41 protein-coding genes (2 of these 41 only partly in view) are annotated in these 57,671 nt (G+C 46.4%); 30 read left to right on the top strand and 11 right to left on the bottom strand.

Annotated features, from left to right (window positions below; genetic code table 11):
- From GFS24_RS06335 to GFS24_RS06305, 7 genes are all read left to right on the top strand, one after another.
- A protein-coding gene (locus GFS24_RS06335) for a glycosyl hydrolase (protein WP_153658737.1) crosses the window boundary here: on the top strand, positions 1 to 946 show its end. The gene continues 2,123 nt to the left of window position 1, outside the view; 946 of the gene's 3,069 nt are visible here — the last part of the coding sequence; its start codon lies beyond the left edge, outside the window; its stop codon occupies positions 944 to 946.
- Between the two features lie 130 nt (positions 947 to 1,076).
- Entirely contained in the window at positions 1,077 to 1,640 is a 564-nt protein-coding gene (locus GFS24_RS06330) for an RNA polymerase sigma factor (protein ID WP_153658736.1), read from the top strand.
- 16 nt (positions 1,641 to 1,656) lie between these two features.
- Positions 1,657 to 2,775, top strand: coding sequence for a FecR family protein (locus GFS24_RS06325; RefSeq protein ID WP_153658735.1), 1,119 nt, complete (start codon positions 1,657 to 1,659; stop codon positions 2,773 to 2,775).
- Between the two features lie 187 nt (positions 2,776 to 2,962).
- On the top strand, positions 2,963 to 6,748 hold the full coding sequence (locus GFS24_RS06320; RefSeq protein WP_153658734.1) for a SusC/RagA family TonB-linked outer membrane protein: 3,786 nt from the start codon (positions 2,963 to 2,965) through the stop codon (positions 6,746 to 6,748).
- An 18-nt stretch (positions 6,749 to 6,766) separates the two neighbouring features.
- Positions 6,767 to 8,392, top strand: a complete 1,626-nt coding sequence (locus GFS24_RS06315; RefSeq protein WP_153658733.1) for a SusD/RagB family nutrient-binding outer membrane lipoprotein — start codon at positions 6,767 to 6,769, stop codon at positions 8,390 to 8,392.
- Between the two features lie 416 nt (positions 8,393 to 8,808).
- On the top strand, positions 8,809 to 9,798 hold the full coding sequence (locus tag GFS24_RS06310) for an oxidoreductase (RefSeq protein ID WP_153658732.1): 990 nt from the start codon (positions 8,809 to 8,811) through the stop codon (positions 9,796 to 9,798).
- 60 nt (positions 9,799 to 9,858) lie between these two features.
- A complete protein-coding gene (locus GFS24_RS06305) occupies positions 9,859 to 10,674 on the top strand; it encodes an AraC family transcriptional regulator (RefSeq protein ID WP_153658731.1) in 816 nt (271 codons plus the stop codon).
- Here the strand turns inward: GFS24_RS06305 and GFS24_RS06300 are convergent.
- A complete protein-coding gene (locus tag GFS24_RS06300; protein ID WP_153658730.1) occupies positions 10,663 to 13,491 on the bottom strand; it encodes a triple tyrosine motif-containing protein in 2,829 nt (942 codons plus the stop codon). The genes GFS24_RS06305 and GFS24_RS06300 overlap by 12 nt on opposite strands.
- 213 nt (positions 13,492 to 13,704) lie before the next feature.
- Between GFS24_RS06300 and GFS24_RS06295 the strand changes: the two genes are divergently transcribed.
- Positions 13,705 to 14,931 (top strand): family 16 glycosylhydrolase, encoded by a 1,227-nt coding sequence (locus GFS24_RS06295; RefSeq protein ID WP_153658729.1) that lies wholly within the window; start codon positions 13,705 to 13,707, stop codon positions 14,929 to 14,931.
- A 26-nt stretch (positions 14,932 to 14,957) separates the two neighbouring features.
- Positions 14,958 to 15,818: a polysaccharide lyase gene (locus tag GFS24_RS06290; RefSeq protein WP_153658728.1), complete on the top strand. Its 861-nt coding sequence runs from the start codon at positions 14,958 to 14,960 to the stop codon at positions 15,816 to 15,818.
- 36 nt (positions 15,819 to 15,854) lie between these two features.
- Here GFS24_RS06290 and GFS24_RS06285 read toward each other — a convergent pair whose 3' ends face one another.
- Entirely contained in the window at positions 15,855 to 16,760 is a 906-nt protein-coding gene (locus GFS24_RS06285; RefSeq protein WP_153658727.1) for a FimB/Mfa2 family fimbrial subunit, read from the bottom strand.
- 748 nt (positions 16,761 to 17,508) lie between these two features.
- On the opposite strand from GFS24_RS06285, the gene GFS24_RS06280 reads away from it, so the two are divergent.
- Both GFS24_RS06280 and GFS24_RS06275 read left to right on the top strand, forming a co-directional pair.
- A complete protein-coding gene (locus tag GFS24_RS06280; RefSeq protein ID WP_153658726.1) occupies positions 17,509 to 17,970 on the top strand; it encodes a hypothetical protein in 462 nt (153 codons plus the stop codon).
- Positions 17,971 to 17,996: 26 nt separating this feature from the next.
- Positions 17,997 to 18,203, top strand: a complete 207-nt coding sequence (locus GFS24_RS06275; RefSeq protein WP_153658725.1) for a hypothetical protein — start codon at positions 17,997 to 17,999, stop codon at positions 18,201 to 18,203.
- A gap of 69 nt (positions 18,204 to 18,272) precedes the next feature.
- Here GFS24_RS06275 and GFS24_RS06270 read toward each other — a convergent pair whose 3' ends face one another.
- Together GFS24_RS06270 and proB are read right to left on the bottom strand one after the other, a co-directional pair.
- Complete coding sequence (locus GFS24_RS06270) at positions 18,273 to 19,520, bottom strand: glutamate-5-semialdehyde dehydrogenase (RefSeq protein WP_153658724.1); 1,248 nt, start codon at positions 19,518 to 19,520, stop codon at positions 18,273 to 18,275.
- A gap of 20 nt (positions 19,521 to 19,540) precedes the next feature.
- Complete coding sequence (gene proB, locus GFS24_RS06265; RefSeq protein ID WP_153658723.1) at positions 19,541 to 20,578, bottom strand: glutamate 5-kinase; 1,038 nt, start codon at positions 20,576 to 20,578, stop codon at positions 19,541 to 19,543.
- Between the two features lie 177 nt (positions 20,579 to 20,755).
- Here proB and GFS24_RS06260 point away from each other — a divergent pair, with 177 nt between their 5' ends.
- Together GFS24_RS06260 and GFS24_RS06255 are read left to right on the top strand one after the other, a co-directional pair.
- Positions 20,756 to 22,666, top strand: a complete 1,911-nt coding sequence (locus GFS24_RS06260; RefSeq protein WP_153658722.1) for a sensor histidine kinase — start codon at positions 20,756 to 20,758, stop codon at positions 22,664 to 22,666.
- A gap of 13 nt (positions 22,667 to 22,679) precedes the next feature.
- On the top strand, positions 22,680 to 22,913 hold the full coding sequence (locus GFS24_RS06255; protein WP_153658721.1) for a VF530 family DNA-binding protein: 234 nt from the start codon (positions 22,680 to 22,682) through the stop codon (positions 22,911 to 22,913).
- On the opposite strand, the gene GFS24_RS06250 is transcribed toward GFS24_RS06255, so the two are convergent.
- Positions 22,910 to 23,443: an AraC family ligand binding domain-containing protein gene (locus tag GFS24_RS06250; RefSeq protein ID WP_173002987.1), complete on the bottom strand. Its 534-nt coding sequence runs from the start codon at positions 23,441 to 23,443 to the stop codon at positions 22,910 to 22,912. The two genes, GFS24_RS06255 and GFS24_RS06250, sit on opposite strands and share 4 nt — an antisense overlap.
- A 324-nt stretch (positions 23,444 to 23,767) precedes the next feature.
- On the opposite strand from GFS24_RS06250, the gene GFS24_RS06245 reads away from it, so the two are divergent.
- Positions 23,768 to 24,847 carry a 3-oxoacyl-ACP synthase III family protein gene (locus GFS24_RS06245; protein ID WP_153658719.1) on the top strand — a complete coding sequence of 360 codons (1,080 nt, stop codon included), beginning with the start codon at positions 23,768 to 23,770 and terminating at the stop codon, positions 24,845 to 24,847.
- Positions 24,848 to 24,997: 150 nt separating this feature from the next.
- Here GFS24_RS06245 and GFS24_RS06240 read toward each other — a convergent pair whose 3' ends face one another.
- Together GFS24_RS06240 and GFS24_RS06235 are read right to left on the bottom strand one after the other, a co-directional pair.
- Entirely contained in the window at positions 24,998 to 25,756 is a 759-nt protein-coding gene (locus tag GFS24_RS06240) for a response regulator (protein WP_153658718.1), read from the bottom strand.
- 9 nt (positions 25,757 to 25,765) lie between these two features.
- Positions 25,766 to 28,900, bottom strand: coding sequence for a sensor histidine kinase (locus GFS24_RS06235; RefSeq protein WP_173002986.1), 3,135 nt, complete (start codon positions 28,898 to 28,900; stop codon positions 25,766 to 25,768).
- 269 nt (positions 28,901 to 29,169) lie between these two features.
- Between GFS24_RS06235 and GFS24_RS06230 the strand changes: the two genes are divergently transcribed.
- From GFS24_RS06230 to GFS24_RS06195, 8 genes are read left to right on the top strand one after another with little or no spacing between them, the layout of a single operon-like run.
- A complete protein-coding gene (locus tag GFS24_RS06230; RefSeq protein WP_153658716.1) occupies positions 29,170 to 32,352 on the top strand; it encodes a SusC/RagA family TonB-linked outer membrane protein in 3,183 nt (1,060 codons plus the stop codon).
- Between the two features lie 21 nt (positions 32,353 to 32,373).
- Positions 32,374 to 34,272, top strand: a complete 1,899-nt coding sequence (locus tag GFS24_RS06225; RefSeq protein ID WP_153658715.1) for a RagB/SusD family nutrient uptake outer membrane protein — start codon at positions 32,374 to 32,376, stop codon at positions 34,270 to 34,272.
- 18 nt (positions 34,273 to 34,290) lie between these two features.
- Entirely contained in the window at positions 34,291 to 34,992 is a 702-nt protein-coding gene (locus GFS24_RS06220; RefSeq protein WP_153658714.1) for a DUF3823 domain-containing protein, read from the top strand.
- Positions 34,993 to 35,048: 56 nt separating this feature from the next.
- On the top strand, positions 35,049 to 36,086 hold the full coding sequence (locus tag GFS24_RS06215; RefSeq protein ID WP_153658713.1) for a 1,4-beta-xylanase: 1,038 nt from the start codon (positions 35,049 to 35,051) through the stop codon (positions 36,084 to 36,086).
- A gap of 33 nt (positions 36,087 to 36,119) precedes the next feature.
- A complete protein-coding gene (locus GFS24_RS06210) occupies positions 36,120 to 39,284 on the top strand; it encodes a PVC-type heme-binding CxxCH protein (RefSeq protein WP_153658712.1) in 3,165 nt (1,054 codons plus the stop codon).
- A gap of 13 nt (positions 39,285 to 39,297) precedes the next feature.
- Positions 39,298 to 39,993, top strand: a complete 696-nt coding sequence (locus GFS24_RS06205) for a ThuA domain-containing protein (protein ID WP_153658711.1) — start codon at positions 39,298 to 39,300, stop codon at positions 39,991 to 39,993.
- A 25-nt stretch (positions 39,994 to 40,018) separates the two neighbouring features.
- The gene (locus GFS24_RS06200; protein WP_153658710.1) at positions 40,019 to 41,131 is read left to right on the top strand and encodes a Gfo/Idh/MocA family protein; all 1,113 of its coding nucleotides are present in this window, start codon (positions 40,019 to 40,021) and stop codon (positions 41,129 to 41,131) included.
- Complete coding sequence (locus GFS24_RS06195) at positions 41,121 to 41,984, top strand: sugar phosphate isomerase/epimerase (RefSeq protein WP_216647364.1); 864 nt, start codon at positions 41,121 to 41,123, stop codon at positions 41,982 to 41,984. The genes GFS24_RS06200 and GFS24_RS06195 overlap by 11 nt, the downstream gene beginning before the upstream one ends.
- A gap of 102 nt (positions 41,985 to 42,086) precedes the next feature.
- Here the strand turns inward: GFS24_RS06195 and GFS24_RS06190 are convergent, their stop codons facing one another.
- Together GFS24_RS06190 and GFS24_RS06185 are read right to left on the bottom strand one after the other, a co-directional pair.
- Positions 42,087 to 43,958 (bottom strand): DUF2207 domain-containing protein, encoded by a 1,872-nt coding sequence (locus GFS24_RS06190; protein WP_153658709.1) that lies wholly within the window; start codon positions 43,956 to 43,958, stop codon positions 42,087 to 42,089.
- 7 nt (positions 43,959 to 43,965) lie between these two features.
- On the bottom strand, positions 43,966 to 44,523 hold the full coding sequence (locus tag GFS24_RS06185) for a LemA family protein (protein ID WP_153658708.1): 558 nt from the start codon (positions 44,521 to 44,523) through the stop codon (positions 43,966 to 43,968).
- Positions 44,524 to 44,617: 94 nt separating this feature from the next.
- Between GFS24_RS06185 and GFS24_RS06180 the strand changes: the two genes are divergently transcribed.
- Complete coding sequence (locus tag GFS24_RS06180) at positions 44,618 to 45,565, top strand: MBL fold metallo-hydrolase (RefSeq protein WP_153658707.1); 948 nt, start codon at positions 44,618 to 44,620, stop codon at positions 45,563 to 45,565.
- The gene (locus GFS24_RS06175; RefSeq protein WP_371729958.1) at positions 45,562 to 46,824 is read left to right on the top strand and encodes a voltage-gated chloride channel family protein; all 1,263 of its coding nucleotides are present in this window, start codon (positions 45,562 to 45,564) and stop codon (positions 46,822 to 46,824) included. Before GFS24_RS06180 ends, GFS24_RS06175 begins: the two co-directional genes overlap by 4 nt.
- Here GFS24_RS06175 and GFS24_RS06170 read toward each other — a convergent pair.
- Positions 46,818 to 47,363, bottom strand: coding sequence for a hypothetical protein (locus tag GFS24_RS06170; RefSeq protein ID WP_153658706.1), 546 nt, complete (start codon positions 47,361 to 47,363; stop codon positions 46,818 to 46,820). The genes GFS24_RS06175 and GFS24_RS06170 overlap by 7 nt on opposite strands.
- Positions 47,364 to 47,520: 157 nt before the next feature.
- Between GFS24_RS06170 and GFS24_RS06165 the strand changes: the two genes are divergently transcribed.
- From GFS24_RS06165 to GFS24_RS06155, 3 genes are all read left to right on the top strand, one after another.
- Complete coding sequence (locus GFS24_RS06165) at positions 47,521 to 49,968, top strand: glycoside hydrolase family 2 protein (RefSeq protein ID WP_153658705.1); 2,448 nt, start codon at positions 47,521 to 47,523, stop codon at positions 49,966 to 49,968.
- A 76-nt stretch (positions 49,969 to 50,044) separates the two neighbouring features.
- Entirely contained in the window at positions 50,045 to 50,509 is a 465-nt protein-coding gene (locus GFS24_RS06160) for a LexA family transcriptional regulator (protein ID WP_153658704.1), read from the top strand.
- 96 nt (positions 50,510 to 50,605) lie between these two features.
- Complete coding sequence (locus GFS24_RS06155) at positions 50,606 to 51,592, top strand: outer membrane beta-barrel protein (RefSeq protein ID WP_153658703.1); 987 nt, start codon at positions 50,606 to 50,608, stop codon at positions 51,590 to 51,592.
- Here GFS24_RS06155 and GFS24_RS06150 read toward each other — a convergent pair.
- Positions 51,589 to 52,476 (bottom strand): AraC family transcriptional regulator, encoded by an 888-nt coding sequence (locus GFS24_RS06150; protein ID WP_153658702.1) that lies wholly within the window; start codon positions 52,474 to 52,476, stop codon positions 51,589 to 51,591. The genes GFS24_RS06155 and GFS24_RS06150 overlap by 4 nt on opposite strands.
- 194 nt (positions 52,477 to 52,670) lie before the next feature.
- Here GFS24_RS06150 and GFS24_RS06145 point away from each other — a divergent pair, with 194 nt between their 5' ends.
- The 3 genes in view from GFS24_RS06145 to GFS24_RS06135 are tightly spaced (at most 22 nt apart) and all read left to right on the top strand, a layout consistent with a single transcriptional unit that may run on beyond the window.
- Positions 52,671 to 55,793: a SusC/RagA family TonB-linked outer membrane protein gene (locus GFS24_RS06145; protein ID WP_153658701.1), complete on the top strand. Its 3,123-nt coding sequence runs from the start codon at positions 52,671 to 52,673 to the stop codon at positions 55,791 to 55,793.
- Positions 55,794 to 55,815: 22 nt separating this feature from the next.
- Positions 55,816 to 57,393, top strand: a complete 1,578-nt coding sequence (locus GFS24_RS06140) for a RagB/SusD family nutrient uptake outer membrane protein (protein WP_153658700.1) — start codon at positions 55,816 to 55,818, stop codon at positions 57,391 to 57,393.
- Between the two features lie 11 nt (positions 57,394 to 57,404).
- Positions 57,405 to 57,671: the beginning of a glycoside hydrolase gene (locus tag GFS24_RS06135; RefSeq protein ID WP_216647363.1), read on the top strand. It continues 1,341 nt past the right edge of the window; the window shows 267 of its 1,608 coding nt (coding positions 1–267); its start codon is at positions 57,405 to 57,407; its stop codon lies off the right edge, out of view.

The following is a 57,671-nucleotide window of genomic DNA, read 5'->3' as shown; positions in this document are numbered from 1 at the left end:
AGGTGGTGCGATCCTGGGGCCTGCGCCAAAACGTTCTCCCAGTTTGCAGAATTTTCCTAAAGCTGATGAAGAAGTGAGGAAGCTGGCAGCAGCGATGTGGAAGCTGCCGAATGTAGTATCCGGAAAGGGTATAATCGATGGTAAGAACGCCATGCACATTCGCCTGCTACCAGACGTAAGTCTGGCTAATCCCAATGTATTATATGCACACCGCACCGCGAAAGACGCAGATTATTATTTCCTCACCAACCAAACAGATCAGACAGTAAAAATTTCTCCTACTTTCCGTATGGAAGATAAGCAACCAGAACTGTGGGATCCGGTTACAGGAAAAATAAGAGACCTGCCAGAGTTTAATCTTAAGTTTATGGGCACTACCGTACCGTTGCAACTGGAAGCATACGAGAGTGCCTTTATCGTTTTCCGAAAAAAATTCATACCTGATCCTTTGCGCGTTCGCCGCAGTAACTTCCCGCAACCTCAAGTATTACAGGAATTGAGTAACGCATGGCAGGTGAAGTTTAATTCCACCTATACATTCGAAACCTTAACAGACTGGAGCAAACATCCCGATGAACAAATAAAGAACTTCTCCGGCACCGCATATTATACAAAAACATTTTCAGCACCCGCCATTGGTAAAGAACGCTACTTCATCAACCTTGGCTCCGTAATGGTAATGGCTAAAGTAAAACTGAACGGCGTAGACCTGGGCACGCTCTGGACTGCTCCATGGAAAGTAGAAGTAACTGGTATCTTAAAGAATGGTGACAATAAACTGGAAGTAGAAGTGGTGAACACATGGGTGAACGGTCTCATAGGAGACAGTAAACTACCCGCAACAGAAAGAAAATACTGGTCTAACGTAAACCCGTACACGCCAGCAAGCAAGTATCAATCTGCCGGTTTGTTAGGCCCGGTGAAACTGGAATCAATACCTTATTAATGAGAGTCCTGCTTACGTTCGGAAATTAAAGCACCGAAGGAGGTAAAGGTAATAAAAGAGTAGTGCCGGGTATTTTACTATTTGGTTGGATATAAGGAAAGCTATAAATTGTATTGCTAAACGTTAATTATTGATCTCCAGTGAACACGATATAGAATGGAGCCGCATGAAAGGCGGTGATCCAGCTGCCCTGGAAGCAATTTACAGGGCCCACGTAAGGTCCCTCGTACGCTATGGATTAAAGCTAACCCATGACCTGGACCTGATCAAAGACTGCATCCAGGACCTCTTCCTGGAGATCTGGCGCAACCGGGAGAACCTCGCAGACACTTCTCATCCTAAATTCTATCTTTTCAGGGCTTTGCGTAATAAATTATCCAAAGCGCATGCACGGCACTCCTTTATAAGTGAAAGTGAACTGCGCCTGGCCTCAGACAGCCTGCTGGAAGAATATGTAGAGTTAACTATCACCGCCAGGGAAACAGAAGCAGAGAACCGGCAGACCCTGAAACAATTACTGTATAAACTACCCAAACGGCAGCAGGAAGCCGTGTACCTCCGCTTTTATCATAATATCTCCTACGAACGCATTGCAGAACTGATGAGTATGAACTACCAGTCTGTATTGAACCTCATGCAGCGCGCCCTGAAGGCCTTACGGAAAGAATATACCCCCCGTTCTAAAAAAGATTAAAAATACTTCTCCAAAAGTGAGTATATATGTAAGGAAACGGACATTACCTTATATAGACATCGCTATTCCCATGGATCAGCAGGAAGAAAAGATACATGCATTATTGCTGGATAACCGGTTTGTAGACTGGGTTATGAATCCGCAAAGCCCCTATGCCGGCTACTGGCTGGAATGGGCTGCGAGGGATGCTGAGCATGCATGGCTGCTGGAAGAAGCAAAACATTTCCTCCTGGAAATGAGGCTGGCGGAAGAAGAAGGGCAGCAGGACATCAGTGATGTGCAGCTGGAGCAGATGCTGGATCATATCCGGGAAGAGATAACCCCCGTCCGTAAAAAGAAATCACCGGCAAAATACTGGTACATGGCAGCAGCCGTTGTTACAGGTATCATTGCACTGACAACCTTCTTACTTTCTACAGGAGAGAACACCATCACCGGTGCTGCCGGCAAAAAAGCAGATCACACTGCAGATGTGATCCGTTATAATGGCAATAAAGAAGATGAACTGCTCTTCCTGCCGGATGGCTCCAAAGTAGTGCTGGCAAAGGGCGCCAGGATCTCCTATAATTTACTGATGAATGGCAGCAAACGGGAAGTGACCTTATCCGGAGAAGCATTCTTCGACGTTGCTAAAAACCCGGAACAACCCTTCTATATCTATACAGAGAATGTGGTCGTAAAAGTGCTGGGCACCAGTTTTAAAGTAACGGCATCCGGCAACCAGGAATCAGTGGCCGTTAAAACAGGGAAAGTATCCGTTTACCTGAAAGGGCAGGACCTGGAAGTATCTGCGGCAAAGATCGTACTGCCACAGCAGGTATGCAGGTATTCAGGACTTAATAAAGAACTCATCACAGAAACATTTACAGATAAATTACCAATTGCAGCAGGGCTGGAAAAAGTGAGCAGTTACAGCTTTGAAGATGCCCCGCTGGACTCTGTTATAAAAACCCTGGAGAAAATGTATGCTATCCCCATACAGTATAATGCAGATACTTTTGCAGGCTGCTTTATAACAATATCATTAGGTGATGAAAGCCTCGAAGAAATTTTAAAAGTTATTACAAGAACAGTGGACGCGTCATACAGCTTCAGCGGCTATGGCATAACGTTAAAAGGTAAAGGATGCCGCTAAGAATTTAGTGTTTAAAGACAGGATCGGGCACTTTTTTTAACAACAGCAACGAACTAGACTTAAGAAATTAAACCACAAGTATGGACTAACAACCAAAATCAGGGCGCCGGCTCTTGAAAGGGCATCCCTATGTACTATTCCATCAGGTGCTCCCGCACCTATTATTAACGCTTAATAGTTTTATGTTATGAAGAAAATTGGATTGTGTACCTACTCAGCTTCTTTTTTTATGAAAGCAGCCGTTATACATTATTTCCTGACCCTTGCATTCTTCGGGGTACAGGCCGCTCCTGCAAATGGGCAGGGCATTCTGGATAAACGCATCTCACTTACTGTGGAGCGTGAAACCTTTAAATCCGTATTGCAGAAAATAAGCCTGAAAGCAGGCGTAAAATTTTCTTATACGCGCAATACCCTTCCTGAAAAAGAGAAAGTAAGTTTACTGGCAAAGGATGAAACACTGGAAAAGGTGTTCATCAGCTTATTTGATCCTTTCGATATCAATTTTGAAGCTATCGGCAGCCAGGTTGTATTGCGGAAAGATAAACTCATGACAGTGATGATGACCCAGGGACAACCTGGTCTTTCCATAGATATCAATTTCAAACAGGTACGCGGTACTATCAAAGATGTTACGGGCAGCCCTGTTCCCGGTGTAACCGTAGCCATTAAAGGCACTACGAAAGGTACCAGCTCAGATGGTAATGGCAATTTCCAGCTGGAAGCCAATGAAGGGGATGTGCTGGTATTTTCTGCTATTGGTTTTAAGCGTACTGAAATAAAAGTAAGTGGCGAAACAACTTATACAGTGGTGCTGGAAACAGATGAAAAAGCGTTGGGCGAAGTAGTAGTAACCGCGATGGGTATCAAACGTTCCCCGCGTTCGCTGGGTTATGCAGTACAAAAAGTAGACGGGAGCGACCTCACGATCGCACAGGCGCCTACCATTGCACAAGGGCTCATGGGTAAAGTGGCGGGTCTGAATATCAGCCAGGCTTCCGGCGGAGTTGAAGGCGGTTCTGCCCGCCTCGTGATCCGTGGTAATACTACACTTACCGGTGATAACCGCGCACTCATTATTGTTGATGGCGTAGCCATTAATAATGACCCCATGAATAACAATGCAAATAATGGCGGCGGTGGTGCTGTTGGTACGCAACAGGGTGCTGATATTTCCGGTTATAACGACTGGGGTACGGGGCTTAATTTAATTAACCCGGAAGATATCGAATCAGTGACCGTATTAAAAGGACCAGCTGCTGCGGCACTATATGGTGCGAGGGGTGCAAATGGTGTGATCCTTGTTACCCGTAAGAAAGGAGAGAAAAGAAAAGGTCTTGGTGTAGATTATTCTTATTCCAGCCGTGCTACAAAAGTTTACGAGTTCCTGGACTTCCAGAATGATTTTGGATCTGGCCTGGTAGGTTCCATGTGGACAGCAGATCAGGGAAAACAATTCCCTGTAAATGGAGCAGGGAAGCGCACCCAGATCGGCACCTATTCCGGCAGCTACAATGCAGGTGATTACAAAACAGGTGCATTCGGTATGCTGCCTTATGATAACAGCACACAGGCATGGGATGTGTTCTCTTTTCCCAGCGGATTATCCTGGGGGCCAAAGTTCGACAATCAGCCTGTCCTCTGGTATGATGGTGTGGAAAGGCCTTATTCTGCGCAACCCAATAACTGGAAAGCTTATTTCCCGGACGGTAATGTGAACCAGCATAATGTATCCATTTCCGGCGGTGGTGATTTCGGTACTATCCGCGCTTCTTATACAAGAGACGACAGTAAGGCCAATATCCTGAACAGTAATTACAAGAGCAACATATTCAACATCGGGTCCAGCATCAAGATCAGTAAAATGCTTTCGGCAGATATCACCGGAAGTTACGTTAACTATAACCGTTTGAATACACCACCCGTAGGAGCCGGTGCTTTTATGGCGGGTCTTGCCTATGCAGCTACCAGGGATTACCGTCCTGAAGTGGAGAAGATGAATAACTTCTTCCCGGATGGTTCACAGCGTGATGTAGGTAACTCCAGCAATTTCCCTGCAGGCTCTCCGCCATACCCTTATTATTCTTATATGCAGAATTCCTACTGGAATATCTATAAGAATAACACCACATTCAATCGTGACCAGTTAGTAGGAGGGATCAAACTAACTGCAGATCTCACAGACTTCCTGACATTGATCGCACAGGGAAGTATAGACCATTCAAGTGATGGTACGGAAGTAAGGGAGTACCCTAAGAACATCCAGGGAACAACCGGCGCTTACAAGCAGGCAAGTGCCCGTAACATGAGCCGTAACCTGAATGGTATGGTAAGGTTGTACAAGGACAATCTCTGGGGCAAACAGTTTAATGCAAGCCTCACAGGAGGTGTGGAATCCTATTACAGGAATGATTATACAGTGAGCAACAAAACGAATGGTAACTTCATCAGTCCTTTCATTTTTGCTTTGAACAACGGTGCCAATGCGCCAGACCCGGCACAGGAAACGCGTTATGCCAAGAAGATCAACTCCGGATTCGGATTCCTGGACCTCTCTTACAAGAACTATCTTTTCCTGCAAATAACAGGCAGGAATGACTGGTCTTCTACCTTAACAGATGGCAGCAATTCATACTTCTACCCATCCGTTAACCTGAGCTATGTATTTTCAGATGGTATTGCAAAAATGCAGGAAGCTTTACCCTGGCTGAGCTTCGGTAAATTGAGCCTCTCTTATGCGGAAACAGGTAGTGATACAGATCCCTATTCCATCTTTAATGTATTGAACACAGTGGCATACAATGGACAGGCTGCACAAACTTTTCCCTCCAATTTAAAGTTCCCGGGTGTTGAGCCACAAAGAAGCCGGCAATATGAAATAGGATTAAACCTGGGCATGTTTAATAATCGTGTGAATGTGGAGGTAACGGCGTACACCATGAAAACATTTAACCAGATCCTCACCAACAGCTTGCCGCAATCATCCGGATTTACCACCGTGCAGCTCAACAGAGGATCTCTGGGGAACAAAGGGCTTGAGTTCATCATCAATGCCAGCCCGGTAAGCACTAAAGATTTTACCTGGAGCATTTCACTGAATGCGGCACATGCACAGAATAAAGTATTGTCACTGGATGAGGGCAACGATGGTCTTACACTGGGTAGTTTCTTTGGCGGCAGTGGTGTTTCTCAACGCGTGAAAGTAGGAGAGAACTTTGGAACTATTTATGGCAAGGATTACACTTATCTGAATGGTAAAAAGGTAGTGAAGAGGGCTGTTAATCCACAGAACCAGCAGTTGCTGAGCTATATGGTGAACGGCCAGCCGCAGGCAGCAGGAACGCAATGGGTATTAACACCCAATGAAGTGCCGATAGGCAACGCGCAACCATTCATGACAGGTGGTATTGCCAACACTTTCCGTTATAAGAATATCTCCTTATACTTCCTGGCAGATGGTAAGTTCGGTGGCGATATGTACTTCGGTTCATATGCTGCAGCTATGGGTAATGGCCTGTTACAGGAAACAGTGAAAGAACGTAATGGCGGAGGGCTTCCTCTGACCTATCCCGATGGAACCACCAGTAATACAGGTATCATATTCGATGGCGTGTTCGCAGACGGCAAACCCAATACAGATGTGGTAAGCCCTCCCTGGTATTACCTGGGTACCTATACTTCCTGGAATCACCTGGGTGTTCCAAGATCAGCATCTGTATTTGATAATAGCTGGATGAAATTAAGAGAAGTAGCATTAACCTACCAGGTGCCATTTAATGTAGTAAAGCAAACAAAGATCTTCCAAAGCCTGAGCCTTTCACTGATAGGACGTGATCTCTTTTACATCTTCACCACTATACCCAAAGGACTTAATCCTGAAGGGGTGAATGGTATTGGTAACATGCAGGGGATTGAATATTCCTCTATGCCAAGGATCAGGTCTTTAGGTTTTACTGTGAAAGCTGCTTTATAATTTAAAAACTGTTGAATCATGAAGATCATACAAAAATCAATATACAGTTTACTGGTCTGCGGCGCATTGTGTGGTGCAGGTGCATGTGAGAAAGGATATGAAGAGATCAATACGCCCTACAAGGATGCCAGTGAAAATACAGCATCCATAGGCGGTCTGTTCAACGGCCTCGTTTCTTCACTGGGTAAGTATGGAGACGATGCGCTCAATGTGAGCTTACTGTATCCCATCACTAACCAGCAGGCATACCAGAATACGGTAGCACCCTACCTGAACTATAGTGGAACCTATTGGGGCCAGTATTACCCTGACCTGCTCGTGTACAAGACCATCTTAAGAAAGATTGAAGAGCAGGCCAATCCGCAATCATTCAATAATGCCAAATATATGGCCAGCATACTGATGGCCAATAAAACACTGCGCATGCTGGATTATTACGGAGATATTCCATACAGCGGGGCCTCACTGGCCAACACAGAAGGCGTTAAGTTTTTCCGCCCGGCCTATGACGCACAGCCGGACGTTTACAAAAGTGTGCTGGCAGACCTGAAAGCTGCTGCTGATGGATTGGCAGTAGATCCGGGGCAGGTTAGCCTTGGGGCTTCAGAAACATTCCTGAACAGTGATTATACTGCATGGAAGAAGTTCGCCAATGCACTTCGTTTGAGATATGCTGTAAGATTATACAATAAGGAAAAAGTACTGGCAGAAGGTATCATCACAGATATCATCGGCGGTAATAAACCCCTGCCGGGAAACCAGAACCTGGCCAGTTTATACCTGGACAATTTTGGATTATGGCCTAACCGCGTAGCTTCCAACGGACAGATACTCGGTGCCCTGGCCAGTAAATGGGATTCTTACCGGGAGTTATCTATTTCAAACATCCGCATGAGCAGCAACGTGTGGAGCCAGATGTCTTCCTCCAATGATCCATCCGGCACGGGCATCTATGATCCGCGCTGTTATGTGTATTTCATGACCAATAATGCGGACAAATGGGTACCTCAACCACAGAACGGCTCACAGCCTGAAGGTGGCCGCCCTTATGACGATGGTACTGCAAGAAAAGGAATAGGCACGGACCCGGCTAATAAGTTCGCCTGCGTAAATTACCTGATGGCATATGACCGGCTTTTTTATCCTATCCTCATTGTCACAGAAGCAGATGTTCATTTCCTGAAAGCAGAGATCTATCAGCGCGGAATGGGAGTAGCTAAGGATATCGCGAAAGCTAAAACAGAATATGAAGCAGGGATCACTTCCTCTGTGAATTTCTGGTATGCTTATACTCAGCTTTCTACTATTTGGGCAGCTTCCAGGCCAACGGCGCCTACTGCCGGGCAGATGACTGCGTTCCTGACCAATCCTGCTGTGCTGTTTAACGGTGCAAATGATGCGGATGCGTTGAAGAAGATCGCTACACAATCCTGGCTGGCTACGATGTTCCAGCCGGCGGAGACATGGGCTACAGTGCGGAGAACAGGGTTAACGCCTAAGGATCCTACTTACAATCCTTCCGTAGTGAATAAGCTGCCTTATCCTGATGATGAGAATGTGAATAACCATGAGAACTGGCAGAAGGTGACGAATGGGGATAATCCTACGGCGCAGGTGCAGAAGAAGGTGTATTGGATGCAATAATTGCTCGTGACAGCCTTTTACGGCCTTGTATTGGCCTTGTAATGGCCTTTAACGGCCTCGTGACAGCCTCTAACGGCCTTGCATCGGCCTTGCAATAGCCTTTAACGGCCTTGAATCGGCCTCTTAGTTTCTTGGTATATTGGTTGACTATAAATGATGGAGTTCGTTGTTATGACGGGCTCCATTTGTTTTTGAACTGGTGTTTTTGACAGTTCTGTACTGCTTTTTTGACAGGTACCCCACCTTGATACGGGATGGATACGGGAAGGATACGGGATTGCTACGGGATTGATACGGGATTGGTATGGGACACCTACACTTCGGGCTGCATTGAATTCCCAATTTGGCCCTTAAAACAAACAATCTTCGGCCCTTTAAACAAACTCCCCTAACCATAGCCCCCCTAACTTTGTACCATGAAAAAAGAACAAGAACCCATTAACTCCGGCTTCACCGCCGCTTCCACCGCTGAAGATGTCATCAAAGGAATAGATCTGAAAGGCAAAGTAGCCATCGTTACCGGCGGATATTCCGGTATCGGCCTGGAAACCGCAAGAGTGTTAAGGAATGCCGGTGCCCAGGTCATCGTCCCTGCACGCGATCTAAACAAGGCTGCCACAACCTTAAAAGGCATTGATGCAGAGATCGAAGAACTGGACCTGCTAAACCCGGCTTCCATAGACGCCTTCGCAGACCGTTTTCTCGCCTCCAAACGCCCCCTGCACATCCTCGTGAACAGTGCCGGTATCATGGCCAACCCCTTCACACTGGATGCCCGCGGTTACGAAACCCAGTTCGCCACTAATCACCTCGGCCACTTCCAGCTGGTGAAAAAGCTCTGGCCAGCCTTGCAACAGGCAAACGGTGCCAGGGTGATCTCCGTATCATCGCGTGGCCACCGCTATTCCCCGGTTGTATTAGAGGATATTAACTTCGAGAACAGGGAATACGACCGCTGGGCTGCTTATGGCCAGTCGAAAACAGCTAACATCCTTTTTGCGCTGGAATTAGATAAGCGCGGCAGGAAGGAAGGCATCCGTGCCTTCTCCTTGCACCCGGGCAGTATCCTGGGTACGGGATTGGCCGTACATCTTACAAAAGAAGAATTACTGGCAGCAGGTGTGATAGATGAAAACGGTAAACCCATCCTCGATGCATCAAGAGGGCTCAAAACAATAGCGCAGGGCGCGTCTACCAGTGTATGGTGCGCAACAAGCCCTCAGCTCAACGATCTCGGTGGCCTCTATTGCGAGGATAACGATGTTTCTCCGCTAATGGTTTCAGACGTCGCCATTAATTTAAATGTCGGCGCTTCAGCAAGATTTGCCGGTGTGATGGAATATGCGGTTGATCCGGAAGCTGCAGAAAGACTTTGGACCTTAAGTGAGCAAATGCTGAAAGCATAACGCAAGTTGTTGGTGCGGGGAACTGAGAGCCGCACCAACAATTTTCTTTAATTTTAGAGAATGGAAGAGCCGCAATTGTTGTCCACCGGAAAAGTGTTTTTCTCTGTTGTTATAGAGAAGTACTACAGTAAGGAAATGTTGGTGAAAGAGCACACCTTGTTAAGGATCGTCTCGGGTGAAATGAAACTGATCATGGCGGACAGCTCCTATGTTTTGCATGGGGGAGATACGATCCTGTTCCCACGCAATACTTTAGCCATGATCACTAAATCTCCGCTGAATGGAGAACCCTATAAGGCCGCCTCTGTTTATTTCCCACCGGAAGTATTGAGGAAGTATTATGCATCACATCCTGTCACGCCTGCACAGGAGCAGGAGATACCAAGGATCAGGGTTTTAGATCAGCATCCTTTACTGGATAGTTTGTTTGGTTCCATGCTGCCTTATTTCACCATGTCAGAAGAATTACCGGCAGATATTGTTACAGGTAAAGTAGAAGAAGCCATTTCCATCCTGCGTACCATTGATAAAACGGCTGATGTTATCCTGAGCCATTTTGAAGAGCCCGGCAAAATAGACCTGGCAGATTTTATGGAGAAGAACTATATGTTCAATATGCCCATGGAGAAGTTCAGTTATTTAACAGGCAGGAGCCTTACGACTTTCAAAAGGGACTTTAAAAGATCCTTCAACACCACTCCTCAAAAATGGCTGACCCAGAAACGGCTGGAGCTGGCGCATCACCAGATCTTTGAACAAAAAAGAAGACCTTCTGATGTATATTTCGAAGTAGGTTTTGAAAACCTTTCGCATTTCTCTTTTGCTTTTAAGAAACAGTTTGGGTACAACCCTTCCAATACAATGTTACGGCATTGAAGAAGTGATCGAAAGTAAAAAATCATACAAAGAAACATCTGCCGGTACTTCCAGCTTCTTCCTTAACCGGTACCGGCTTGTTTCAACCCCTCTCACAGAAATGCCCAGCGACTGCGCAATCTCCTTCGTAGTGAGATTGATCCGCAGATAAGCACAAAGCTTCATGTCCGTAGTACTCAGATCGCTGCATCGCTGCTTCAGTGTGAACAGGAAATTGTTATGCACTTCATCAAAATGCCGGGCGAACTGTTCCCAGTCTTCCGCGTTTTCTTCCGCTTCTTCAAACAGGCGTAATACTTTTTTGAAAGTGGACAGGGGAGAAGGTGTGATCTTCTGAATGGTCTGTAACAGTTCCTCCCGTATGTTGAACAATAGCTTACCCCGTTGTACAAGATGCATGGTGGTAATAGCCAGTTCTTTGTTCTTGAATTGTATGTCCGCCGCCAGTTTATCATGCTGCAAACGGATCAGCTGTTTTTCCTTTTGTTCCTTTTCATATTCATGATGCAGGATCAGTTGTTGCTGTGCCTTATTATGTTTTTGCTGCTGCGTCACAAACAGCAGCCAGATCAGGATCAATGCCAGCACTACCGTAATGGCTTTCGCCAGTGTGGTCTGGTACCAGGCTGGAAGGATATGGAAGGCATAACTCATCGTGTTTGAAATATTTCCTAAGTTATCCCTGGCCTTTACCGAAAAGGCATATTTTCCATAAGACAGGTTGGTGTAATCTTTCTCCGTGCGGGGGCTCCATTCACTCCAGTTCCCGTCAAACCCTTCCAGTTTATAACTAAACTCCATGCTGTTCCCGAAAGAGGGAGAGGCATATTCAAAATGAAAACTGGCAAATGTATGCGGCAGCCTTTTCATCATGGTGGCAGAAGCAGGCAGGTATCCGTTGAACAGAAGGCTGTCCTGCGCATTCACCTGGCTGATCATTACTACCGGGTTCGTTTTGGGCTGTTTGTATTTTTTGTAATTGATATGATACATGCCCTTTTCGCCCCCTATAAAAATGTTCTCTTCATTATACGGGTAGATGCATTCAAACCCGCTTACGATCAAACCTTTTAACTCTGGAAAATGCACAATGCTGTAGGGCTTTTGTAAGGATGGTTGATGAAAGTCCACCACACCCGGTGTTTTCCCTGATACGAACCAGATATTACCGGTGGCATCTTCTGTGAGGTATTTAACAGGGGTATTGCCGAGAATGGGGAATAACCAGGAAGAGGGAACAAATGTCTGGCGAATGGGATCGAATTCATAAACACCGGCCTGGGTGGCTACCACCATTCTTCCGCGTATCCGGAACACGAAGTTCCGATAGTTTGAAGGCAGCCCGTGTTGCCGGGTGAACAAGGTGTACTGCAGGGTAGTATCTTTTACCAGCATCCTGTATACACCCCGGTAAGGATGGGAGGCCCACACCACACTATCCTGTTCTGCGGTAAGGAAACGCAGAGATTCAGTAAGCAGGTTCACCTGTCTTACAGGTGAAAGATCTGGACCCATCGTTCGCAGTCCATTGTAACAACCAATCAGTGTACGCGCCTGCTGTGGCAGGAATAACCAACAGCCAATGTCTTTCAGCAGCGGGTAAGCCGCAGGGCCATTGATGCGGAAAGCGCCTTCATGATGGGTCATTAAAAGTTGTTCTCCTACCGTTGCCAGGCTCCATACCTGCCCGGCGGAATGTTCCACTTTCCGGAATTGATTCTCCTGGAAGCTGAGGTCCTCCTGATGATCCTGCAGCGGGGTAACAAATAATCCGTCTGAAGTGCCAATGTACAATTGCCTGTTAAATACTTTGGCAGCATAAGTGGTCAGGTATTGATGCTGGTCCGGATAGATCTGCTTGATGGCGGAATTATACCGGATCATATCAATACCGTTATCCAGTGCCAGCCAGATGTTATGGCCGTTATCTGAAAAGATCCTGCGCACACTGTTATGCTGAAGGCCTTCCCGGATGCTGAACCGTTGTATCACGGCACCGGTTTCCTTGTGGAGGATGTAACAACCTCCTTCTGCAGTGCCTATCAGTAACTGGTCATTATCCCATTCTTTGGCGCAATAGATACGATCTGCTTTAAGGGCTTCGTCTGCCGCAGTAGTGTAAGGGAAGAGTTGTTGTGCATGTAATTTATAGATCCCGTTCTTAAACGTAAACAGTAGCAGCGTATCATTCTTTCCTTCCAGTACGGCGTTGATCAGCATCTTAGGAAATGCCATAATGGTACGCCAGTTGCCATCCACAAACTGCATCAATCCATCCCGGGCATCCTGCGCATATAATCCCTGGGGAGTGCTGCACAGCAACCGCCATTCTCCTGAAGCCGGGTAAACGCGTACTGTATTATCCCTGTAAGCAAAGATCTTGTTATTGCTGCGGAAGAACACGGCATTATCATACAGTACAATGTTCCAGACGTCTGCAAATTCCCGCTCTGCAGCAGGGATCAGGGACTTGAGTGAGGTATACTGCAGCAGGCCGTTTTCATCCGGGAGATAGTACCCGAAATCATCCTGCGCGCCAATATAGATCCGCCCGTCTTTTCCCACCCTTACGGAGCGTAATGTGGTATGATTAGGCACGGGCAGTATCTTCCAGCGCTGGCCGTTAAAAGTTAGCAATCCTTCGTTATTGGCAAAATAGAGGATGCCATGGCGGTCCATGTCCACATCCCAGGTTTGGCCGCTCCCGGCATATTGCTGTTTGGTATAATGAAGTATAGCTGGGGCGCCTATCAGCTGACGCGCCTGGGTAATGGCTGCCATCAGCATGGGCAGCACAAACAATACAAGGCTTTTCATTCATAACGTTTCACTAAAAATAAAGAAATCAGGTTGAAGTAGGTGTGGTGTAATAAATGCAGATTGATTTACAGGCAGATAGAAAAAGCTGACGTAGAATTGACGTACTCCTGGAATACCGTCTGCTGTAATTATTGGGGATATTTGACCCTGTTGCCCAAGAACATAGAGAGCATTAAAACCCGTATTCATTTCACACGTTAAAGAAAAACTATGAAGCTTCAATCCTTATTTTTGCCAGCTACTACTATGCTGGTAACCTTACTGCTTACAGCAGGGTGTAAAAAAGACACGCACACATCATCCACAGAACAGGCATCCATTCAACTGGATAATAAACAGGCCATCTTACCCGGGCAGGCACTGCAACTGGTATGGTCGGATGAATTTGATGGTACCAGCCTCAATACCGCCAAATGGGGGTATGAGAACGGGAATCTTAATGTAAATAATGAGCAGCAGTATTACCAGACGGCCAACGTAAGCGTTAGCAATGGTAACCTCGTGATCACTGCCCGCAAGCAAAGTGTAGGCGGCAAACCTTATACTTCAGGCCGCATCAACACCAACGGGAAGTTCTCCCAGAAATACGGCCGCATAGAAGCCAATATCAAACTCCCCGCAGTGCAGGGCTTATGGCCTGCTTTCTGGATGCTGGGCAGCAATATTGGCGACCCCAATGTAGGCTGGCCTAAATGCGGGGAAATAGACATCATGGAGCATGTGAATACCGGTAACACCGTGTTAGGTACTATTCACTGGTTTAACAATGCTTATACTTATTATGGCGGCAACACCACCACTTCGCCCACCAATTTTCATGTGTATGCAGTAGAGTGGGACCCCAGCTCCATCAGGTGGTTTGTGGACGGTGTACAATTCCACACAGCCAACATACTTAACAACATCAACGGCACAGATGAATTTCACAAGAACTTCTTCCTGCTCCTCAACGTAGCAGTGGGAGGGAACCTGCCCGGGCAAACGATCAACGATAATGCCCTGCCTGCCAGCATGCTCGTAGATTATGTACGGGTGTATAATATTGTTAGCACGCCAAACAATGCACCCATTAGCGCAACGATCTCCATCAGGGGAAATAACAATCTCTTCGTAAGCGGGGAAAATGGCGTACAGGCCATGTTATGCAATCGCCCCACCGCCCAGGGTTGGGAACAGTTCACGGTAGTAGATGCCGGTGGCGGTAAAGTGGCTTTAAGGAGCATTAATAAGTACGTGTCCTCAGAGAATGGCGTTAGCGCCATCACCTGTAGCAGGGCTACTATCGGCGATTGGGAAAAATTCGATTGGGTGTCTAATGCAGACGGCACTTTTTCTTTAAGAGGAAATAACAGCTTCTATATATCCAGCGAAAACGGTGTTCAGGCCATGACCTGCACCCGCCCCACCATTGGCGGCTGGGAAAAATTTTCTTTTTGATTTAATCACGTTAATGAAAACAAACTATGAAAAAAATGCGCTTTACGGGTACATGCATCGTATCCATCTGTCTTTTAATGTCTGCCTGTTCTAAACCAGCAGTAGAGGAAGAGGCTCCGGTTCAGCTGGACAATACCCTCTCTGCCGCGGTAGGCATCGCTGCTATTAACAGTTCTTTCTCTGAGAACTGGAACAGTTACACACACGGTAACCAATACACGCAGGCACAGGCGGCTGCGGACTTTGGAAACGCAAGCGGGTGGAATGCCTCCCGCACCATGATCTCAAACGGTAATCTTCGTGTAACGCTGCTGCCCAATGCGCTTTCCGGTGCTGGTGGATTGATCAGCAACACGGATATCTCTGATGGATCTGAATACCAGTTATCCTTCACTATCCGTTTCCACAGTGCATTCGACTGGAGCCGGGGTGGTAAGGTTGGTTTTGGTTTCCTGATTGGGGAAGGGAATACCGGCGGAGATCCGGGAACAGATGGGAATGGTGGCAGTTTACGGTTGATGTGGTATAACAACAACGGCCGTATTTATTTCCACCCTTATGTGTACCATCGTGATCAGGGTGGTCAGTACGGCGATAACTTCGGCGTGTCCTATCCTTCTTCCGGCAGCCTGAGTAAAGGCACCACTTACAGCGTGACCATGTATGCCAAGAGCAATACCGGCTCCAGCACTAACGGCCGCGCCAGGATCATTATTAATGGTACTACTGTGCTGGACAGGGCCATGCGCTGGACCACCAACGATGCGCAAAGGCTGATAAAGAACATGTCTTTCCACACTTTCCGGGGTGGTAGCCAATCTTACTGGATGTCTTCCACTGAAGGTTACATTTATTACGATGATTTAGTCGTAACAAAACTACAATAGGAAAAAGCCCGCATACATTGTATGCGGGCTTTTTTATTAGAAAGGTATCGGATCACCATTGTCATCCCACTGATCATTTACACTGATCTTAAAGCCGGAGGCATCACTGGAAAACATATTCCCTGATAAAATGGTCTTTTTATTCCTGTAGCAGCTTACGTTGTAAACTGTTTTGATGCGGGCTGCTCCTGTGGTACGGTCAAGTGCTGTAATGATCACAGTAGAAGGGATCTCTGTGAAAAGTACATACTCACCATAGGTATTTGCATCTTTTCTGCTGAGGTATCTGATATCATACCCATCTGAAGTCTGATCATTGTGAAAAAAGAACCTGGAAGCCTGATGTGATACTGTAATATTAATACTATCAGCAGGCTGGGCATCCGCAACATGCACTTCAATACTGCTGATGATGCGCTGGAGCGTTACACTTGAATCCGGCAGATTACCATTGGTACCTAACGTTATTATCACCCGTTTGTAGTAAGTGTCCGGGATCTTCAATAATTGTCCATTGTCATCCTTGAAATCCAACCTTGCCTGTCCGAAATCGCTGGCTGAATAAAAGAATTTTGCAGGAGCAGATGAGCCTACAAATATAATAATATACGTGCCGGCAGGCAATGAATCCGAGATGTTCCCAAAGTCTACATTATTATCAGCCGGCGTCTGGTATTTAGTACTGACAAGGATTCCGCTACTGTTATATGCTATATAACGCAGATGTTGGATAGCGTTGCTTAAAGAATCCCGGGCGTTACTCAGGTCCTGGCCTCCTGCCTTCCTGGAATCGAGATCGGTGACCTGACGGTCAAAATCAGTAACAGAAAACCTAACGGGGAATTTTTCGGCTTCGGGAGGGGTTGAAGGGGAGCTGCCATCTTTTTGACAGCTAACAAAAAACAGGCTAAGGGCAATAGCCGAATGAAACAATTTCTTCATTGGAGATTAATTTTTAAGATGAGGGAATAAATATGTGAAAGTTTTTATGGGGTTAACGAATAGCTTGATAGGTCAAAGATATACAAGCAATACGCATTCAATAAGCGTAAGCTTGTTCTATTGCAATAAAAAAAGGGGCCGATAGAAAACGGCCCCCGATTGTTAACCTACAACTGTCACTAAATATTTTTGATAGGAGAATAGGATGTAAAAGTAGTGCAGTAACAATCGGTGATCAATGGACAATTACAGGAATTAGTTGTACTTTTTGATCTTGCATTATGTAAATAAACAATATATAATTTAACAAATCTTTTAGAGCTGCCGATGGAAAAAGTCGTAGATTTAATACTCATCAAAGAAAAGGAGGTATTCATGCAATCTACAGGATATTCGTGGAAACCTTCGGTTAGTATCGCCTAACCGGGTTGCTCCACAAAAGAAAACTGTGACGCTCGGCGTCGAATGTACCTCCCTGGTAAATCCAGGGAGGTTTTTTTATTTTGAAGAGGCCCCAAAGAGCGGTTTTTGTTAAAAGTGATATATTATCACTTTTAGAAGAGGTTGGTTGAGATACTTTGTTTGTATGATAATGCCAGCAAGAAAAACAGTATATCGTAAAACGGATATTGCAACAAAAAAATGCCCTGATTTACGCGTGTTTTTGTTAACTCAAATACTGCCTTGATTGTAATCTGAAATGATTAATATAAGTTGCAGGCATTGTTTGTTTAACCAAAAATGAAAGATGAATTTAGATAAGTATGCGTTTAATGCTGATCAGGAGCATAAGCATTTTACATTTGAAAGTATAGGCCCAAAGGGGGTAATAAAAAAAGCAGTTCGTTATGATACGATGCCATTTTTATCAACGCTAAATGGAACCCCGGTGGTAAACATAGCATTTGGAGATTGGAATGAAGAAGATGGATTGATAGATGATACTACTGTCTCAAATAATAAAGACAAGGATAAGATCCTTGCCACAGTTGCATCTACAATAATAGCGTATGTTAAAAGGAATGGAGGGTTGTTGCCTGTTCATGCAATAGGGCGCACACCTGCTAAAACAAGGCTTTATCAAATGGGCATAAATGCTCACTTGCCGGAAATAGAGAAGTTGTTTAGTGTGTATGGTTATAAAGAGAAGAATTGGATGCCATTTAGATCAGGCATTAACTACGAAGCATTTTTAGGAATTATAAAATAGTATTGCTAACACAAAACTTAATTATTATGTCAGAAGTTATAGAAAACGAAGAAGCAGATTACTATAGTCTGCCGGTATACAGAGACTTAGGTTCAGGTCCTGCTATACTCGAAACTGATCCTACATGCATCAGAAGAGCACAGGAAGCTGCGAAGTTTTTGGATAGAGTTGGCTTCCCGGAAGGTTTATTGGAAATAATTGAAGGGAAAAAGAGGGCATTGGGTATGCTATAAGAAAACGCCTCTCCGGTAGTAGAGGCCGGAGAGGCGTTTTCTTATAGTTGTTTTTAGGCTGTCTGTATTTCACCTCACCTGTCCATCCCCATACACCACCCATTTCTCCGTCACCAGTTTCTCCAAAGCAAAAGGCCCCCGCGCATGCAACTTCTGCGTGGAAATACCAATTTCCGCTCCTAATCCAAACACACCACCATCCGTAAACCTTGTGGAAGCATTCACATACACCGCAGCAGCATCCACTTCCCGCAGGAACCGGTCACTCAATGTTGTGTTATTGGAAATGATCGCCTCAGAATGTTTGGAAGAATACAACCGGATATGCTCCAATGCTTCCTCCGCATCTTTCACCACCTTCACGGAACATTTAAAATCCAGGAATTCCCGTCCGAAATCTTCCGGCTGCGCAGCCACCAGCTGAGGGTAACCACCGGCTTTTAAGATATTGTAAGCCGCATCATCTGCAAAGATCTCTACATCGTAGGCCGCCAGGGAAGGCGCCAGCAAAGAAAGGAAAGGCGCCGCTACCGCAGCGTCCACCAACACCGTATCCAGCGCATTACATACAGAAGGCCGGGATACTTTGGCATTTGTGACGATCCGGCAGGCTTTGTCGAGGTCCGCCGTGCTTTCCACATAAGTATGGCAAACACCGGCGCCCGTTTCTATCACCGGAACACGGGAGTTCTCGCGTACAAACTCTATCAGTTGCTGAGATCCGCGGGGGATCAGGATGTCAATGTATTTCACCGCCGTCAGCATTTCATTGATGTGCTGGCGGTCTGTAGGCAGCAATTGCACCGCGTTTGGATCGGTACCGGATTCCTGCAGTGTTTCCTTGATCAGGGAAACAAGGTATTGGTTGGTATGAAAAGCATCCGTACCGCCTCTCAATACACAGGCATTCCCGGAACGGAGGCACAGGGCCGCAACATCCACTGTTACGTTGGGGCGGGATTCGTAAATAACACCCACCACACCCAGGGGAACCGTGAGCTTGCGCACCAGCAGGCCATTCTCCAGTTTCTTTTCAGAAAGCACCTGGTTGGCCGGGTCCGGCAGCAGGGCGATATCCTGCAGGCTTTCGGCAAGGCTTGCAATACGTTCTTTATTGAGCAGTAAACGATCCTTTTTTGGGTCTTCGTCGGGCATCTTATCCAGGTCCTTCCTGTTCTCCAGGATGATTTCATCTGCATGTTGCAGCAGCCTGGCCGCCAGGTTACGCAGCAATTGCTGTTTTCCCTCGTCCGCCAGGGTTTTGATGGAACGGGTGGCAATTTGTGCCTGTTCCAGTAATGGTAAGATCGATCCCATGTCTTTCAATTTCAATATTTCTACAGCAAAACTATATCATCTGCATGCGCTACTTCTATATTCTGCGCTTTATTTCCGGAAGCCAGCACCTCTGAGGACACCTTTGCCCTCGCAACGGCTATCACTTCTTCCTTTTCATCCACAATCTCAAACACTTCCCCGTTTTCAAACTTCTCCAGCACAGCAATAACACCTACTGCCAGCAGGCTCCGCCGCTTTTTAAGGGCCTGTTCTGCACCGGCATCTACCTGCAGGCGGCCGGTCACCAGGCTGCCGCTGGCCAGCCACTTTTTACGGGCAGGCATATTGCTACGGGCCTGTGGCAGGCAACGCGTACCTGTTTTCCCCGCAATGGCCAGGGAAATGCCATTAGGCGTGCTCACCCCAAAGATCACCACGCCTATCCCCATCCGGGTGGCCAGGCGCGCAAAGGTGAGTTTGGACACCATACCCCCCAGGCCCAGGGAAGATTTCTTCCTGTCTGCCAACGCAAAAGCCGCTTCGTCTATTTCATCTATCTGCGGCACTATTTTCCCTTCTTTGTCCAGCACACCCGCTACGGAAGTACTGAAAAGCAGGAGGGAAGCCCCAAAGCCAACGGCAATCAGGGTAGCCAGCTCGTCATTGTCAGAGAATTTCAGTTCCACATCACTCACCACGTCGTTTTCATTCGCAATGGGAATAATGCCGCTGGCCCATAACTCTTCGTAAGTCTTTTTTAATTGCAGGAACTGGTTCCTGTTAGAAAAATGCTGCCGTTCACAAAGACTTTGGGCAATGGCAATACCATAGGCAGAAAAATAATGGGAATACCGGTTCAGCAACACCGGGTTGCCAATGGCTGCCGCAGCTTTACGTTCACTGATGGTACCGCTGTAAGCCTTCAGATGCTTCTTACCGGCCGCCACTGCCCCGGAGGACACCAGTACCACATTATGGTCCGCATGCACAGCGGCTACCTGCTCCGCGATAGCGGCTATCACGCTCTCATCCAGTTCCCCGTTCTCATGGGTAATGGATGCTGTTCCAAATTTTATGACAAGTATCGGTTTGGTCAATTTCCAGTCTTTTATGGGCTAAAAATATTAAAATAGCACCGCATTTCTTAGTGATCAGGGAATTAGCTACGTTACACAAACAAAATTGTGTCGCAACAACCTGTTTGTTATTTGCTGGTAAGGCTTTCAGGAAAAAATATTAATTGTATATTCATCCCACGCATTTATACCCCCGGTTTGAGAATAATATTGCCATACATCTTTTTTACAGTCCTGTTTGCTGTGCAGTCATTTGCTGCACCAATAGTGAAACTGTCAACCCAACATTCCTACCAAAGGATAGGGAAGCTGTGTGACTGGTACCTGGATAAGGACGCAAAACTCACGTTGAACGATGTGATGCAGCCTTCATTCCAGGCTAATTTCAGCGCGCACGAACACGAGATGCGCAGCTACGGGATCACGAATGCTGCCGTATGGGTACATGCCACGTACGTTAGCAAAGAAAGGACTTACCTGGTAGTGGAGTTTGCCAATATAGACAGCATTTCACTGTATTACTTTGAGAACGGGCAGATGAAGGCAATTGCCTCCGGCAGCCATACCCCTCTGAAGAATAAACGGTTTAACATACCTGGTTTCAGTTTTGAATTACCGTCCTCCAATGGCCAGCCAAAGGATTTCTGGATACGTGTCCGTTCCGGCAATGCAGTGATCATTCCTTTAGCTTTAGCTACGCCGGAAGGATTAATGGAATCATTTAAATGGTTGTTCGTTATAGAACTAATGTACATAGGTGTTGTGCTGGCGTTATTCTTTTACAATCTTTTTTTGTTTATCCATCTTCGTACCCTGAATTATTTGTATTACCTGTGTTACCTGCTTTGCTTCGTGGGCTTTGTATTAATATACGTACGCGGGTTTCATGTGTTCCTGGGGCAAACGTTATCCTATTTCATCAACATGAACGGGATCAGTTTTGGAGCCGTTACTTATATGTTCGCCATCATGTTCTGCCTTTCTTTCCTGAATGGCAAAAAGCACACACCCAGGCTGAGGATATTTTTATTGGCGTTCATGGGGGTGTTATGTTTACCTATTATATGCAACCTGGCAGGATATAGGCCCGGTGCTATCAAGATACTGGAGGTTTGCAGCTTTCTGCTCCCTATTTCCTTTATCTATATGGCTATTATCGCCCTCAGGCAGCATTACAAGCCCGCCGGGTACTTTTTGGGTGCCTGGTTTGTATTATTGATGAGCCTGATGGTGTTTGCTGCGGCTAACACCATGTGGTTGCCTTTCCTGCCTTTCGGTCACTGGACCTTTCACATTCTGCCGCTGGCCTCAGCCGTTGAAATGAGCCTGCTTTCATTAGCCCTCGGCAGCGAGTATGCAGAAATGAAGAAACAGATGATTGCAGCAATAAAAAAAGAAGTAACGGAAAGAACAAAGGAACTGAATGAAAGTAATCACGTAAAAGATAAAATGCTGGGTATTATCTCGCATGATCTGAGAGCGCCGCTGAACAACCTCTCCGGCCTGCTGGACCTGGTGGAACTGAAAGCATTATCCGCCGGAGAGATACAGGATTTCTCCCTCACCGTGCGGCAGAACATCAAACACATCACCGGCACGATGAACAATATGCTCAACTGGTCCCTGAGCCAGATGAACCGCATAGAAACACGCCCCCAGAAGATCATCCTGTACCCCTTTATATTGCAGATCATAGAAACTTACTGGTATGCTACAGATCAAAAGAACATCCACCTGAAAGCAGACATTCCGGAAGGTATAGTAGTGCTGGCAGATCTTAACCAGTTGAACCTGATCATCCGTAACTTGCTGGATAATGCCATCAAATTCACGCCTAAAGGGGGGATGATCCTCGTAGGATGCAGGCCTTCTGCGAAAACTGTAGAGCTGTATGTGCAGGATAATGGCATGGGCATGGGCCAGGAAGAAGTGAACAAACTCCTGTCTGAAACCAGCTTCTATTCTACAGATGGTACGGAGGAAGAAAAGGGAACCGGTCTGGGCCTGCAGCTCTGCAAGGAGTTCATCATGCGCAATGGCGGTGTATTACAGATCAGGACCGCACCCGGCGCAGGAGCAGAGTTTTCTTTCAGCATTCCAAGAGTATAATTAACTTTGCGGCATGCAAACATCCAAGGACCCTTTACACGGGATCACGCTCGAAATGATCATCACGCAACTCGTAGAGAGCTATGGATGGGATGAACTGGGTTACCAGGTACGCATCAACTGCTTCATCAGCAATCCTTCTGTTCAGTCCAGTTTGAAGTTCTTACGCAAAACGCCCTGGGCGCGTACCAAAGTGGAGGACTTTTATAAGTATTCCCTGCGGAAAGGGAAATTGAAACAGGCTTAATGTGCTGCCACCCTGCCGGCTTCTATCAGTATAATATGCAGGTATAACCGCAGCATCTCAGTATTATACTGGAGGATATTATTGAACTCCTGGTACAGTTTTATGAAAAGGTCCTGGAACATGGTGGCCTGCCCGGCGGTTAAAGGCAAAACCGGAGCGGCGTCCTTACTGAACAAAGGACTATCCTGCAGGGCTTTCAGCTGTGTAGCATTAAAAGCAAAGAAAGAGGCTGTGAAAAGGCAGTAATAACCATCCTGTTCTTCTGTGATGTTTTTCCACGATTTAATTTCTTTCGGTTTTATGAACAGGATGGAATCCGGTGTAACACGGTATTGCTGATCGCCATAGTGAAAATTAGCGCGCCCCTTTGTGGGTAGTAATATCTTGTAAAGATCGCTCCTGTCGGGCTCATTATTGCCGGGATGTTCATCCCGGCGGAATACACTGAAATGCGCCGGTTCTGCAATCCTGATCTGTTCTGTATAAGAAACAGGCAGATTATGGGATGGCGGTAAATAGGTAGTGTCCAAGTCAGCTAATTGGTATAAAGCAACCATTCGGGATTTCATAATGATTAAAGATATATAAAATATACTTTGAATTATAGCTGTCTTCCTGGGGCATAAATATCACAGATCATGGAAAAATATCAATAGAACATGGCACAGATCTCTTTAATTATACTATATAATGCACATGGTCTTTCAAAATTCTGATCGCAAAAAAAGCTGCGAAAACAATGTAATGTTATAATAATTGCCCATATTGTCGTCTATTCTCACAGTTTATTTCTTAATTACCGAAAAATTGGATACCTTTTTGTGGTTATGAAATAACACAGATACGTAAAAGAGATGCACGATAGTATAAAAGCAGTGTTTGCAGCAACAGGTAGTTATATTCCGGAAAACAGAATTCCGAATGAGAATTTCCTGCACACAAAGTTTTTGGATAAAGATGGCAGCACGATTGTAAAGGATAATGCTAAGATCATTGAGAAATTCAAAGAGATCACCGGAATAGAAGAAAGACGGTATGCCAACCCTGACCAGAAAGCCTCAGATCTTGGCTTCCTGGCAGCTAAAGATGCGTTGGACAGTTCAGGTATAGATAAGGAATTATTGGACTATATCATTGTAGCCCATAATTTCGGAGATGTGGCAGCAGGCAGTAACCATACGGATATTGTTCCTTCGCTGGCTTCCCGCATCAAGCAGAAACTACAGATAGCCAACCCGGATTGCGTGGCGTACGACCTGCCTTTCGGTTGTCCCGGCTGGGTGGAAGGCGTGATCCAGGCGAACTATTACATCCGCTCAGGAGACGCAAAATACTGCCTTGTTATAGGTACAGAAACTTTGTCCCGCGTGATCGATATGCAGGACAGGGATTCCATGCTCTATGCGGACGGTGCGGGTGCCACCATCCTTGCCGCTTCTACAGAAGGTACTGCAGGTATCATCTCGCACAAAACACAAACACACGCCATAGACCATGCGCTGCTGCTGAATATGGACCGTGCTTACGATCCGGCAAGTGCAGACAGCAAGGACATCTTCCTGAAGATGAACGGCCGCAAGCTGTATGAATTCGCTTTAACATACGTGCCATTGGTGATCAAATCAGCATTGGATAAAGCAGGTATGCATATTTCAGAGATCAATAAAGTGCTTATTCACCAGGCTAACGATAAAATGGATGCTGCCATCCTGGAACGTGTGCTCAAGCTGTATGGCATAGACACGGTGCTGGAATACCTGATGCCCATGACCATTTCCTGGTTAGGCAACAGTTCCGTAGCCACCATTCCTACCTTGCTGGACCTTATTCAGAAAGGCAAGATGGAACACCAGCAGCTCAATCCCGGAGATAAAGTGATCATTGCTTCCGTTGGGGCAGGTATGAATATTAATACGGTGATCTACCAGTTTTAATGGGACTCCCCGTCATCATTGGTGCTTTTAAATAAAAAGAGCTCCGTCATCGTTGATACTTTTAAATAAAAAGAGCCCTTCATCATTAATACTTTTAAATAAAAAAATCCCCGTCATCGCTGGTGACGGGGATTTATATTTTACCACGTTTCATTTCTTCTGCACCACATACTGACTCGGACTCACCCCAAACTGCTTGATGAAATTCTTCCCAAAATGCGTTTGTGATTTATACCCCGTCATCATCGCCACCTCATAGATCTTATATTGCTGTGTAGATAATAACTCTGCTGCCTTTTTCAATCGCGTAATATTGATCAGTTCATGCGGTGTGAGGTCAGATATCGCTTTGATCTTCCTGTACAGGCTGATCCTGCTCATGTTCACATATTTGCAGAGATGGTCCACATCCAGCTCCGTGTTCTCTATTTCTTCCAGGATGCAATTGTAGATCTTTTCGAGGAAAGCCTCATCCTCCCGTGTATGGGCAATGGTATTAATATGCACCAGCGGCGTATTGGCAAAGTATTGCCGGATCTTATGCCGGTTGGCGAGGAGGTTGGCTATCTGCACTTTGAGGTAAGCAGGGGAGAAGGGCTTTTCAATATAAGCATCTGCCCCCGTTTCCAACCCCTCTATTTTCGATTGCAGGGTGTTTTTAGCCGTGAGGAGGATCACAGGTATATGACTGATCTCAAAAGTGGTTTTGATGCGTTTACAAAGCTCAAAACCATCCATCACCGGCATCATTACATCACTGATCACCAGGTCCACCATTTCATTATGCAACATGGTAATAGCCTCCTCTCCATTTTCCGCAGAAAGGATAACATACTCTGCCTGTAAAATGGAAGAAACGAATTCTATGATCTCTTCATTGTCGTCAACTAATAAAATCACGGGTTGCATATGATGTCTTTAGAGGTTTTCAGTTAGGCCCGGAATGGCCAGTACAAAGGTGTTCAATCCATTGTTCCGCTCAGCAACATACAGTTCTCCTTTATGCAGCGTAGTGAGAGAGCGGCAAATGGATAATCCGATCCCTGTTCCTTTTTGCTTCTCATTATTTTCCAGCCGTACAAATGGTGCAAAGATCTTTTCTTTCATCTCATCAGGGATCAGGTTGCCGTCATTGCTCACCTCCAGTGTGATCATCCCTTTTTCCGTATCCTTCAGCTGTATCTTCACCAGTTTATCTGCATACTTGATGGCATTGCTGAAAAGGTTGCTGAAGATCTTGTTGAGGCCTTCCTCATCCGCATAAGCAAATACGGGTTGATCCGGCACGGTAAGCTGGTATACCAGCTTTTTCTGTGCGGCAGGGATCTTAAAGTTTTCATAAGTGTCCTGCAACAGCTCCGTTATATTCATGCGGGAGAAATGTAACCGGAAGCCGGTGGACTCTGTTTGCCGGAAATCCAGCAGCTGGTTGGTGAGTTGCACCAGCCGGTTGGTATTCCTTTCCATGATCTGCAGATGGTTCCTGTTGGCAATGATCTCTTCCGGATTTTCTATCACCTGTTCCAGCGGCCCTTTGATGAGTGTTAAGGGCGTATTGATCTCATGCGCCACATTCGTGAGGAAATCAACTTTAGCCTGGTAAAGTTCTTTTTCCTTTTTGTGCTGTAATTCTTCCAGTTTGCGTTTATGTTTTAAATTCTGGCGGTGATGATAACGGTTGATGAAATAATAACAGCCTGAAATAAACAGTAAGGCATATAACAGGTAAGCCCAGGAGGTGGCCCAGAACGGTGGCTGGACCTCTATTTCCAGTGTGGCCGGATGTTCTCCCAGTTTGTTGTTGTTATCCGTAGTGGTTACGGTGAACCGGTATTTTCCCGGCTTAAGGTCTGTAAAATAAACGATCCGGTTGGTTTCCAGGTGCGTCCATTCCTTATCCAGCCCATCCATTTTATAAGCATAGGAAATGGTTTCCGGCGCTGTGAAACTGAGCGCGGCAAAATCTATGCTGAAGGAACTTTGGTCATGCGGCAGCACGATCTTTTTAGTGAACAGGATGGCCTTTTTATCTTCCAGTGTAGTGGCTTTGTTCTTGATGTTGAAACCGGTGATATAGACCGGTGCCACAAACGTGTCTTTGATGAACTCGTCCGGGTTAAAGCTGATCATTCCTTTCACACTGCCTATATACATTTTACCGTTCTTATCCTTGTAACCGGAGCTGTAGTTGAACTGGTCATTCAGGATGCCGTTGATGCTCGTGAATACTTTGATCTCTTTGGTCACAGGGTCCATGCAGGCTAATCCCCTGGAAGTAGTGATCCACATCTTCCCGCTATTGTCCTGTAATATCCTGAAGATATAATTGCTGGGTAAACCATCCCGCGTGGTATAACGGGTAAATGTTTGTGTTTTCCGGTTGAGCCTGCAGGCGCCTTCACCTTCCGTGCCGGCCCAGATGTTCTGGTCTTTATCTACCAGCACATTGTTAATGCTGTTGCTGATAAGGCTGGTAGAATCTTTTTCGTCATAGTTGTACGAACCCTTTTTTCCCGTGCGTGGATTATAATAATACAATCCTTTGTCTGAAGTGCCCACCCAGATATTGCCTTCCTTATCTTCTGCAATACTGCGCTTATTGCTATAGGGCACTTCCTCCACTTTGGTAAATGTATTACTGGCCCGGTTGTATTTCACGAGGTCATTGCCTGTGCCTACCAGTATATCGCCGGTACTGGTCCTGAAAATAACCACAACGAACATATTGGTGAAGGTATTGGGACCTGCATCGAAGTGGTTGATCAGTTTGCCGGTGGGAATGTCAATTACATCCAGGCCATTGTCCCAGGTGCCTACCCACAATTCATTTTCGATGGCGAGTAAGCCATGTACATTTGTATGAGAGATCTTTCCGGGTTTATAATGTGTGATCTTACCGGTGGAGAGTTCCATTTTACTTACGCCGTTATCTTCCGTACCTACCCACAGGTTGCCGTATTTATCCTCACAGATCTCGCGGACGGCGTTGCCACTGATGGTCTGGTCACTATTATCAGGGAAGTATTTCTGAAAATAAGTGTATTGCTTCGGGTAATAATTAACACCGCCAAAGTAAGTACCGGCCCATATGCCTCCTTCCTGGTCCCGGCGCAGGCAATACACCGCATTGTCTGTAAGGGAATAAGGATTGTTGTATTGCTTGCGGAGGTTGGTGATCTTTTTTGTGGCCAGGTCGTAAATATAGATGCCGGATTCAGTAGCAATCCAGTATTCACTGTCTTTGTTATGAATGATATCCCGTACATAAACACCTACATTATTAGGATTGTAGGTAACAATATCCTCATACTCCCCGGTGTGTATGTTCATTAATTTTATTCCCTGGGAAGCAGTACCTATTAATAATCTGTCATCAGTTGTAGCCCGTATTACATTAATGGCTTTTGTAGTTGTTTTAGGAGAGTGCCAGTAAACATCATAACTGTTCAGCTCGCCGGTAGCAGGATCAAATTTCTTAAGGCATCCATTATAAAAACTCATCCACACCAGGTTGCCGGCAGAAACGTGCATGTTATTCACATAGTTAAGGTCAGCCTTAGGGGAATACATTAAAGTAGTATCATGCAGGTGATCATACATATATAATTTGCCTTCACTGATGTACCATATGTTGCCACGCGTATCAGTGTGCAGGTTCCGTATCTGCTCCGGGAATGTTCCCCTGCTGCTGGTAAAGCTTTCCGTGGCTGCGTTATACTTATGCAATCCCCTGTTATTTACCACCCACATCTGGCCTTTGTTGTCTTCATGCAGCGCGTACACGAAGTTGCCGGGCAGGCTGGTAGAATCCTCTGCAATATGCCGGAATACCTTCCACACATGGCCGTCAAAGCGGTTCAGGCCATCCTTTGTACCCATCCATAAAAAGCCCTGACGATCCTGCAATACAGAGAACACCGTATTGTGAGAGAGCCCGTTCTCTACCTGGTAATGCCTGAAGTAGTATTGCTGGGCTTTACTATAGACGTTAGTAAAGAGAGCGGCAAAGAGAAGTAACAGGTATTTGAATTTCAACGTGGTTGATTTATGCACTGCCTCAAATATAATCTGTTGCGCACAATAATGTTACGTTTTGGCTAAAAAATGAAATAAATCGGCGAATGGTTCTGAAATGATTTTTATTTCTTTGATAGACGTTAATGAACTGATATACATAAACCAGGATCCAAAATCGATATCCACGTCATGAGGGATTGAAAATAACTCCCTTTGTTTTATTCTGACTATTTGATGAGCGTTACCACGAACGGCTTAACTGGATAGCTATGTCTTCCACTAATCACCCAAAATCAGATTCACTTATGAACAACACTACACACAAGCTTCTTCACCATGCATTGTCAGGCAGTATATTATTGCTGCTGATGATGTTTTCCGCTCCCGTCTTTTCACAGTCAGGGCCTGTTAAAGTTTCAGGCACCGTGAAAGATAGTACAGGAGCAGGACTACCTAACGTAACAGTGTACGAAAAAGGAACAAGGAACGGCACATTATCAACGCCGGACGGGCATTTTACCCTAAGCGTGAAAGCCAATGCGGTATTGGTTATCACGATGGTGGGATTTAAGCAACAGGAAATAGCGATCGGGGAAAGAACAACCATTCCCGTTATCCTGTACACATCTGCCACTGATCTTACAGACGTGGTAATTGTGGGCTATGGCGCCACTAAGAGAAAGTCACTCACCAATGCCATTTCCACTATCTCCGCAGCGGACATTGGAAATGTAAAGGGAGGTTCTACCACGAGTGCTACACTGGCAGGTAAAGTGCCCGGTGTATCTTTCCGCATGCCAGACGGCCGCCCCGGTGCATCTGCCAACATACAGATCCGTAACCTGGGTAATCCTTTGTATGTTATTGATGGTGTACAGCAGGATGCTGGTCAGTTCAATAACATTGCATCTCAGGATATTGAAAGTATCTCTTTCCTGAAAGATGCGGCAGCAGCCATTTACGGGGTGCGGGCAGCAAACGGGGTAGTAGTGGTGCAAACAAAAAGAGGACGTGCCGGAGCGCGTAGCACCATTAACCTGGATGCCAGCACTGGTTTGCAGAACTGGACCCGCTTTATTAATCCGCTGAAAAATTCATATGATTATATGAGCCTCAGAGCGGAAGCGGAAATGAACCGCGTTGTACCAATCCTTCCTGGTGGTAATCCTGGTAATCCTATTACTACCAATATCACACCAGCCGAACTGGAAAAATACAAAGCCGGAACAGAGTATGGTTATCAGAGCTTCAACTGGAGGGATTATATCGTACAGGGAAATGCACCCCTGAATGTATATAACCTGAACTTCACAGGTGGAACAGAAAATGTGACCTACTACGTTTCTGCTACCCGTACTTTTCAGAATTCTGTATTAGGGAGGGAATATAAATTCACCAGGACCAACATTCAATCCAATGTGTCTGCGAAAGTAGCGAACGGCCTGAGGGTAGGCGCTAACATCAATGGCCGGATAGAAACAAGGGAGAACCCCGGTGTGCCGCAGGTGGACGACTACTGGCAGGCACGTTTTGCCATTATCCGTAACACGCCCCTGGAAAGACCTTTTGCCAACGATAATCCACAATATCTCAACGACATTAAACACAACGAAACCAACTGGGGCTATCTCAATACCAAGTATGCCGGTAAGTACAAGGAAGACTGGCGTGTAATGCAGATCAACCTGGATGGAGAATGGGATATACCCGGCATAAAGGGCCTTAAGCTCACGGGATTGTATTCCTACTACCTGGCTGATCAGTTATTGAACAACCACGAGTACACTTATGATACGTATACCTATAACCCTGCCGATCAGAAGTATACAAGAACGGGGGGCAGTATCAACCCATGGAGGGAGCGGAGACAGCGGAAGGTGATCAATCAGACCTCCCAGATAAAACTGTCTTACGACAGGACTTTCGGGAAACATGGTATTTCTGCCATGATCGTGTCCGAACGCCTTCAGAGCCAGAACCTGGAGAACTGGATCCATGCGGTGCCTACCACCAATGTATTGCCGCTGATCTATTTTGCCACATCAGACCGATATGATGATATAGATAGCAGGCAGGCCAGAACAGGTATTGCCGGAAGGATAAACTATGCTTACGACAATAAATATTTCCTGGAAGGGATCATGCGCAGGGATGCTTCTTATCTCTTTCCGCCAGACCACCGCATAGGATACTTCCCCAGTGTGTCTGCCGGTTGGAGGATCACGGAAGAACCTTTTATGAAGAATCTGCTGGGTAATAACAAGGTGTTGTCCGACTTTAAGATCCGGGGTTCATATGGTATCCTGGGAGATGATGGGGATGCCCTGGGGTTGGCTGCTTTTTCTTATGTGGAAGGATACAATTACAATGCAGGAATAGCCATACTGGATGGTGTACCTGTGATCGGGTCTGAAGACAGGGGAGCGCCTATTACCAATATCACCTGGCTGAAAAGCTCTATGTTCGACGTGGGGTTTGATTTCAGCCTGTTCGAAGGCAAACTGTCCGGTTCTTATGACTACTTCTACAGGAAACGTACAGGATTGCGTGATGTAAAAATAGATGTACTGATACCCTCAGAGATCGGCTATGGCCTGCCCAACGAAAACCTCAACAGCGATGCACGTTTCGGGCATGAGTTTTCCCTGGGATATAACGGAGATGCAGGCGAATTCAAGTACAGGTTAGGTGGTAACGTTGGTTACTCCCGTGGAAGGTTCCTCACTGCTTACAGACGTGTTTTCTTCAACTCTGTAGATCAATACTTCAATTCAGATATTAATCGCTTACGTGGTTATGTATTCGCGTTTGAAAATATCGGTCAGTTCACTTCCCAGGAACAGATCAATAACTATCCTGTAAATATAGACGGGCAGGGTAACAGAACATTGTTGCCTGGAGATCTGATCTTTAAAGATACGGACGGCGATGGCAGGATCACGGATAACGACCGCCGCCCTATTGGATGGGCTACAGGTTCTCAACCAAATATCAGCATTGGTTTTCAGTTTGGCGCCACCTGGAGAGGATTTGACTTTACTGCAGATTTCTCCGGTGCTACCCAATACACATGGTTCCAGGAAAATGAATTGAAGAATCCGTTCCAGAATGACGGTAACGTGAGCAAGATCTTTTTAGACCGCTGGCACCGTGCAGATCCTTATGACCGCAACAGTGCCTGGATACCGGGTAAATATCCTGCTACCCGTTATAATGAAGGCGGTCACAGCAACACCCGTCCGTCTTCTTTCTGGGGGCATAATATCACCTACTTCAGAGCAAGGACAATTGAACTGGGATACACTATACCTGTTTCACTGGTGAACCGCGCAAAGATGCAAAGAGCACGTTTCTATCTGAACACATTCAACCTGTTCTCATTTGACAATGTGAAGGAATTTGACATCGATCCGGAGGTGAATGAAACAAATGGTCTGCAATATCCGCAGAACAAAGTGATCAACTTCGGCGTGAACCTGTCCTTTTAACGAAAACTTATTACTATTATCATGAGAAAGATATTATCCGTAACGATACTCTCCGCCGCCCTGTTAGGTTCCGGCGGTTGCAAAAAGGAAAGTGAATTTCTGAATGTACTGCCAACGTCTATCCTCACCAATGACCAGGCTTTTTCAGACCCGGGGCAGGTGCTTTCTATATTGGCTAACCTGTATAACCGCCAGGTGGATATTGCTACCATTAAAACCTGGGAAACCATGGCTGATTTTGGAGAAGCATTTCCCTCCACCGGCGGAGCGCCCGGCCCGGTGCAGCGCACAGATTGGGGATATGGTGACTGGGGTACCTGGGATTATGGGTACATCCGCCACCTGAACCTTTTTATTGAAAGATGTACTGCCGCCAAAGCCTTATCTGAAGACAATAAAAAACGGTTCCTCGCTGAAGCCCGTTTCCTGCGTGCAAACTATTATTTCGAAATGGTGAAGCGCATGGGTGGAGTGCCTTTGATCCTGGAATCCCTGCAATACGATTTCAAGGGAGATCCTACCTATCTTCAAAACCCGCGGGCCACGGAAGCAGCGATGTACGACTTTGTGATCGCTGAGGCAGAGGCTATTAAAATGGATCTGCCGGCTGACGTAAATCAAAAATCCAGGGCATCAAGAGGTGCGGCGCTGGCCATGCTCACGCGTGCTGCATTATATGCAGGTTCCATCGCAAAGTATGGTGTGAATACGCCGCAGGTAAGTTTGCCGGGTGGAGAAGTAGGTATTCCCGCAGCACAGGCTAATGCATACTATACTAAAGCATTGGCGGCTGCACAGGAGCTGATAGGTGGTACTGCCGGCGCTTATGCACTGTACAAAAAGAAACCTGATCTGGCAGAGAATTTTGCATCTATCTTTTACGATAAAGGCAGTAACCCGGAATCAATATTTATTGAAGACTTTAAGCTGAAAAGCGGAAAGGTGCATGCATTTACCATCGCTAACCAGCCAAGGTTCGGTGCAGAAGAAGAGGAAGGTGGTCGTACCAATCCATCTCTGAACCTGGTACACTCTTTCGAGAGACTGGACAATTCATTTGCACCATTGCCTATCGCTGATGGCGGAGGTAATCCTATCTATTATACCAATCAGCCTGATCTTTTTGCAGGACGGGATGCCCGTCTTGCAGGAACTGTTCTGTTACCTGGCACTGCCTTTAAAGGAAGAACGGTGGATATCTGGGCCGGTTACCTGTTGGGAGACGGAAGCATTATTTCCGGAGATCAGCGTGGTCAGTTTAAAACACTGCCAGGCACCGCAACGGCTGTACAGGTAGTAGGTTATGACGGGCCTATCAATGGTATGGAATTTACAGCTCAATCCGGTTTCTATATCCGCAAGTATCTCGATCCGGCAGCTGGTTCAGGTTCCCGCGGTACCAGCAGTGAAGTACCCTTCATCCGTTATCGTTTTGCGGAAGTATTGCTGAATGCTGCGGAAGCCGCCTTTGAACTTGGGCAAACAGGTGTTGCCGCCGGTTATATGAACCAGGTGCGTGAACGTGCAGGCCTCATAGTGCCGCTGGTTGCAGGCAATATAACCCTTGCAAGGATCATGCATGAACGCCGCGCAGAGCTTTGCTTTGAAGGACATGTATTGTATGATAATAAACGCTGGAGAAAAGCACACACAATTTGGGACGGCCAACCGATGTCTCAGGCAGACCTGCTGGCAAATATCGGTACAGCTGCAACAAGGAATACACAGCCCTGGGCTTTATGGTCCTACAAGCTGCACAAGCCAGGAGATCCCAATCACGGCAAATGGCTGTACAGGATACTCAAATCACCACTGGTCACCGGTGCTAACCGTTTCCGCTTTGGTAATTATTATTCCAACATCAACAACGACATCCTTGCTAACAATCCCAAGATCGTTAGACAGCCAAACCAGGATTAAACCGCAAAAAGTAACATCATGAAAATCATCATAGCCATACTCAGTTTTTCTCTTTTTCTATGCGCCTGCGAAAAAGATAACTACGATCCTCCAACCGCTCAATTAAGCGGGAAGCTCGTATACCAGGGAGAGCCCATCAATGTGGAATTTAACCAGGTACCTTACAACCTCTTCCAGTTTGGTTTTGGTAAAACAGGCCCTGTGAGTAATACTTCCTTTACACAGGAAGGCACTTACTCCGTGCTTTTGTTTAACGGAACTTACAAACTAATTATCCCCGCCGGTCAGGGCCCCTTCCTTTGGAAAAAAACACCCGGCGGTGCACCCGATTCCATTACGGTAACCATGAACGGCAGCCAGCAACTTGATCTGGAAGTAACACCGTATTATATGATCAGAACGCCGCAGATCACGGCGGCAGGCAACAATGTTAACGCTACTTTCAAATTGGAAAAAGTGATAACAGACGCTAATGCAAAAAACATAGAACACGTGAACATCTATCTCAATAAAACAGCTTTTGTATCCGGCAATAGCAGCTATAACTTAGTTTCAACAAGAAGGTTAGGAGCAGATATTGTTGATCCAAATAATGTAGCCTTATCTGTTGTGGTACCCACCATCATACCTGCACAGAATTACATTTTTGCACGCATAGGCCTGAAAATAGCTGGTGTAGAAGACATGATCTTTTCACCTGTTGTAAAGCTGACGCTATAACAAAAGAGGAGGGCTGAGCTTTTTCAGCCCCCTTATCACTATAAAAGACGGAACGAATGAAAAAAATGCTTTTGGTATTAGCGGTATTGCTGGTTGGATTACAAGCCTCCGCACAAAAATGGACAAAGGAAAAGGCAAATGCATGGTACAGTAAAGTAGCCTGGGGCGCAGGCGCGGACTTCTTACCCGCTACGGCTATCAATCAGCTGGAAATGTGGCAGAAGGAAACTTTCGATCCCGCAACTATTAACCGGGACCTTGGTTATGCAGCAGGTATCGGTATGACCTATATGCGGGTGTACCTGCATCATCTTGCCTGGGAAATTGATAAAGAAGGATTCAAAGACCGCATGAAACAATACCTGGCTATTGCGGACAAACACAAGATCAAAACCATCTTCGTATTCTTTGATGATTGCTGGAACGACACCTACAAAGCCGGCACACAACCCGCACCTAAACCGGGTATCCACAATTCCGGCTGGGTACAGGACCCCGGTGTAGTAACCGTAGATCACGCTTTGCTGGAAGCCTACGTGAAAGATGTACTCACCACCTTCAAAAGTGACAAACGCATTTTACTGTGGGACTTATACAATGAACCCGGTAATTCAAAACACGGTAATAACAGCATGCCCCTGCTGCAAAAAGTATTCAGCTGGGGATGGGCGGTAAGACCAGATCAGCCACTCTCTGTAGGCGTCTGGAAACTCAGCTTGAAAGAACTAAGCCAATATCAGTTAGACAATTCAGACGTGATCACTTATCATGATTACCAGAACGATAAAAAACATTTTGCCTTCATAGATTCTGTATTGGTACCAAGAGGCCTGCCGATGATCTGTACGGAATACATGGCCAGAACTAACGACAGCCGCTTCGAGACGATCCTTCCTGAACTCAAAAAGAGAAAGATCATTGCTGTCAACTGGGGGCTCGTAGCCGGTAAATCCAATACCATCTATGCATGGAACACACCCATCAAAGATGGCAGCGAACCTCCCGTTTGGTTCCACGATATCTTCCGCCAGGATGGTACTCCCTATAAGCCTGCGGAAACCGCATTGATCAAATCATTAACCGCGGTAAAATGAACGTGGGCCGGTAAATAAGTAAAATAAAAGACCATGAAGAAGGTAATAGTTTTATTGATCACAGGATTGTTATGTGCTTTCTCACAAGACTCACAGGACGAAGGAAGAAGGGCAGAGGTGTTGTTTTTTGGCAAAGGAGATAAAACCCGGCATGCATCATGGCTGGCCACGAAATTGTTTAAGAGTGGCATCAATCTCACCTATGCAGAAAACCTGGATAACCTGGAACAGTACGATGGCGTGATCATCAATGCGGCATTAACCCCCGCACAGGAACAAAAAGTAAAAACTTTCGTGGAGAATGGCAAAGGCCTGGTGTTACTGGATGTAACAGGAAAGAGTTACAAAGGCCGCGTGTTCCGCACCACCAAAGGAACAGATGAAAGCGCCTGGAAAACAAACGCATTTCTCAACAATATGCGGGACAGTATCCTCTGGACGCTGGGAGATGCGGTAAAACAAAAGATCCTGGCCGCTAATATCCCGGACGTGGATATCTACCAGTCGGATACGATTGCGGATTATACCAAAAGATACCTCGTGCCTAAAATGCAGGAAGCCCTGCAACCAAAGCAGTCTAATAAACTCACACAAATACCCCTGGGTTTTGAGATCCAGCTCTTTGCACAGGAGCCGGACATCACCAAACCCATTGCGATGGCATGGGATGAAAGAGGCCGCCTGTGGATCGTGGAAACGGTAGATTATCCCAATGCATTTACGGAAGTGGACAGTGTGGCCAATGACCGCATCAAGATCTGCGAAGATACAGATGGTGACGGTAAAGCAGACAAGTTCACCGTATTCGCAGATAGCCTGAACATCCCTACCAGCATCACCTTTGCCAATGGCGGCGTGATCCTGGCAATGGCTCCCAACTTCCTGTTCCTGAAGGATACGAACGGAGATGATAAAGCAGATGTGCGCAGGGTGATGTTCACCGGCTGGGCTAAACAGGATACGCATTCCGGACCATCCAACCTCCAGTATGGTTTTGATAACAAGATCTGGGGCGTGGTAGGTTACTCCGGCTTCAATGGTACTATTGATGGCAAACCACAGCGGTTCGGACAAGGTGTATATCATTTCAGATCTGACGGAACAGACTTTGAATTCCTGGGCCGCACTTCCAATAATACCTGGGGTCTTGGCATCTCTGAAGACAATAACGTATTTATTTCCACTGCCAATAATACCCACAGCGCATATTATTCACTCCCGCTCTGGCATATGACACGCAGTGTACCCGGGCAGCCAACCGTAGATCCCGTTCAGAAAATAGACGGGCACTACGATGTGCATGCCATGACACCCAACCTCCGGCAGGTGGATGTAGTAGGAGGATTTACTTCCGCTACAGGTCATCACCTGTACACGGCCCGTAATTTCCCGAAAGAATACTGGAACCGTATTGCCTTTGTATGTGAGCCAACCGTACGCCTCGTGCACCAGGCCATCATGGAACCGGATGGCGCAGGGTTTAAAGAAAAAGACGGATGGAACCTGCTGGCCAGTTCTGATGAATGGTTTGCGCCTGTACAGGCACAGGTGGGGCCTGATGGCGCTGTATGGATTGCAGACTGGTACAACTTCATCATCCAGCACAATGTGTTCGTAAAAGAACAGGCGCCCAGTGAAATGGTATTGCCTTTTACGGATCAGCCGCATGGTAAAGGGAATGCTTTTGAAAGCAAACTCCGTGATTCCGTACATGGAAGGATCTACCGTATTGTACATAAAGACGCGAAGCCTTACAAACCTCTGCAATTATCCACGTTGGATGTACCAGGGCTCGTAGCCGCTTTGTCTAATGATAACATGTTCTGGCGGATGCACGCACAACGCCTGCTGGTGGAATCCCAGGCAAAAAGTGCGATCCCCGCATTGTATAAAATCATCAATGATCCGAAGGTGGATGCAGTAGGGCTGAACAGTCCTGCCGTGCATGCATTATGGACATTGCAGGGTTTGGGAGAACTCAATGCAGCTTCTTTGCTGGTAGTGACCAAAGCCCTCAAACATCCTGCTGCAGGGGTGCGAAAAGCAGCGTTGGAAGTAATGCCACGCAACAGCAAAAGTATTCCTGCTATTACACAAAGTGGTGTGCTCAATGATCGTAACCTGCAAACAAGACTTGCCGCATTCCGCGCCCTGGCAGATTATCCTGCTTCTTCGCAGATCGGTGCCCTGTTATACAAAGCTTCACAAAGCACGCAGAACGGGAAAGATCCCTGGCTGGCCCGTGCATTGTTTGCTGCTGTGATCACCCATGAAAAAGGATTCCTGGCGGTAGCAGATCCCGCTTCTCCTTATATCAAAGCGTTACAACAGGCCACTTACCAGCTGGACCGTGGTGTGTCTTCTTTAGCGCTGGATGTTACCGCCAAAGAGATCACCATTAAAGCATTGCTTAATAAAAGAGAGAACCGTGAACTGGAAGGGCCTTTGGTAGTGCAGGGTGATAAAACAAATGGCTACGCGCTGTTCGTTTCCAAAGATAAACTGACAATGGTCGTGAATCAGAAAGGGGTTGCTTACCAGGCAACTACTACCGAACCCCTTCCTGACAAAATGGAAATAACTGCACAACTGTTAAAAACAGGGCAGATACGTATTTTCATCAACGATGCCGTAGCCGCTACCGGCAAAGCCCCTGGTCTGTTCACCGCGCCTCTCACTGTAGCACTGCGTACAGGAGAAGATATGCAGGAACAACAAAGAGTAGCAGTATATGCCAGCAACAGGTTAAGGGGAGATCTTCGTGATGTATCACTGTCCTTAAATGGTTCAGGCAATGACGGTGCCGCTGCCGCAGTTCCTTCTGTGGTGATAGACCTGAAAGTAGTGAAGGATATTATGCAGTATGATAAAAAACGTTTTTCCGTGAAAGCAGGGCAGAATGTTACCATCCGCCTGGAGAACCCGGATGGCATGCAGCATAACCTGCTCATCATTAAGCCCGGTACCCTGCCTGTTGTAGGCGCTGCGGCGGATGCCATGGTAAGAGATCCCAAAGCTTCTCAAATGCAGTATGTACCCAAAGTGCCGCAGGTATTGCATGCTACCCGGTTGTTAAATCCCGGAGAAACCGTGAGCCTGAAATTCATTGCACCCAAAACGCCGGGAGAATATCCTTTCGTTTGTACGTTCCCGGGGCATTGGAGAGGCATGAATGGAATTATGGTCGTAACTAAATAAAATACCCTCTTTTATGAAACTATTGAAACTCGTTACATTATTACTGCTCTTAAGCAGTGCCTCCTTTGCACAGATCCGCGTATTAATAGTAGGCGGAGGAAGCTCTCATGATTATGACCGCTGGTATAAAGAGGCAGATGCCGCCACACTGGAACGGGGTGGACTGGCCACCGTACAGTACACCAGTGATCCAGATGAGATCCTGCCACAGTTGAAAAACATTGATGTGCTTTTCCTCTGCAACAATCAGCCCCTGAAAGATACTTTACTACGGCAGGGCATCTTTGATTTTGTGAACGCAGGAAAAGGATTGATCCTTGCACATGCCGCTATCTGGTATAACTGGAAAGATTGGCCGATGTACAACTTTAAACTCGTGAGTGGTGGCAGCCGCGGGCATGCTAAGTACGGAGATTTCACAGTGAATATAAAAGATGCAAAACATCCTGTAACAAAAGGCGCCGTTAAGAAATTCACACTGAAAGACGAACTGTACTATTACACACCAGACCCTGCTGGTCCTGGTATAAAAGTACTGGCTTCCACAGCACCGGATGCAGAAGGCAAAGTATTTCCTTCCTTATTCGTAGTGAATCACCCCAAAGCACGCATCGTAGGTTTTGCTTTAGGGCATGATGCAGAATCACATGAATTGCCGGTGTACCAAACCATTTTAAGGAACGCCGTTAAGTGGGCAGCAAAAAAATAATCTTTAATAATAAATCAGCATTGCAATGAAACAGATCACTGTAGTTATCGTAGGCATGGGCTTTGGAAAGGAATTTATACCCATCTATCAGCGTCATCCTGCCATTAAAAGAGTGGGCATTTGTACCCGTAACCGTAAAACGCTGGATGAACTGAAGGCTAAATTTAACCTCGATGAAGATTTGTTATTTACGAACTATGAAGATGTGCCGAAACGGGAAGATGTAGATGCCATTCACATTGTAACACCTGTTCCGGAACATGCAAAGATGACACTGGCTTCCCTCAACGCCGGCAAACATACCGCCTGCACCATTCCCATGGCCATGACGGTAGAAGATTGTGCCGCCATTGTAGCAGCCAAAAGAAAGGCAAACAAAGTGTACATGATGATGGAAACCGCTTTGTACACCCGTGAGTTCCTGTACGGACTGAACCTCGCAGAAACAGGCCAGCTGGGCCGTATCCAGTTTGTACGCGGTTCACATATCCAGGATATGAGCATGGAAGGATGGGATGAATACTGGAAAGGATTTCCGCCGATGCTCAATGGCACACATGCTATTTCTCCTTTGCTGCGCATCAACAACACAAAAGCTGAGACCGTGGTATGCCATGGCTCCGGCAGGCTGAGCGATGATCTCGCTAAAAGATACAATGCTCCTTTTGCGGTAGAAACGGCCACCTTTACTTTGAAGAATTCAGATGTGGTAGCAGAAGCCACCCGTTCTCTCTTTGATGTAGTGCGCCAGTATCGCGAAAGCTATGATGTATACGGCACTAAGATGTCTTTCGAGTGGGAACAATTGCAGGATGAAGAACACATAATATTTGATGGTGGTGAAAATGCCCGCAGGATAGATGTACCGGATACGGATGCTTTGCTGATCCCGGAAATAGCCAGCTTCACCAAACGTGAGAAAATAGATGATCCCAATCACGTATCCTTCTTACAGGGCGCCGGCCATGGCGGATCACATCCGCACCTGGTACAGGAGTTCCTTGCTGCGATCGTGGAGGGCAGGGATTCTGCCGTAGATGCACACATTGCGGCGAATTACACCTGTGCGGGTATCTGCGCACATGAGTCTGCCATGAACAATGGAAAACGTATCAATATTCCTGATTTTGAAAAATAGTTCCATGCAGTTTGGCGCAAGTACTTTTATCTGGGTATCCCCATTTTCTACCGCTTCTTTTCATCTCCTGCAAAAGATCAAAACAGCAGGGTATGATATCATTGAAGTAGCGGTGGAAGATGCGGCTATAATAGATTGGAATGAATTGATCAGCAGGGCGCGTGATCTTGATCTGAAGATCACTATCAGCGGCGCGTTTGGAGAGGACAGGGATATATCCAGCACAGATTCCCGTATCCGTTACCAGGGGCTCCGGTACATTGCCAATTGTGTTACCATTGCTGCAAAAGTAGGCAGCCCCGTATTTGGAGGGCCTGTTTATTCTGCCGTTGGTAAAACAAGGATCGTGTCCCCGGAGCAAAAAAAACAGGAACGGGAATGGTGCATCAATGGCTTAAAAGAATCAGTCAAAGTGGCCGCAGATCACGGCGTGGTGATAGGACTGGAACCACTCAACCGCTTTGAAACGGATATGATCAATACCGTAGATCAGGCGCTGGAACTGGTGAAAGAAGTAGATAGCCCGCATCTGCAAATACTGCTGGATACCTTTCATGCGAATATTGAAGAAAAGAATATACCGGCTGCCATCCGGAAGATAGGTAAAGCATTGCTCTGCCATATCCAGGGTAACGAAAGTGATCGTGGCACGCCGGGAACCGGGCATCTGGACTGGCCAGGCATCAAAGAAGCGTTAGTGGAGATCGGGTATGAAGGCGCTATCGTTCTGGAAACATTCGGAGCGCCCTCCGCTGCCCTTGCCAAAGCCGCCTGCATATGGCGGCCACTGGCCAATAGCGCGGATGAACTGGCTACAGAAGGCGCGAAGTTTTACAGGAAAATGTATTCGTGAATCAATAGTCAATTAAAATGGAAAAAGGCTCCCGGATCACCGGGGGCCTTTCGTTTTATGAAGTGTGGCAGTTTGCTTTCGGGTTATTTACGTAGGCATGCTTTACCAGCCACCGCCACCTCCACCACCACCACCGCCACCGGATGATCCGCTGCTACTACTTCCGGAACTCCAGCTGGAAGAACCACTGCTACTACTGCTGCTCCCGGAACTACTGCTGGCAGGAGGTGTAGGATCTATCTGCGCAGCCGACACAGAAGAAACAAAATGATTAGGGAAACGATTGTAATTAAGCGGTTCTCCCGAATACCATTCCGGAGAATAATTCGCCTGCTCCAATACATCCTTGAATTTATCTCCCCAGGCATTTTCAAGTTCCAATGCAATGGCATAAGGCAATAACCTTTCAAACAATTCCGGTGTTCTTTCCGGCGGAGTAAGCATATCCAGCCGTTGCTCTTCAGCGGTTTCCAAATACATCTTAAAGCCTTCTATGGCAGCTGATTTCTCTGCACCCAAAGGAGTGGGGGCTTTGATCAGGTAGATGTATACAACGTAACCTACTATGATGAGACCAAGGAATACCAGCGATAATATAGAAAATCCTTTCAGGAAATGTCCCAGGGCGATCAGTGGAATGATTAAGAATAATCCACCGCCTAAAAGGAATGCATAAGCACCACAACCATCTTTCAGCATTCTCAATCCTGCAAAAAATAAACCGCTGCCTGCAGCCAGGAAGGGTACCATGAAAAGAATAGGTAAAGCCTCCGTTCCATTAGTGAGGAGCAGGTACAACAACAGGACGCCCAGCAGCATCAGGCCGCCATACAGCATGAGTTTGATATTAGGCCGGTAATAGGATTTAATATCAAACTGACTTACAATGGAACTGTTAAAGGCTCTGCGCGCGGCAGAAAATTTCGCATGGTTCTTATCATCTACATTGATCCGCTCTTTATTGCGTAGTAATTCCTCGTAGATATCCTGCTCTTCTTTGGGCAGCACCGTAGGGGTGGTTGGACCTTTTTCAATCACATAATCACCAGAATCTTCCTTGATGCGGATCACTTTTTTTACGGCCATATGCACGAGCGCTGCCGTAAATGATTTATTCCCGGATTGCCGGGTGTATAAATAAGCAATCGCAGCAGGAGAGAGCCCATCCGGTGGTTCAAATGTGGGCACTACTACAGGTTTTACCGGGTCCATTCCATATTTGCGCCAGGTATAGTAGAAGAAACCGAACAGGATGGCCAGTAAGGGTATTTCTTTAAAGTTATTGAGGAAGTCCAGCACCCGCTCACCGAATGAAGGTGGTGGAGGCCTTTTTATGAACCCTATGGGAAAGGCCACCGCAATGGTGAAGCCATCTCCCGGATTTAATTCCCGGTTACAGGAAAAGTGGGTATCCTGCACCGAGCAGTTCGTTTCTTTAGAGCCTGAAGGCCCGGTATAACAGGCGGTGCGTTTGATACTGGCGCCATCAGGCAGCTCTACAGATGCAGAAGCCTTGATGATAGGCAGGTTCCAGTCGTTCCCCGTTACATTCCAGTAGAGTTCATCAAAGTCCTCAAAGAACCCGATGTGCCCCATTGTTTCATACTGGATAGTATATTCATATACCCCCGGTTCCAGGTCTACATCCGCATCCCCGATCCTGATCTTCGTGTTTTCTCCTTCTTCCATGGTAACGAACGGTTCCTGCTGGCCATTCTTTGTTACTTCTTTAACGGTGATGTCTATCCGCTTTTTATGGCCGTAAATATCCTGCCGGTAAACGGGGATCGTTCTGAAGATGCCTTTCTTTATCTGATCGCCTGCAGCATATACTTTAATATGCTCCGTGATCGTGATGAGGCCGGATCTGTCTATAACGATGGCTGCATGGAAGGATTGAATGCTTTCTGCTTCCTGTGCCCACACAGGAAAAGTGGCAAAGAACATTGCCAGGAATAATAATACTTTCTTCATAAACGGGTTATTGGAAAGAAACAACTGGTCTTTCCCGATGGCTGCTATCTTCTATTTCAAAGAATTCACTTTTCTCAAATTTGAACATACCGGCAACAATGTTGGAAGGGAAACTTTCCACGAGGATATTATTCTCCCTTACAGTGCCATTGTAATAACGGCGCGCAGATTCCAGGTTATTCTCTATATCTGCCAGTTCTGCCTGCAGTTGCCTGAAATTCTCACTGGCCTTCAGGTCAGGATAATTTTCTGCTACCGCGAACAGGGAGCCCAGTGCCCGGGTGAGTCCGCTTTCTGCCTGTGCTTTTTCTGTGGTAGAGCCTGCATTCATGGAAGCTGTACGGTAACGGGTCACTTCTTCCAGGGTGCTTTTTTCATGTGCAGCATATCCTTTCACCGTTTCTACCAGGTTGGGCAACAGATCATACCTCTTTTTGAGGCTCACGTCAATGCCGCTCCAGGCTTCTTTTACAAGCGTTCTTTTACTCACCAGCTTGTTATACAGGCTCACTGCCCATATCCCGATAAGGAGAACAATGACCAGTACTGCAATTGAAATACCCATAGTTATAATTTTCAGGTTCAGCCGGAAAATTAATCGAAATAATTGATTCGCGGTACCCGAATTCATTTCCCTACATTTGTACATCATTGCAGATATGTCATTATTCATTACATCACTTAATTCCGGCAGTAACGGAAATTGCTATTATATCGGAAACGACAGCGAGGCCGTGTTGATCGATGCAGGTATTTCCTGCCGCGAAACAGAACGGCGCATGTTACGGCTGGGGCTTTCCATGCAAAAAGTGAAGGCTGTTTTCATATCACATGAGCATATAGACCACATTCGCGGGGTAACCGTGCTTTCCAATAAATACCATCTCCCGGTTTATATCACTTCCGCTACCATGCGCCATGGGGGCCTGCAATTGAAAGATCACCTGGTGCTGCCTTTTAATGCAGCCGAACCGGTTAACATAGGACGGCTCAGCGTAAAAGCATTTGCCAAAGAACACGATGCCGCAGAACCACATAGCTTTACCATTACACAGGAAAATATCACAGTAGGCGTATTCACAGATATTGGCATCCCCTGCAATAACCTCGCTTTTCATTTTCAGCAATGCCATGCGGCTTTCCTGGAAGCGAACTATGATGAAGTGATGCTGGATCAGGGTAGGTATCCTATCTTTCTGAAGAACCGGATCCGCGGAGGAAAAGGTCACTTATCCAACACACAGGCGCTGGAGCTTTTTACAAGTCTCCGCCCTGCATTTATGAGCCATCTTTTATTATCCCATCTTTCCAGGGATAATAATGACCCGCAGCTGGTGCAAACCATGTTTGATCAGCATGCAGACGGTACACAGATCATTGTAGCTTCCCGTTACCAGGAAACGGCGGTTTTTCATGTTACAGGCGCTGCGGTGAAAAGGCGTTTCCCAAATGCCAGTGCAGGCAAAACGCTTATGCCAGGTGCGCCGGTGCCCATTGCCAACAGGGTCGTGAACCTGAAAGGGAAACTCCCGGAATCAGGCGTTAACCGCAGCCGCAGAGCAGCTTCCCGGAACGACGATATTTCACAATTAGAATTATTTCAGTGAAAGACCATAAGTACTCCTTAGAACATTTTTCTATCGTACGTCATCTGCTCTACTGGACCGCATTGGCTATTCCCGTATCCATCGTTGCCGGTTCGCTGGTAGCTTTGTTCCTCTGGCTGCTGGACCTTGTTACGAATTACCGCTGGGAACATGAATGGCTGCTCTGGTTGCTACCGCTGGCAGGTGTTGCCATCCATTTCTTATATAAACTATGGGGCAAAAATGCAGAGGCCGGTAACAACCTCATCATGGAAGAGATCCATGAACCGGGTGGAGGAGTGCCCGCCCGGATGGCGCCTTTAGTGCTCATTACCACGCTGATCACACATCTGTTCGGAGGCTCTGCAGGAAGGGAAGGTACGGCTGTACAGATCGGCGGCAGTATGGCGCAGTTGTTAGGCAAATGGTTCCGCCTCTCCAAAGAGGATATCCGCATCATACTCCTGATGGGGATTGCCGCAGGCTTTGGCGCTGTATTCGGCACCCCGCTTACAGGTGCTATTTTTGCCCTGGAAGTGCTCACCATTGGCAGGATCAAATACAACGCGCTGGTGCCTTGCCTGGTAGCCAGCTTGCTGGCAGATATTGTTTGCAGCACCTGGGGTATTCATCATACAAAATATCACATCACTTACACATCACTTACTCACTTTGATTTCCTGCTGATAGCAAAAGTGGTGCTGGTTGGCGTGGCTTTTGGCTTATCAGGTTACCTGTTTGCAGAAGCCTCACACGGCATCAAAAAACTCGCCAATCGTACCATTACAACCCATAAATGGCTGATCCCGGTAATAGGCGGATGTATGATCATTGCGCTCACCTTCATTGCAGGAACAAACGATTATCTCGGCCTGGGCGTTACCGCTAAATCGCCGGATGGTATTTCCATTGTAAATGCTTTTCATGAAAATGGTGTCAGCTCCTGGAGCTGGCTCTGGAAGCTGGTGTTTACTGCAGTTACTTTGGGAATGGGATTTAAAGGGGGAGAAGTAACACCCTTGTTCTTCATTGGCGCGGCACTGGGGAACACGCTCGCTGTTTTAACCGGCGCACCGGTAGACCTTTTTGCCGGATTAGGTTTCATTGCCGTATTTGCCGCAGCCACAAATACCCCCATCGCCTGCACGATCATGGGTGCTGAACTATTCGGCACAGATCATATCCTTTACTTTGCCATTGCCTGTTTTACGGCTTACTATTTCAGCGGGCATTCCGGCATCTATTCCGCACAGCGTGTAGCCGTTAGAAAATATCAGTAAATAATATAGCCGATCTTAGCCCCGATAGCCGGAGAGCCGGTGCCTTCCTCAGCGCGGCTGTCGTACCGCAGAGAAAAGCCCAGCAATAGCTCAAAACTGAACCGTTTGCCTATACCCCGTTGCATGCCCCAGGAGGGTGTAAGCACGGCAGATGGGTTATTGTAGGCATTATCGTAAGCGATAGGCGTAAAAGTATATCCCAATGCAAGGCTCAGAAAATTACCGGAATTATTGGTAATGGATTTGCCCCGGCGTAATCTTTTATCCAGGTTGTAATAGTGTCGCGCTTCTGCAGACAGGTTAGGTGCTAACGTATAACCGAAATCTCCCCCAAATGTTGAGTTGTAAGAGTAAACGAAACCATAATTCAAACCGGCTTCAAAGTTTAATGAAATGTTCCTGGAAATGCTTTTTTCATAACTGGCAGAAGCGCCGAGGAAGAGAAGGTTTGCTTTTACCTGTGAGGATTTTAAACCCTCCTGGCCTAAAGCAAATAAAGATGTCAGGATAAATAGTTGGAGTAAGATCAAACGTTTCAAGCACAAAATTTTAATAAAAGTATAGGTTAATGATAATATCAATCCTAAAATAAGCACTGAAATGCAATAAAAGTACACTAAATTGCGATTTATCCATCAATTCCCTGATTGTCCGGTTGGGAACTCTTCCTTATCTTGCCCACCTGATAAACTGATCATGCAAATTAAAAAGTACCTTTTTCTGGCCCTCGGCCTTATTGGGGCCTGCACCACACAGGCTCAGCAAAAAACAAGACTCAACACCGGCTGGGAATTCCTGCGGTCTGACCTGGGAGGCATCTGGGAAGCCGTGCGCCCTGTGGGCAAGGGAGCTCCGGAGGCATCTCCTTTATGGGACACGGTCACTCTTCCGCATTGTATTAATGCAAACGATTGCGTAGATCCTGATGTGAACTATTATCAGGGCCCCGCATGGTACCGCACACAGCTGAAGATCAGCAATCCTTACGCAAACGGCAGAACGATCCTTCACTTTGAAGGCGCCGGCCAGAAAACGGATGTGTATGTGTACACCACCAAAGTAGCATCCCACACAGGCGGTTATGATGAATGGACGGTAGATATCACTGATGCCGTGGCCGCTTTTAAGAACAACCCTGCCTTTAAGCAGCAATTCAAAGAGAGTATTCCCGTATCCATCAGAACAGATAACAGCCGGGACCTGGAAATGATCCCGTCCAGCTTATCTGACTTTAATGTGTACGGCGGTATTTACCGTTACCTGAACCTGGTATATGTACCTGCTTTATCTGTTGAGCGGCTGAAGGTGACTACCGATGTAAGCGGCACCGTGGCAGTGGAGGCAGCAGTATATAATAAAGGTGGATATGATAAAGCTACTTTCAAAACTGTACTGAAAGACCCTGCCGGCAAAATATTGCAGGAATCTTCTTTTGAAGCAGATAACCTGAAAGGTGCTGTTGCTGTTGCCGCATTCAAAGTAAAACAGCCTAAATTATGGAGCACAACATCTCCGGCATTGTATACTGTGGAAACCTCTGTTACGGCGGGCAATGATACTTACACACAAATAGAGAAAACAGGTTTCCGCTCTTTCGAATTCCAAAAGCAGGGACCTTTTTTCCTGAACGGACAACGCCTTTTACTGAACGGTACACACCGTCATGAAGACCATGCAGGTGTAGCCGCTGCTATGACAGAGGATCTGATGCGCAAAGAAATGATCCTCATGAAAGACATGGGTGTGAACTTTATCCGCCTGGGCCATTACCAGCAATCCCGTTACATCCTGCAGCTCTGCGACAGCCTGGGTATTGTAGTATGGGAAGAAATACCCTGGTGCCGTGGCGGACTGGGGGGCAAAACCTACCAGGAGCAGGCTAAACGCATGCTCACTAATATGATAGAGCAGCATCACAATCATCCTTCCGTGATCATATGGGGCCTGGGTAACGAGAACGACTGGCCCGGCGACTTCCCTGAATTTGATAAGGAAAAGATCCGCACATTCATGAAAGAACTGAATGATCTCGCGCACAAGCTGGACCCTTCCCGCAAAACAGCCATCCGCCGCTGTGATTTCTGTAAGGATATCGTAGATGTATATTCTCCGTCCATCTGGGCAGGCTGGTACCGCGGAATTTATACAGAGTATAAACAAACAACAGAAGAAGAATTCAAAAAGGTAGATCGTTTCCTGCACGTAGAGTGGGGTGGCGATAGTCATGCAGGCCGGCATTCAGAAACGCCGGATAAAGCACTGCAAAGTATTAAAACAGGCGGTGGTACAGATGAGCGTGCTGGTGATGCTTCTTTATATGGTGGGGCTGCACGTGTATCCAAAGATGGAGACTGGAGTGAAAGTTATATCTGTAACCTGATGGACTGGCACCTGAAAGAACAGGAAACCATGCCATGGCTTACCGGTACGGCACAATGGGTGTTCAAAGATTTCTCTACACCTATCCGGCCGGATAACCCTGTGCCCTATATGAATCAGAAAGGCCTCGTGGAAAGAGACCTCACACCCAAGGATGCCTATTATGTGTTCCAGTCGTATTGGGCTACAAAACCCATGGCACGGATCTATGGTCATTCCTGGCAGGTAAGGTGGGGCAATGAAGGAGAAGAGAAAATGGTGAAAGTATATTCCAATTGTGAAGAAGCAGAGTTGTTCGTGAATGGTAAAAGTGCCGGTAAAAAGAAACGTAAGAGCGCGGATTTCCCTGCAGCAGGTTTACGCTGGAATGTAGTGTTCAATAAAGGAAAGAATGAAGTAAAGGTAGTAGCGTGGAAAGGAAAAGAGATAATAGAAGATAAAGTGTCCTTTGAATATCAGACAGAGAAATGGAGCAAACCAGCAAAGATGACATTGCAGCAGATAGCGAATGAAAATGGTATAACCACGATAGAAGTAAAAGCATTCGACAGTAATAATGTGTATTGTGCAGATGCGGCTAACTGGGTGCGTTTTTCACTGGCAGGTGATGGTAAGCTGATAGATGATCTGGGTACTTCTTCCGGATCAAGATTTGTGCAGTTATACAGCGGTCGCGCTATTATACGGATCGATACTAAAAATGGAAAGAACGTGGCTGCGGTGAAAAGTGATGGCATGGAAACAGTTACGTTAAGCCTGAAATAAAAGATAACGATGCAGGGGTAACACCCATCATGTCTACTAATTTAATTAGTTAATATTGCTAAATAAATTAGTAGACATGAGAATCGTTGCCCGGCAGGACGGCCTGCAATTTTACGCCATTGAAGAGACCGAAAATCTCCCCTTACCTTATATCAGTACACCTGTTAAAGCCGGTTTCCCCTCTCCGGCACAGGACTTCATGGAAGAAGATATAGACCTTGTCGCTTTTTTAGGCATGAACAAACCCTCCGTATATGTTGTGCGGGTAGATGGTAATTCCATGCAGGATGAACACGTGCCCGATAATAGTTACCTCGTGGTGGACAGGTCCCTGAAACCACAGCCGCATGATATTGTAGTGGCAGTACTGAACGGGGAATTTACCGTTAAAACATTAGTGAAGTCAACCGCCGGCTGGATGTTGTATCCTGCCAACGCCATGTACAATCCCATTATCATCAGGGAAGGAGATGACTTCCAGGTATGGGGTGTGGTAGCACAGGTGATCATTGACAGGAAGGAAATGCGCAAACGGCATTAAGCAATAATGTTAAAATTCCTCAGAACAAAACATACCCGGCTCATAATTTGTTGTGTGTTGTAGAAGACCATATTCTATAACCAAAACAATGTTAATATGAAACGGATGAACCTGCTTATTATGACGTTTTTAGCCCTGGCATTTACCACCACTCAGGCACAGACAAGTAAGTTTTATATCAAAGCCGCCGGTGGCTATTTCTTCAGTGTTTCCAATGGCCAGTTCCCTGATGTTGGCCCTTATCCGCCAAGAGATCAGCATGACCAGGTGAACCCTGCTACGGGAGCCATCACCACACTATCTGAAAAGGTATTGACCGGTTCTTACGGAGAAGGTTTCAGAGGCGGATTATCCTTTGGATACAATTTCAATAAATATGTAGGCATAGAAGGTACCTTCAACTATTTCCAAAGCGTGAAGAACCTGATGACGCGCAACCTCACCACTATCCAGGGAACATCTACAGCTGTAGGAAGCATAGAATCCAGGGGACATGTGAACGCAATAGATTTTGCACCCAGCCTGGTATTCAGTCCGGGTTATGAAAAATGGAATCCCTATGTGCGTTTTGGATTTGTAGTACCGTTATGGGGCCGCCTGCATATAGAAACAGATGCTTCAAAGACCAGTGCAGTACCCGGTCAGCCAGCTACTGTAGTGGCGCAGACAACCATACATCGTAAAGAAGAAGTAAAGCCCAGTCCAACTATTGGTTTCCAGGGCGCGCTGGGTGTTACCTATGCCGTAGCAAAACGTCTTGATATCTTCCTGGAAACAGAATACAGGAATGTACCGGTGAAGAGCGACAGCAAAGAAGTAACAGAATATGATGAAGTGACCAATGTACTGAACACCACGAATGGTCAGGTGATCTCAACACAACGAAGAGGATTGAATGATCTCAGTACCGCAGAAAGGGAAACGGAGTATGTAACCACGCTGGATCAGAATTCGAATACACCTGTTGGCACCACCGGATCCAAAACAAATTATAAGAATGACAATGCACCTTCCAATGACCTCAAGTCCTATATCAACATAGGTGGTCTTGGTGCTAATTTGGGTGTGAGGTTCCGCTTTTAGGAGCTGCCTCTTTTAGTGCGGTAATGATTGGGAGAAACACCCATGAGTTTATTAAACATCCGCGAAAAATAATAGGGGTCTTCCATCCCTAGTTTATAAGCTATTTCTTTCACCCGGAGATCCGTGAATATCAGGTACTGGCATGCCTTCTGGATCTTCAGGTGATTGAAGTATTCCATAGGGGAGAAGCCCGTTTTCTTGCGGAAGATGCTGGAGTAATGAGAGGCAGACAAGTTTACTGATTGCGCGAGATTAGCCAGCGTGAGCATCTGGGATAACTGCTGCTGCATATAGTTGATAGACAATTCCACCACATCCGTACTTTGTTTTTTTTCAGACAGGTTGAACTTATCATCATACATAAAAGAGGATAAGAAATGCCATAAGCACATATTGGCATAACACAGGTTGTCGTTTCCATAACCCCTTTCCAGGCTGGTATAAATATCTTCAAAGAGGTGTAACCGCTTTTGCTGAAAAGTAATGGTGCCGCTATGCCCGCTGTGTTGTTTGATCATTGCATCCACGATCACATTAGCAACTGGTCCTTTGAAATGCGCCCAATAGATGGTCCAGGAATCATTTTCATCTGCAGCATAACTATGCGCAGCACCAGCCGGGATCACTACAAAAGTATCCGGCCCCATTGAATATTTTCGTTTACCTATCTGGGCAGAACCCTTTCCTTCCACACAATAGATCAGGATGTTTTGATCAATGCCATGGAGGCGCTGGCGAAAGTGATATTTCGCTTTAGGATAATAACCGATATCCGTTACAAAAGCCCCTTCAATAACCGGGTTGCTGATGCACAGATCAGTGATGATCTTCCTTGGAATAATAATAGCCCGCTGGCCTTCGAATCCTTCTTTTTTTCGTAACATGGTCGGCCCAATTTACAATAAAAAAATCCATGAAAGAAGCAATCATGGTAAGTTCCTGATCGTGTACCAGAATATGGCCCATAAGATAATCCATCTTTTCCATCAGAATCTCTATTGAGCCGCCGGGTTTATATTTCAATATTTGTACCACTCAACCAATCAACCACTCATTCCACGATGTAAAAAATTTACACATGAAAAAACACTTGCAGCTCTTCTGGGTTTTTTCCCTGTTCTTTTGCCATGCCGCCTTTTCTCAGGGCCAGGTTATTAAGGGGAAAATAACCGGCAGCAACCAGGTTTCCTTACCAAACATTTCCGTACAGGTGAAAGGAACAGTTACGGGAACTATCACCAATCCCCAGGGAGAATTTTCCATCACCGCTCCCACAGACGCTACCCTGATCATTTCTTCCATCGGCTTTATCAAAAAGGAAGTGCCTTTATCCGGCCGCCAGTTTGTAGCCATTACACTGGAAGAAGATAGCAAACAATTAAGTGATGTGGTAGTGATCGGCTACCAGTCTACTGCCCGGAAGAATGTGACGACCTCTATTTCTTCCGTGTCAGCAAAAGATATTGAACCATATACTTCCGGCACAGTAGCCACCGCCATCCAGGGCAAGCTGGCGGGAGTACAGGTAATGGCGGCAGATGGTTCTGTAGGTTCACAGCCCCGCATCCTCGTGCGCGGTCTTAGTAGTATCACAGGCAATACTACGCCGCTCGTGATCGTAGATGGAATGGAAATAGGATACAATTTTATGAACACCATTAACCCCCTGGATATCGCCAGTATAGATATCCTGAAAGATGCTTCCGCTGCTTCCATTTATGGTGCGCGTTCCGGTCAGGGTGTGATCCTGATCACCACTAAACGTGGTAAAGGTGCCCCACAGATCAATTTCCAGGCTACCTATGGTATTGCGAAACCGCCTAAAATAAAGATCGCCGGTGCGCAGGAATATGCGGCTACTATGAACAAGATTGCCACCAACAGCGGTACAACACCATTGCCTTTTCCGGATGTAAGCAGTTTGAAGGACAACAATTACTGGGATCAAACATTTGGACAAGGCACCAAGCAGAGTTACAATTTGAGTGTTACCGGTGGAAAGGAAGGCCTGTCTGTTTTTGGCAGCATGGGTTATTATACAGAAGATTCCTACGCAGGTGAAAGAGGCGGCCAGTGGAAGAAAGCCACCGCCCGCCTGAATGTGGACTGGGACCTCAACAAAGTAGTGAAAGTAGGTTTCGCTTTAGCGCCCCGTTATGAGAATTATCCTTTTGCACCGCTCAATCTTACCTGGCCTGCTTTTGCCATGGACCCTACGGTAGCGCCTTACAGAACAGAAGCAGAAGTATACAGCTCTTTGCCTCCGCTCACAGGTACTTTCGTGGATTTTATGACGGCGTTCAATCCTTACTATAGTTTGCCCAGCCGCTCTTCTTTTAATGGTATCATCAGTCCGGAATTTAACCTCCGCACTAACTTTGATAAGCGGGAATACTTCGGCGGACAGTTTGGTACCTATATAGAACTGAAACCCCTGAAAGGCCTGGTCTTGAAAACAGCATTGGATGCAAATGCTAATTTCTCCCAGCAGAATAATTACGGGCCTAAATATTATTTCGCTACCAACAGTTACAATGCCAAAACAGCTGTATCTACTTCTACTACCTACAACAGCCGCTTAAAGATCACCAACACGGCAGATTATACATTGCCACTGCCAAAAGATCATGCAGTGAATGTACTGTTAGGGCATAGTTACGATAGCTATTCTACAAAAGGGTCCAATGCATCCCGCGAGAATATACCATTTGATACAGAGCCCTTCCGCTTCATCAACGGAGGCAACCTGGTAACCGGTGGTGGCGGCGGGTATCAGCCCGGTGCCGGACCATTCGGCAAAATGCTTTCGTTCTTTGGTTCTCTTCGCTATAACTATAAAGAAAAATACTACCTCAGTGGTGCTATGCGGGCAGATGCTTCTTCCCTTGTAAATCCATTATACCGCTGGGGATATTTCCCTTCTGTATCCGGTGCATGGGTGATCTCCCAGGAACCTTTCTTTGAAAGCATCAGCAACACCGTTAGCTACCTGAAATTAAGGGCCGGCTGGGGAAGGTCTGGTGGTAACCTGCCGGGTGGTGTAGGTGAATACATGTCTTATGTAACACCTGTGAATTATGTGGATGCCAATGGCGGCCCTATCTATGGATATACGCCTGGTACTATCAGCAATCCTGAACTCCGTTGGGAAATACAGGAAGATTATACTGTAGGTTTTGATGCATCGCTTTTCCATAATAAGTTAAACCTCACCGTGGAGCGGTATGTAAAAACACCCAGTAACCTTGCCTTAGTGGTGAGAGTAGATCCTGTGCTGGGATATCCGCAGGGATATATTCCTTCGCAAAATGTGAATATAGGAAAGATGACCACGAAGGGATGGGACATTGCAGTAGGGTACAAAGATAATATCACCCGCAAGCTGAGCTTTGGTGTGAACCTTACGGTCAGCCAGTTTAAGAGCAATGTGAATTACCTCTCTACTTCAGATCCTATCATAGGCGGTGAAGCGAATGAAGTGATCACTACTTTCCGTTCACGTACCACTGTGGGTCATCAACCCGGTGCGTGGTGGGGATATATTGTAGATGGTGTATTCCAGACCAATGATGAAGCAGCGGGCTATGTGAACAAAAGCGGTGTGCGTTTGCAGCCACAGGCTACAGCTGGTGACCTGAAGTTCAGGGATTATAACGGAGATGGAAAGATCGATAACAGCGACATGTCCGACATCGGCTCTCCATATCCGAAATTCTCCGGTGGTTTAACGCTCACGCTCAATTACAGCAACTTTGATTTCAGAACGGAATTGTATGGCGTATTCGGTCAGCAGAATTTTAACAACTACAGAAGGAATATGGTGCCCGGGCCTAACTACAATTTCCTGTCCGGTTTCGCGGATCAGTTCTGGGATGGTCCCGGTTCTACCAATAGTTTCCCTATCCTGCGGAAGACTGATCTGAATGGTAATTTCACCAAGATGAGCACCTTCTTTCTGGAGAAAGGAAATTATCTGCGCTGCAACGTGATGCAATTGGGGTATACCGTTCCGCCAAAGCTGATCAAAGGGATCAAGAATATAAGGGTGTATGTATCTGCACAGAATTTATTTACCATCACCAATTATTCAGGTCTGAATCCGGATGTTCCCTGGTATTCCACCATCTCTTACAATGGACTGGATAACTACCAGATGCTGGTTCCCAGAACTTATTTATTCGGATTGAACATTGGATTGTAAAGAAAACTTCAAAAGCACTGTTATGAAAAAGTTCATATTACTCTTTGCAGGGTTCGTTATAGGGGGAAGTTCCTGTAGTACACTGGATCAGGATCCTTATGGCTCTGCTATCGTAGAATCACAATATTATACTACACTGGCACAATGTAATACGTCTACATTAGTTGCTTACCGCTTCATTGATTATGCTACCTGGTGGGAGATCCTCAACTTCCGTTACCTCTCCGCAGAAGCTTCCAGCGACAATGCCTGGATCGGTAATACCTATCAGGCAACACATCCTACTTACGATGCCGTAGCGCATTATACACTGGATGCCGGGAACGACCGGAATGAAGCGCAATGGATAGACCTCTATAAAAGTATCGGCCGTTTTAACAGCACCATAGATGGTATTTCACGTGCGCCGATCGATGAGAACAGCAAGAAACAGTTTATCGCAGAACTGAAGTTCCTGCGGGCCTGGTGTTACTTTGACCTGGTGCGTAACTATGGCGGTGTGCCTATAGTTCTCAAAATACTTTCTCCTGATAATCATCCTGCACGTAATACTGTGAAAGAAGTATATGACCAGGTGGTGGCAGATCTGCAGGAAGGTGTGGCCGTACTTCCTAAAAAATCACAGTATCCTGCAGCAGAAAAGTTCAGGGCTTCCAGCGGTGCGGCGTTAACGCTGTTAGCTAAAACATACCTGTATATGGAAGACTGGCCTAAGGCAGAATTAGCAGCCAAACAAGTGATAGACATGGGAGAATATGACCTGGAAGGCAGCTTTGCTACTTTGTGGGGGTACACCTACAAAAATGGGAAGGAATCCATCTTTGAAATACAGAACGGTTCGTCCCAGGTGCCTGCATTGCCAACGAACGATTTCATGAAAATGCTGAACTCTGTTGCAGATGCCGGCTGGGGATATTATTCCGCTACCAGCGACCTGGAGAATGCATACAAATCAGAGGGAGACAGTATCCGTTTGCAATGGACCATCAACCGCCACGGCTTACCGGTGGCAGGAGATCCCAATACACCTGTATTTGACGGCAGGCCTTATCCTGCACTGAACAGCCATTCCAAATCCGCCCGCTACAGCCGCAAGCATTACATCCCTAAAGCACAAAGACCTGCTAACGGATTACCGGCTTTAAATAACAAGCTCCTGCGTTTTTCAGAAGCCTTGCTCATTCATGCAGAAGCCTGTGCCATGCAAAGTAAAACAGGCGATGCCCTGACATCCCTTAAAAGAGTGCGGGATCGTGTGAACCTGACAACCAACATGGCATTGACCGGTTGGGACCTTACTAACGCCATCAGGAAGGAGCGAAGGCTGGAGTTTGCTTTTGAAGGAGATCGTTTATATGATATCCGCAGGTGGAAAGACGCTGCCGGTAAACCAGTGATCAATAGCATCATGGGGCCAACAGGTAGTTTTGTGTTGTACAATACGCAAACGAGTACAGATCCCTGGGAGAAGAAGAACCCGGTGGAATTGCAGAACAAAGGGTACAACTTCAATCCTGAAATTCATTCGTTATGGCCCATTCCTTCCAGCCAGATCATTATTTCCGAAGGCGCTATAAAGCAAAATCCGGGTTATTTTTAAGGAATTAAATTATGAAGACGATCATGAAATTGTTTTGCCTTGCGCTGCTCGCAACTTACTGCGGTAAAAGTTCAACACCCGCTCCGGTGACTAATACCTGTATCTACCTGGGTGTGGACACTTGCCTGCAAAAACCTAAAACGGTTGTTACTATTAATATGGGCAGCACAAAGCAAACCATTCACAGCTTTGGCGCTTCCGATTGCTGGACCACCAAGTACATTGGTCAATGGAACAATGTGCAGAAGAAAGATCAGATAGCAGACCTTTTATTCAGC

The sequence above is a fragment of the Chitinophaga sp. SYP-B3965 genome (genome assembly GCF_009647655.1).
Classification (GTDB): Bacteria; Bacteroidota; Bacteroidia; order Chitinophagales; family Chitinophagaceae; genus Chitinophaga.
This window is presented reverse-complemented; position numbering and strand designations above follow the sequence as displayed.

Coding starts and splice junctions, on each gene's coding strand:
- GFS24_RS06320 (WP_153658734.1), top strand. CDS start 2,963: ATGAAGAAAATTGGATTGTGTACCTACTCAGCTTCTTTTTTTATGAAA.
- GFS24_RS06315 (WP_153658733.1), top strand. CDS start 6,767: ATGAAGATCATACAAAAATCAATATACAGTTTACTGGTCTGCGGCGCA.
- GFS24_RS06310 (WP_153658732.1), top strand. CDS start 8,809: ATGAAAAAAGAACAAGAACCCATTAACTCCGGCTTCACCGCCGCTTCC.
- GFS24_RS06305 (WP_153658731.1), top strand. CDS start 9,859: ATGGAAGAGCCGCAATTGTTGTCCACCGGAAAAGTGTTTTTCTCTGTT.
- GFS24_RS06300 (WP_153658730.1), bottom strand. CDS start 13,491: ATGAAAAGCCTTGTATTGTTTGTGCTGCCCATGCTGATGGCAGCCATT.
- GFS24_RS06295 (WP_153658729.1), top strand. CDS start 13,705: ATGAAGCTTCAATCCTTATTTTTGCCAGCTACTACTATGCTGGTAACC.
- GFS24_RS06290 (WP_153658728.1), top strand. CDS start 14,958: ATGAAAAAAATGCGCTTTACGGGTACATGCATCGTATCCATCTGTCTT.
- GFS24_RS06285 (WP_153658727.1), bottom strand. CDS start 16,760: ATGAAGAAATTGTTTCATTCGGCTATTGCCCTTAGCCTGTTTTTTGTT.
- GFS24_RS06280 (WP_153658726.1), top strand. CDS start 17,509: ATGAATTTAGATAAGTATGCGTTTAATGCTGATCAGGAGCATAAGCAT.
- GFS24_RS06275 (WP_153658725.1), top strand. CDS start 17,997: ATGTCAGAAGTTATAGAAAACGAAGAAGCAGATTACTATAGTCTGCCG.
- GFS24_RS06270 (WP_153658724.1), bottom strand. CDS start 19,520: ATGGGATCGATCTTACCATTACTGGAACAGGCACAAATTGCCACCCGT.
- GFS24_RS06255 (WP_153658721.1), top strand. CDS start 22,680: ATGCAAACATCCAAGGACCCTTTACACGGGATCACGCTCGAAATGATC.
- GFS24_RS06245 (WP_153658719.1), top strand. CDS start 23,768: ATGCACGATAGTATAAAAGCAGTGTTTGCAGCAACAGGTAGTTATATT.
- GFS24_RS06240 (WP_153658718.1), bottom strand. CDS start 25,756: ATGCAACCCGTGATTTTATTAGTTGACGACAATGAAGAGATCATAGAA.
- GFS24_RS06230 (WP_153658716.1), top strand. CDS start 29,170: ATGAACAACACTACACACAAGCTTCTTCACCATGCATTGTCAGGCAGT.
- GFS24_RS06225 (WP_153658715.1), top strand. CDS start 32,374: ATGAGAAAGATATTATCCGTAACGATACTCTCCGCCGCCCTGTTAGGT.
- GFS24_RS06220 (WP_153658714.1), top strand. CDS start 34,291: ATGAAAATCATCATAGCCATACTCAGTTTTTCTCTTTTTCTATGCGCC.
- GFS24_RS06215 (WP_153658713.1), top strand. CDS start 35,049: ATGAAAAAAATGCTTTTGGTATTAGCGGTATTGCTGGTTGGATTACAA.
- GFS24_RS06210 (WP_153658712.1), top strand. CDS start 36,120: ATGAAGAAGGTAATAGTTTTATTGATCACAGGATTGTTATGTGCTTTC.
- GFS24_RS06205 (WP_153658711.1), top strand. CDS start 39,298: ATGAAACTATTGAAACTCGTTACATTATTACTGCTCTTAAGCAGTGCC.
- GFS24_RS06200 (WP_153658710.1), top strand. CDS start 40,019: ATGAAACAGATCACTGTAGTTATCGTAGGCATGGGCTTTGGAAAGGAA.
- GFS24_RS06190 (WP_153658709.1), bottom strand. CDS start 43,958: ATGAAGAAAGTATTATTATTCCTGGCAATGTTCTTTGCCACTTTTCCT.
- GFS24_RS06185 (WP_153658708.1), bottom strand. CDS start 44,523: ATGGGTATTTCAATTGCAGTACTGGTCATTGTTCTCCTTATCGGGATA.
- GFS24_RS06180 (WP_153658707.1), top strand. CDS start 44,618: ATGTCATTATTCATTACATCACTTAATTCCGGCAGTAACGGAAATTGC.
- GFS24_RS06165 (WP_153658705.1), top strand. CDS start 47,521: ATGCAAATTAAAAAGTACCTTTTTCTGGCCCTCGGCCTTATTGGGGCC.
- GFS24_RS06160 (WP_153658704.1), top strand. CDS start 50,045: ATGAGAATCGTTGCCCGGCAGGACGGCCTGCAATTTTACGCCATTGAA.
- GFS24_RS06155 (WP_153658703.1), top strand. CDS start 50,606: ATGAAACGGATGAACCTGCTTATTATGACGTTTTTAGCCCTGGCATTT.
- GFS24_RS06150 (WP_153658702.1), bottom strand. CDS start 52,476: ATGTTACGAAAAAAAGAAGGATTCGAAGGCCAGCGGGCTATTATTATT.
- GFS24_RS06145 (WP_153658701.1), top strand. CDS start 52,671: ATGAAAAAACACTTGCAGCTCTTCTGGGTTTTTTCCCTGTTCTTTTGC.
- GFS24_RS06140 (WP_153658700.1), top strand. CDS start 55,816: ATGAAAAAGTTCATATTACTCTTTGCAGGGTTCGTTATAGGGGGAAGT.